Source organism: Bremerella cremea, from assembly GCF_039541315.1.
Taxonomy (GTDB): Bacteria; Planctomycetota; Planctomycetia; order Pirellulales; family Pirellulaceae; genus Bremerella; species Bremerella cremea.
The window spans coordinates 2362134-2419521 of sequence record NZ_BAABFZ010000003.1; the positions used below are offsets into that span (position 1 = coordinate 2362134).

Consider the following 57388-nt stretch of genomic DNA (forward strand, 5'->3'; position numbering starts at 1 on the left):
CCAGAAAGCGTTCTTCTCCTGCCTTCAAATGAGCCGGCAGTGTCCCGTAAGCGAAGCCGAATCGAGGCGTGTGCATCGCGTCGTCAATGACATACACAATGCGGCAAGCGTTCATCCAATACATGCCGACCGCTTTGCCGACGATGCAGACAGTTTCTCCTTCGCGAATTGCTGTTTGGCGGGGATTGGCAGAAACCCACCCGAGGTCAAACTGTTGCCATTTCCCCAACGCTTCTTTCGCCTGGCGGAAAACCTCGATACCATGCCCCAACTTCACCCGCGTATGATCGACCTGAAATCCGCTGGGCGGAGTTGTCGCGGTCTTTCCCTGATGACAATACGTGAAATTGCGCTGACGCTGACGCGCCAGGAAATGTTCGACCGTGTTGGCATCGGGTGACGAAAAATGGAACATCGCGGTTTGTAGTAGAAGCGAAGAAACTGTTTCCGGCTTAGTCGAGGGAACCGTAGAATCGAACCTGATGCAACTTGGATAAGCCAAAAAACGAAGTTCTATGATGCCCCTGGACGATGAAACCGCCGGATCGATCCGCAAAACCGTACTCGTGACCGGTGCTACCGGTTACGTCGGGAGCCGATTGATACCGCGGGTCCTCGAAACGCACGAGGTTCGCTGCCTGGTCCGCGACCGGGGAAGGGTCCCCGCGTCGTTTCGCGATCGGATCGACACGGTGGAGGGGGACGTACTACATGCCCCCACTGCTCGCCGGGCATTAAAAGGTATCGACGTTGCGATCTATTTGATCCATGGCATGGGAAGCGGAACCGACTTCCAGCAAACCGATCGCATCGCGGCGGAAGGTTTCGCCAAGGCAGCTCAAGACGAAGGCGTTTCGCGGATCATCTATCTGGGTGGCCTTGGGGACGACAACGACCCTGGACTTTCACCGCACCTTCGCAGCCGCCATGAAGTGGGCGAGATCTTCCGAGACAGTGGTGTCCCGACGATCGAACTGCGAGCCTCCATCGTGCTGGGACCGGGCAGCTTGTCATACGAACTGATTCGTTCCCTGACGCAGCGATTGCCGATGATGATCTGCCCACGTTGGCTTTCAACACCGACGCAACCGATCGCAACCGACGATGTTCTGAGCTACCTCCACCAGGCGATCGATCTTCCAGCCGAGCGAAGTGAAGTGTTCGAGATTGGTAGCCAGGACGTGGTGACCTATGGCCAGTTGATTCAGATGTATGCCAAGGAGCGAAACCTGCGACGATTGCTGATCAGTGTGCCGCTTTTGACTCCTTATCTTTCGAGTCTCTGGCTAGGGTTGGTCACGCCGACCAGCGCCGATGTTGGCCGGCATTTGATTGAAGGCCTGCGGAACCCAACGGTCGTTCGTGACGACCGGGCCCTGAGCCGGTTCCCGCATCAGCCAATGAGCACCTCGGAAGCGATCCGCCAGGCCGTAGCCGCCGAGGGCTAGCCGGGGCCTACTTCTTACGCGGGACAAGCTCCCAACTGTCCAGATTCCAGCATTGGCCGACCTGGAAAAGATCGAAAGTGGCAAACCGGCCTGCTTCGCTATCAGCGGTGGCGGTAGCTGCCAGCGAAATAGCGTGGGCGGTTCTTGACCATTGCCAAACGTGCCGGCGGGGGAAATGTACGCGGCGACGGTCTGGATGAGGCGTTTTCGCAACGCCCGTCCTGGTTGCTCAACAGCCAGCTCGGTGGAATGAGGCGTTCGGTAAACTTTTCCTTCTGGTTAAGCTAGCTGGTAGCAACCTTTCCTAATGCGTTCAGTTTGTCAAAAAAGCGGATTAGTTCGTCGGCAATTCGATATGAAATCTTGAAAGAATTTCGTTCGCTGTAAGACTAGATGAGGTATGCTTTTCCAGCTGAAAACGATCAGAATGGCAAACTTTAATGTTTGCCAGGCAGCACGATTTTTGCGAGTCTAAACAGACTCAACTGCGTGGAAGAGGCGCCCCGTTTAAGGGAGTAGAACCGATCTGGAGCGAGATGGATTTCGTCGGCGGATAGGCCTCGGTGGTCGTATTCGAAAACCAACTTGGTCAGGAAACTTGAACCATGAAACTCGCTCATCTTAAGAAGGTGTTCGTAGCCCCGGCACTGCTGAGTGCCTTGGGCATGAGTGCCAGCCCGGCTGCAGCTCAAAGCTGCGGTGGCTGTGGCCCGTCGTACAAAATCGTCACCCAGACCGTCTACGAAGAACAGCCGGTCACTGCCTATCGCCTGGAATATGACCGGGTCGAAGTGCCAAAGCAGGTGACCTCGTATCGCCCTGTCTGGGAAACCGAAACGCGCGAACGCCGCTTCACCGTGGCCAAGCCTGTGACGGAAACTTCCGAGCGTGAAGAACGCTACACCGTGATGAAACCGGTGTGGGAAGAACAGATGCAGGATCGTAGCTACGATCGCGTTCGCATGGTCAACGAGACCGAAATGCGCGAACAGGTCAATACGGTCCTTCGCCCGGTGACTGAAACCCAGTACTACGATCAGCAGACGGTCGTTCGTCGTCCCGTGACCGAAACGGTGATGCAGAACCAGACCGTCACCATGTATCAGCCACAAACCGTTTGCCGTACCCAGTACGTCGATCAAGGTGCTTACCAGACGAGCCAGGTCTATACGCCAGGCGCGGTTCGTAATCGTCTGCGTTGGACCACCGGCCAGACTTACTTGGATCCAGCCACCGGTCAGTACATGTACGACCGTGGAGGTCTGCACTGGATTCCTCAGCAGCAACCAGGCACGGTCAGCAATGTGACCCAATACGTGCCAAACGTGGTTGCTCAGCAGGTCCCGGTCACGCAGTACGTGCCAACCCAGGTCACCCAACAGGTGCCGGTCCAACGCGTACGCTACGAAGACGAAGTCCAAGTGAACCGCATTCCTTACAACGTCACTCGTTACGAACAGGTCCAGCAGGTCTCGCAGATTCCTGTTACCGTTCAAAAGCAGGTCGTCGAGCGCATCGAGAACGTTGTGCCCGTGAAGGTCTGCAAGTGGGTTCAGGAAGAAGTCGTCCGTAAGGTTCCTGTTTCGACCACGCGTATGGTCTACGAAGAACGGGTCGAACCTTACCAGGTGAAGGTCCAGAAGTGGGTTGCTGAAACCAGCACCGTCACCGAAGTGAAGAACGAGCCAAAGTGGGTTCAATACACCTACACCAAGCGCGTTCCTCGCACCGTCACCATGCGAGTTCCTCTGGATGCCTATGGCAATCCGGTCTATGTCGCTCCGGCTCCAGCGGCCGCTGCACCAACGCCGGCTGGTTCCGCCAACAGTGTTTTGACCCCGCCAGGAACGGTTGTTGAACGTCGTATCATCAACAACATCGTCCCCCCTTCTCCTCCGACCGAGGACCAGGAAAAGGACGCCAACAAGATCAACAGCGCTAAGGGGAACGATGATTCGGCCTCCCCAAGCGATGGCGACGACACCGGTCGTCCTGAACTGTAAAAACCAATACGACCAAGTTGGTAACCTAAAGGGGCCCTTTCTCACGGAAGGGTCCTTTTTTCATGCGCCGGTCGTAATTTGGATTTTCCCCCACTCAGCCACCAGATCAGATCTGTTTGAAACCCAACAACCTGCGTAAAATGGGGCCTTCCACCCTGCCTCATCAATCTCGGGGAAGTATGAGCAGGCATTCATCTTTCCCAGTACTGCGCGCTCGCAGTAACTTTATTGATGGTTCTGCATGGATTTCTTTCTGAATCTGTTCGATACGACCGATTTCCCGGCACGCTGGTACTGCGGAACCTGGTCGCCTGGTCTGGGCAGACTGCACATCATTTCCGATCTCGGAATCTGGTCGGCCTACTTCGTCATCCCGGCGTTGTTGGCCTATTTCGCCTCGCGCCGTAAAGACATTCCGTTTCGCAAAGTCTTTCTGCTTTTCGTTGCCTTCATTCTGCTGTGTGGTCTGACCCATTTGATGGACGCGGTCATTTTCTGGTGGCCTGCCTATCGATTGTCTGGCCTGTTGAAACTAGCGACCGCAGTCGTGTCATGGGGCACCGTCGTTGCGATCGTGATGAACATTCGGGAAGTTTTGTCGCTACGTTCGCCAGAAGATCTGCAGCGAGAAATCGATGCTCGCATCGCTGCCGAGAAAGCGCTGCGGGAAGCGAATGAAGTCCTCGAACAGCGTGTTCAAGAACGAGTCGATCAGCTCAACAAGGCCAACGCAGAACTAAAAGAACGCGAAGCACGCTGGCGTAAGTTTACGTCGTCGAACATCATCGGCGTGGGTTTGGCCGACGCGGACGGCAGTTGGATAGAGGTCAACGGCGAACTGTTACGCATTTTGCATTGCACGGAAGATGAGTGGAAAGAAGAAGGCCTTAGTTGGTACGAGATGACCCCGCCGGAATACCGGATCCGTGACATCGAAGGCATCGCGACGGCCGACAACGAAGGCGCTTGTCCGGCGTACGACAAAGAATACATCGCCAAAGATGGTTCGCGGGTCCCGGTTACGCTGGGCTATACCCCAGTCGAAGATCGAACCGGCCAATACATCTGTTTCGTGCTCGACCGATCGCAGTTACGCGAGACCGAACTTGCTTTGAAACAAAGTCAGGCCGAGTTCTTCCAGATGGCCGATGCTATTCCACAAATGGCCTGGATGACACGTCCCGATGGTTACGTCGATTGGTTCAATGATCGCTGGTACCAATATACCGGTGGTTCGCTGGACGATTGCCTGGGATGGGGCTGGACCGATTACCTCGATCCGACCGAACTTCCCCGCGTCAAAGCGGCCTGGGAAAAGAGTATCGCAACCGGAGAACGAGTCGACGTTGTCGCGCCGATTCGTGGTCAGGATGGAAAGGTTCGGCCGTTTTTGACCCGTGCCTTGCCCCTTCGCAACGAAGCTGGTGAGATCGTGCGATGGTTTGGCACCAACACCGACATCAGCGAGCAGCAAGAGATCCAGGAAGAACTTCGTACCGTCGCTGCGCAGCTTTCCGATGCGGATCGCAAGAAGGACGAATTCCTGGCGACCCTCGCGCACGAACTTCGCAATCCGTTGGCTCCGATTCGCATGGGTCTGGAACTGATGCGGATGGCGGACGACGATCCCGAGTTGATTGAAGAAACCCGGGCCACCATGGAACGCCAGACCAAGCAGTTGATTACATTAGTCGACGACTTGCTCGATGTTTCGCGCGTTACCCGGGGCAAGTTGAATCTACGAAAAGCGGAAGTAAGACTTACCGATATTGTCGAGAGCGCGGTGGAAACATCGATGCCGCTGATTGACGATTCTGGGCATACGCTTGAGATCATCGGCGACGATCTCGACATCACCCTCCACGCCGATCCGAATCGCCTGGCTCAGGTTGTCTCGAATCTGCTGAACAACGCAGCGAAGTATACGCCTGATGGCGGCAAGATCACACTAACACTGGCGCAACCCGATCCGGATCATGTGACGATCATTGTCAAAGATACCGGCATCGGGATTCCGCCTGAGATGATCGAAAATATCTTTATCATGTTCACCCAGATCGATCGTTCGATGGAACGTCGTTATTCGGGCCTGGGCATCGGATTGACGTTGGTCAAGTCGCTTGTCGAAATGCATGGCGGCACCGTGTCGGTTACCAGCGAAGGGCATGGCAAGGGAAGCGAGTTTCAGGTCTTGCTGCCAACCAACGAAGCGAACCAGCCCAAGCCGCCCGAAGATATTCCGACCGATTCTGTCTCGCTCAAGCGAGGCAAACATCGGGTGTTGGTGGTCGACGACAACAAGGCCGCCGCCGACATGCTGAGCAAAGTGGTCAAGATGCTTGGGAACACCGTGATGTCGGCCGAAGATGGTCACCAGGCAATCGACGTGGCCGAGAAATTCCGTCCCGAAATCGTTTTGATGGACCTGGGGATGCCGAAGATGAATGGTTACGAGGCGGCTCGTTACATTCGCCAGCAGCCTTGGGGCAAAGACATCCTACTGATCGCTTTGACAGGCTGGGGCCAACAGGAAGATCGCGAACGGACCACCGATGCCGGCTTCGATCATCACCTGGTGAAGCCAGCGGAGCCTGCCGAACTGCAGCGTCTGATTAACCAGTTCCGCAATGACGACGACCTTCGTTCCCCGTAAACGGGAATTGCAGGTCACGATAGACAATAAAAAAAGAGCCGATGTCGAATCGGCTCTTTTCGTTTGGTCTGATGAAACGCTCGACGTTAGACGTCGAGGTTTCGCACGTCGAGAGCATGCTTCTCGATGAACTCGCGGCGAGGTTCCACCTTGTCACCCATCAGGATGCGGAACATATCGTCGGCGGCCGAAGCGTCGCTCATGGTGACTTGCATCAAGGTTCGGTTCTGCGGATCGAGCGTCGTTTCTCGAAGCTCTTCCGCGTTCATTTCCCCCAGGCCTTTAAAGCGGGTCACTTGCAGGCCTTTTTCACCCGCACTTCGCACGGCGGCCAGAAGACCTCGCAGGTCTTCCAGTCCGGTTTCGTTCTCACCGCGACGCAGTTTGTACCGCGAATCGGTACGACCAGTGCGTTCCTGCGGAATCAAGGCCTGGATGTCAAAGCCAAGTTCGTTCAGTTCGCCCAGCTTGATGTTGATGGTTCGCACTTCATGCATTTCGGTGATGTGCGGGACCTTGCTTGGATCGACTTCTTCTTGCGGCTTTTCTTCCGCTTCGACCACGCTACCTTCCACGACATTTTCGTCTGCGGGAATGGTGCTTTCCGGTTCCGCCAGGACACCCTTCTCTTCCAGAAAGGCATCGACGTCCTTCTTATTCACGAACCAGTGATCTTCGGGACCGAGCACCACGCGGAAGACTGGCAGTTTTTGAGAAACAGGGTCTTGCCGGACGGCATGGATCTTCAAGCCGATACCGCGGCGTTCCAACGCAACGATCGCTTCTTCCAGCGGAGCCAACGTGCGGCAGAGCTTCTCCATGTTCTCGCCTTCGATTACCTCGTCCGTTTCGCCAACGAACGCACAATCGGCCAGACCATTGTCGAGAAGCTGATTCTTCATCTCTTCTTCGGTCTGCACGTACCAGACATTCTTCTTGTTCACCACGCGGAACAAGGGTGGCTGTGCCACGTAGACGTGTCCGCCGGATACCAGTTCGTTCATCTGGCGATAGAAGAACGACAGTAGCAAGGTACGAATGTGCGAACCGTCGACGTCGGCATCGGTCATGATCACGACCTTGTTGTACCGACGCTTGTTGATGTCCTGGTCCTGGCCGATTCCAATCCCGATGGCCTGGAACATGCTGCGAACTTCTTCGTTGGCCAGCACTTTGTCTTCGCGAGCTTTGTACGTGTTGATGATCTTACCTCGCAGCGGCAAGATCGCCTGGAAGTCTCGCAAGCGACCACCTTCGGCCGAACCACCGGCCGAGTCACCTTCCACCAGGTACAGTTCGCACTTCTCCATCTCTTTCGAGATACAGTCACGCAGCTTGCCAGGAAGACCGCCGCTGCCGAGCACGTCTTTACGATTACGCAGCAGGTCGCGAGCCTTACGAGCCGCTTCACGAGCCTGACCGGCCAGCAACGCTTTCTTGACGATGACGCGGGCAACCTTTGGGTTCTCTTCCAGGTACTTGGTCAAGAACTCGCCGAAAGCGGAGTTGATATAGCTTTCAACTTCGCTGTTACCCAACTTGGTTTTGGTCTGGCCTTCAAACTGAGGCTCTGGCACGCGCGTGCTGATGATCGCCGTCAAACCTTCGCGGAAGTCGTCGCCCGACAAGGCAACGTCCTTGATCATGTTTTCCTTCTTGGCATAGTTGTTCAGCGTTCGGGTCAGTGCGGTCTTGAACCCGGAGACGTGTGTACCACCTTCGTGCGTGTTGATGTTGTTCACGTACGAATGCAGGTTTTCGGTGTACTCTTCGCTGTACTGCAAAGCGATTTCGTAACCAACACCTTCGGTGAAACCACTCAGGAAGATCACGTCCGCGTGCAGGGCATTGGTGGCACGATTGAGGTGCTGAACGTATTCGATCAAACCTTGCTCGTACCGGAACTCGTCCCGATCGTTGGTTCGATCGTCGATGAAGACAATCCTCACCCCTTGGTTCAAAAACGCCAGCTCTTGCAGACGCTTTGCGAGGGTGTCGTGATTGAACTTGCTGACGTTGAAGATCTGACCGTCAGGCTTGAAGGTGGTCTTGGTTCCACGCTTCTTGGTCGGCTGTCCCTTCTGGACCGGACCTTGCGGAACACCTCGTTGATATTCCTGCTGCCAGACGAAACCGTCGCGATAGACTTCGACTTCGCACCATTCCGACAGGAAGTTCACCACGGTCACGCCGACCCCGTGCAAACCACCGGAAGTCTGGTAGGCACCCTTGCTGAACTTGCCGCCGAACTTCAGCACCGTCATCACCCCTTCCAGGGTCGAGACGTCACGGCCGACTTGTTCGGAAAGCTGCGGGTGGCGATCGACCGGAATACCACGGCCGTCATCTTCCACGGTGACCGAGTTATCGTTGTGAACCGTCACGGTCACGCACGTGGCAAACTCGGCCATTGCTTCGTCGATCGAGTTGTCGACCACTTCGTACACCAGGTGATGAAAACCACGGGTCGAACGGTCGCCGATGTACATACTCGGGCGTTCGCGAACGTGCTCGAGGTCGGACAGGTGTTCCAGGTCGCTCGCCCCATATTCCGAATTGGCTTTCGCCTGCTCGGCCTGCTTGGCGGCTTCCTTGTTTTCAACATCTCCGGTCGGCAGATCTTGAGGTTCGTTCGGTTCGGTCATGTTTGCTTTTCGTTAGGTATCGTACGACAAGTTTTGTTCGGTAAGTGTTCTGTGTTCCGAGGATCAACCTCTGCCAGGCAGAAGGAACCTGCGTCGGGGCGAGCGAACTTAATCGATGCGGCCCACTTTGATCTTCAGGTCGGTGATCCCGTGATCGGGGAGTTGCTCTTGGAGCGACTTCAGTATTTTTGGTTTCTGGAAACTGATCATCTGGCTGATCGTCGAGTTGGCGACCATCACCAGCAAGCTTCCACGGTTCACGTTGCCGGCGATGCTGTGCTCGGCCAGTCGTTCTCCGGCGGCAACCTCCCAGGCCTTCTGCGTGGCATCGGCCGTTTGAACCTGGGCGTAGCCCTTCTGGACCATCAACTGGGCCAAGGTTCCCTTGATCGATTGCACTTTGCCTGGCTGTCGCTGGCTCATGTCTGTTTCATCCGTTGAAGGTGATGCCGACTAATGGCGGGCAGTCCGTTTCGCCTGTTCCGCACAACACATCGAATCGCCCGCGTCTACCGATCTCGCGCCAATGGCATAACCACGTAGTCGTAGTTGTCGTCGGTGCTGAACAACGCGGCGCTTTCGGCGTTTTGAATGTTGAGCGTGAAGTTCGATTCACTTCCCAACACTTTGTAGAAGTCGGCGACGAACCGATGGTCCATCGTGATCTCGACATTCTCGCCGTCGTAAGGGATTGGGATCTCGACGCGAGATTGGCCCACCTCGGCCGTACTGCTCGACAGGACCATCGAGCCATGACCGAAGGTGAAGTCGATCCCACGGCTCTCGTCGGACGTCACAATGGCTGCCTGGCGAAGCGCGGCGAATGCTGGCCCAACCGAAAGTTCGATATGGGCGGCTTCGCGTTGTTCGGGGAGCACGTCTCGCCATTTCGGGAAGCGACCTTCCACCAGGCGAGCATAAATCGTGGCTGGGCCAACTTTGACGAGGACGTCATTCGTGCGGGAAGCGATCTGCACGGTTGCATCCAGATCGGTCAGGCTGCGTTCGATCAACTGCATGGCTCGCGATGGAATGATCGTCATTGCATCGGTGTTGCCATGCCCTTCGACCTGAGTCGCGGGACCTTCCATCTTGGCCAGACGACGTCCGTCGGTGGCGACCGCGGTGATGCTGTTCTCACCCAGTTCCAACAACACGCCACCCAGGGCATAGCGGCCGCTTTCGGTATCGGTGGCGAAGAGCGTACGGCGAATCAGTTCTTTGAGAACCCGAGCCGATACTTCATGGTACTTCGTTTCCGCGAATCCTTGCACGGTGGGAAACTCGTCGGGGTCTTCGCTCGACAGGGTGAACTTACTGGTTTGTGCTTGCACGACGGTGCGGGACTCTTCCCGTTGCACGCTGAGTCGCTCATCGCGAACCTCCTTCAAAATAGACCCGAATCGGGCGACTGGCAGAACCATGCTGCCAGGCTGCTCAACTTCAATGCCTTCGACCTCGATGCGAACTCCGATCTCCATGTCGGTGGCCATCAAGATCGTGGCCTTTTCGGTGGCGTCGAGTTTGACGTTTTGCAGGATCGGCTTGGGACTTCGGCTAGGGGCCACCATCGCCGCCGTCTGGAATGCAGTCTGAAACTTCTCGCGTTCGAACGTGATTTTCATGGAGCTCGTGAATCCAACAAATGTCTTCTTTATAGTTTTTCGAAAGAGTAGTAGTAGTAAGGAGACGCGTCGAGCTGTCGATAACTGGCATTGGGCAGGTGTTTGGCTCGGTGTTCTTCGAATCAATCCACTTCGATTAGGATGTGAAAAACCTGGCGCCAAATGGTTGCCTTTCTGTCGTTTTCGCGTCGATGAATTCGCTAGCGGTGTTGGTGATTTCTAACGGCGTCGATAGCCGGCAGACTTCCAACATTTACGCACACAAACCCAACATCTTTTCCACTGACTACTCCTGTTTGCAGACCTCGTTCAGGTCCACCATCATTCAAATCTCTTGCGGAAGCGGCCTGATTTCTCCAGTCGGAAAAGCTTCTGGTCCGCTTCGAAATTCACACCCTGATCGGTCAGTCGGTGCTGCGTTGGAGAATCATTTCTCGCAACTCAGTGATTGCTTCCCGTAGCGCGATGTCCTTCTTCATTTTGGCTTCAATGCTGCTGACGGCATGCATGACGGTGGTGTGATCGCGACCGCCAAAATGTTTGCCGACTGCTTTCAGACTCTCTTCCGTGAGATGTCTCGCCAGCAGCATCGCAACGCTGCGGGCTTGAACGATACTTTGCCGCCGCGAACTTCCCTTCATGTCGGCCACCTTCACGCGGAAGTACTTGGCCGTCAGAAGCGAAATCGCACGCAGGCTAATCTTCGCTGTGTTGTGCTCGCTCTTCAGTAAGGCGTCGACAATGGTCGTGTCGATCACCTGGTTCGCGGTGGTCTGAGCGATCAATCGATTCACGATCCCGCTGAGCTGCAACAAGCCATGCGGAAACGCGACCGCCAACTTCTGCGCGGCCATGTGCGTGATCTGACGATGGTGACGGGTCGCGATGCCTTGAATCAAGACTTCGCGGGTTCCCTGCTCGGGTAGGACGACCGGAACCAGCAAGCCGGCCGAAAGGCGGCTGCGAAGCTCCGATGAAAATCCATCCATCGCAATTGGGTTCTCTCGGCACGAAACCAACACCGTGCAACCGCGGCGTTCCAGTTCGTCCAGCAAATGCAGCAAGATCTGCTGCATCGAAGGAAAGTGCAACAGTTCGTGCACATCTTCCAGAACGAGAACGTCGGTCCCGAAAAACTGGGTTCGCGTTTCGTTGGCGGTCTCTTGCCGCAATGCGTTGCCATACTCGCGAGCGAAATCGCTACCGGTAATGGCCAGGATCTCGAGATCGGGATCCTTCTCGACGAGAACGCCCGTCAGACCCTGCAACAAGTGCGACTTGCCAGAGCCACTGGGACCAAAGAGAACCAACGGCGAAAACTGCGAAGCATCTTGCTTCAATGCTTCGACCGCCGACTGAATCATGCGGTTTTCTGGCCCCGCCACAAACGGGCGCAAGCCCTCAATGGACCGCTTGGCGGACCCAATTAGGGCGGGATCCTCTTGCCGGACCCAAGGCAAGGCAATGGTGATGATCTCCGTAACCACCCAAACTCCGTCGCTCGTTTGCCGAAGTGTCTGTCAGACAACCAGTTAACCAAGCCACGATTATAGAGGTTTTCCACAGCGAAAACTAGCCATGGTGGGCGATTCTTCGCGGTTTTACGATCGACGTAACCTATTGATGCAATTGAAGATGCGGCTTGCGACTTCGTCGACTTCCGCCTGCGTCGTGAAGCGACTCAAACTTAAACGAATCGAGCTGGAAATGATCGACGGGTCGGCCCCACTGGCTAGCAGCGTGGGGGAAGGTTCCGACGACCCGCTAGCACATGCCGAACCGGTGCTGCAGGCGACCGCCGCCATGTCCAATGACATGACCAGCGCCTGCCGATCGATTCCTGAAAATGACACGTTTGAGGTATGGGGTAATCGAGGGGCATCCAGACCGTTAATCGTGATGTTTTCCGGGCCGATTAGCTCGCCCAGCAGCATTTCCAGGCGATCTCGGAGCTCTCGCATCCTTGGTTCGGCCTCGGCCTGGTGTTCGATCGCCAGTCGCAGGGCGACCTCGAAACCGATCGCCAACTCGACACTTTCAGTCCCAGGCCGCATCGCCAACTGCTGGGCCCCGCCGAACATTGCCGGATTTAGCTTCACACGATCGTCCAGGATCAGCGCCCCGATCCCTCTCGGGCCATGGAACTTATGCGGCGTGATCGTCATCGCCGACGCCCCCAGTTCTCGGAAGTTCACCGGGATCTTGCCAACAGCCTGGACTGCGTCGACATGCAATGGGACCCCGTTTTCCCGGCAAATTTGGGCGATTTCGGCGGTTGGTTGCAGTACGCCAGTCTCGTTATTGCCCAGCATCACACTGACCAGCCGCGTTGGTTGAGCCAATGCCTGACGTAGGGCATCGATTTGAACGACCCCCGCCGAATCGACCGGCAAGACTTCCATCGATTGCCCCAGTTTGGCCAAGTGCTCGGCCGCTTCGCGAATGGAAGGATGCTCGACCGCCGAAATGACGACCTGACCGGGGATATCCCCGCCCAGACCAAACAAGGCGAGGTTGTTTGCTTCGGTTCCGCCACTCGTGAAAACAAGTCGATCGCTGGCAAATCGTGTGATCTCGCCACCGACTAAATTGAGAATGCTTTCTCGCGTGTCATCGAGCCGCCGACGAGCCTTCTGCCCTGCCTGGTGCTGGCTGGCAGGGTTCAAGAAAGCAGACTGATAAGCCTGACTCAAAGCTTCAGCGACTTCGACCGCCATTGGCGTGGTCGCATTGTTATCGACGTAAATCAAAGATTGGTTTCTTCTTCGGACGAAACCTCGGCTGCCGGTTCAGGCGTCTCGGCTTCATCCTTCTCAGGAGCTGGGGGAAGCTGATCGAGCGCCGACTTGGCTTCGGCCGATTCGGGCGAGAGCCGCAGTACTTGCTCGAAACAGAAACGAGCGCGGGCATCCTCTTGGGCGTCTTGAGCTGCTTTGCCTGCTTTCAAGTAAAGCTCGATCAGAAACGGATCTAGGCTCGCCTTGCCGATTTCTTCCTGCTTGCGGGTCGCTTCGGCCTTGGCTTCATTCGACAAATCCGAGATCGGTTCGTCGTAGCCCGATTCATCTTCTTTCAAGGTAGGCTGCTTGATCGGATTGTCGTCCTGCTGACTCAGGGACACCGTGTGGTGAATGATGTCAGGAACCAGCAGATACATGTTCCCTTCGGCCATTTTCTGGATCTCGGACCACATCAACGAAGCGTATCCAGGATTCGACCGACTCCACCGAGCCAGGTTGATGACTGAGTTTGGCTGACTCATGTCGAGGTAGCTCACCAGGATGTTGGCATCGCTGACGTAGGTGTGGCCATGCATCGTGTGGCTGACCGTGACCCAGTCGGTCTTTTTCGCTTTGCCGGACGAAGTAATCCACTTCTGTTTGACTAGATCGTTCTCGAGATTCCCGGTGTTATTGAAGTACTCGGTCGCGGTCAGTCGGTAGCCGAGGATCTCGAAATAGCTGAACTTCCGCCGCTCGAATCCATCGGCCGAGAACTGCTGACCGGAGTGACTCGACGTGCTGAGAATGACCAGGAAGGCAACGAACAAGATGACCAGCCCGATCAAAACCACCACGAAAACGCGGGTCATGATCGAGTTGGGCGAGGCGTTGGCAGCTACGGTTCGAGTGGAGGAACTCAAGCGATCGGTCCCCTGGGAATCGATAGATCGGGCCGGAAAACGGGACATCGACGTTTTCCATTACTTCCCAGTTTAGTATCTGACCGAGGCGTTGACGAGAATCGAGTCCCCTACCTCAGGTTTTGCAGGGCTCCGAAGGCAACCAGGCCGACGCCGGACAGGGCCATCACGCCGAAGACAATGCTGAAGATCATGTCTCCCTGACCCATGATTATCCACATGATGCCGGCCATCAGTACGTCGGAGGCCCCTGCCATCATGAGCAAGGTTCCTGTGCTGATTTTGCCAGATCGGCGCGTCAGGTGCTTTTTCAAGGGCATCAACCGGTCTCCTGAAATCAAAGAAGCAATTATCGTGGTCGGTACAAGAGCCTAGGCAGAATTCCGTTCGGGATCGATCCCAGCAGGCCGTTATTCGCCGAGAAACCACGGGCATTGGCAATTTTGCCGCGGAAATCGCGATGTACCAAAGAAAAAGACGGATACCACCAGCCCAGAAGCAGGTGATATCCGTCGATGATTTTCAGAATGCAGGTGCAACTCTATTTGTAGAGGAACAACGGGCAGCCGGCCGTTTCTAACATCTGGTTGGTCGACGAACCGAACAATGTTTCTTTGAAGCCACCGCGGCCATAGGCACCCAGCACCACCATGCGTGGGCTCAGTTCCTTGACCTTCTCGGCCAACAAGTCGACCACGCGACCTGTCTTGGGAACGTAGTGCAGTTGAGCACTCAGGCCATGGAACTGAAGGAACTTGTCGGCTTGTGCCAGACGCGTCTGAGCCTTCTCTTCTTCGCCACTGATGCTCACGACGTGGACTTCTGTCTGTGGGCCACGAATTTCGAGCAACGTCCACATCTGCAGTGCGTGGGCTGCCGGATTGCTTCCGTCGTAGGCGATCACCACGCGATGGTTGTCCGGCATCTGCTCGGGATAGACGATCACCGGACGGGCGTTGTCGATCAGCAACTTGCGAACGGTGGCTCCGACATCTTCGCTGGTTTCGTAATGGAAGTTGGTATCGCGACCGATCAGGACAACGTCGTGGCTGAGGGCCTGGCTTTCGATTTGTTCGTAAGGGAGACCTTCGCTACGGATCGCGGTGAATGGAATGCCTTCCGAACTGCAACGATCTTCGAAGTCCTTCAGAATCTGTTCGGCACGCTCTTCCGCTTCTTTGATCAGCGTGTCGTCGCGATGCTTCTTGTACGCGCCGGCACCGATCGGAACGCTGGTAGGTGCCTTGATGCCAGGGATGTCGACCACGGCAACGCCTGACAGATGAATCGCGTCGGTGCGGCCTTCATTCTGTGCCGCGTATCGCTGGCAAAACGCGATGGCCATTTCCAGCGCGGTTCGGCTGGAGGGAGAATTATCGAGGGCCAAAAGTGCGCTGCGAATCATGATAGTGTTCCTTCCCGAAGGGTCGTAAAGACGGGAGTGAGACCGCAAAACGGATGGTCGCGTCCGATCGACCGTTACCTGCCGTCGCCGTACCTGCATTGTAGCATTGGTTTAACGTCGTCGGGATGGTCATCGAATCGAAATTGTCGTCCATCCACCAACTACATTTTACGGCATCACCTTCATGCTGCGGACTAACAATTGGTCGGAAAAATCGGGCCAATACGTCATCAATGGAACGGAGATGCTCATCGAGAGCCACATCAGCGCGATTATGATGCTTGAGAAGGATCCGTGCTCGACACCACCCACTAAGGTGCATTGATCTGGCCGGCTCGGATTGTAGTAGACCTGGACTTTTCGTCCTGGTTGTAGGATGTCGAACAGCTCTTGGTGGTCTTCGATTTGTTTGGTCGGATGGTAGCTAAACGAGATGCGGTTTCCCGTGTGTTGGTCCCCTGCCCTGTCCTGGTAGTGATATTGCAGCTTCACCAGGTAGATAACTTCTTCACCATGCTTAGTCTTGCGTTTGCAAGGGTCGAGTGAACTCTCTTCGATCGTGGCGACGGTCTCTTCCCAGCGACGTGATCGCCAGGCCAGATGCAGCTCGCGAATGCCGGCCACCAGCAGCAGTATTCCGATCAGGTTGAAGAACGCCAGCATGGCCGCCGGCAACCAGAAATCAAACATTATTCGATCACCGTGATCCGCGCCGGAAGGCTGTCTCTACTGCGACGATTGCTGATTAAAATCGCTCCGCCCAGCGAGAAGACAATCCACAGAATCCCTGCCAGGATGTTAAATCGGACACCACTAAAGACGCCGGCGATTAACGTCGAATCTTCGGGACGCTTTGGGTTGTAGCGCACTTCGACTTGTTTGCCCGACTTCAGTTTGTTGACGATCTTTTGCGGAAGCTCTTGGCTATCGGTAACACCATAGCCAAACCCAATCCGCTCTCCTTCGTAGTTGGCACCATTGACTTGATAGGTGTACTTCACCTTCGCTTCGAATCGTGTGCCCCCTTTGCCGCTGGCGAACGAACGGAGCCGAGCATCAACAATGTCTCCCTTAGCGGTCGGCCATTTTTCGGCTGAGTAGCCTTGGACCACGTCAGTCATGCCATAGCTCAAGATGGCGACTCCAATGAGCACCAGAGCAGAAAACAAAACCTTGACATAGATATTCATGAAGTAGCTTCGCTAGTGCACGACCAGGTCATGCACCAGTCCCGGGTCACCGGCAGCAATCAGGAAATAGCCGATAGCGATCCCCAAGGTGATCGAAAGCAAAAGGACACCTATCGCAATCTGAGAAAGCATTCCAAGATCGACGCCCGGAATCAATACGCTTCGCTCAGGAACGACCGGATCGTAAAAGACCGTGAACTGAGGCGTCGACTTCAACCACTCGAGCAAATCTTCATGATCCTGCCGATCTTGCGTCGGGCAATAGCTGGGGGCGATCACGGTTCCTTCATAAGGTCGGCCGCCAGCCATGTACTCGTACTTGAGTTCGACCTGATGGACAGTTCGCGACGACCTTCGATTTTTATGGACGGTCTCTTTCACTTCGGACTGAATCAACTTGCCCGGCGCACGCTCGTACCTGGTCGATTGCCAGCCGCGGTAGAGATCGCGCAGGCCATAGCCAAGGACGTACAACGCACCCAGGTTCAAGGGGACCAGAATTAGTGCGGCGATGATATCGGATGTCATGGCTTACCTAACCGATCGAGAGATATGAGCGGAAGGACTATTCCAGTGCTCTAGTCGCTGGATGAACTTTCGTACCGGTACGTCGCACACGACCAAGGCCATCATCGAAAAGACAAACCCGAGCCAGGCCAGCCCGAATACGATCATCAGAAATGCCGACCGGCGAATCCCAGGGACCAGGCAGCTTTCGCTGGGATTGGCCGGGTTGTAATAGACATCGACGACTTCGGCAGCTTTCAGTTTACGATGCAGGTCAGCATGCAGTTTCTCGCGATTAGTACCGTCGTAGCCAAACGCAATTCGGTCGCCGCGGTAAGACACGCCCTCTACCTGATAAGCGTATTGCACCTCGCACCTCCACGAGTGCGAATTCTTATTGGTATGCGATTTCAGCTCGGATGAAACGATTTCGCCTTGGACCATCGGCCACTGGGTTGCCTGATGCGCTTGAAAGATCTGACCGAGTCCGTACCCCAAAAAAACGACGCCAAAGGCGACGAAGATCATGAGAAACAAAATAGGAAACAGCCGGGCCATGTGGAACTCGAAGCGGAGGAAGCGAGATCAATCGGACGGGGGAACCGTCAGTCACTACAAGTAAGGTTTCGACCTTCGTAGATGAATGTTGCCGAAATTTCGAAGTTCGCCAGCAGAACGGCGACATGTGGGTTACCGATGGTAGCGAATCTGTCGGCTGATCGGTCTTTCGCTATCGGCTCCCCTCGATGGTGGAGGTGCTGGACTCAGTTTGACAAGAAAGGACGGATACAGCCCCCGAATGGCAAAAATTCACGTCACCTGGACCACGGAATGTTGTCTCAGAGAGTCTATGAGCAGGCCCCATCTGCTTTGTACCCATCGACATACCCCGATCCCCATCCGAGGTGCCCCCATGTTGCTAACGACCCTTTCCGGCGGAGCGTGCTGCGTCTATGCCTTTGCTTCACTCTTTGTGACTGGCTACTGGGCCTGGCGCGTCTGGCTGAAGTAGGCAGACCGATTTTGCCGGGCGATCACGCGCAGATCGCATGACTGCATGAAGTCCATTGCGGCCGGAAGAGCCGGCCGATGCTTCCCATAGATTTTTTAAAAGACCGATCGCTGCAGCGACGAAATCAAATCGCGATGGCGCGCTTCGCACTGTCGCATTTGTTGTTGGATCGCTTCCTCTGCCTCGGCGGAAGTCGCTTCTTTAAGCTGCGACTTGTAGCGGTTCATTGTCGAGTCGAATTCTTCCTGAGCAGCGACCATGGCGTTCTTGCAGCCATCGACGTGAAGACCTTCCATCGTGTTTTTCCTTCTTTCGGGATGCCACGAAATGCCTCTATTGTTCTGGTTTAATCCATCGGCACCTCGAACGCAAAGCCCCCACAAAACGATCGCACAACTTCGCGGTTAAAACAGAAAAAGTCGCGGAAATTTCATTCGCCCGTTCTGCAGAAATGCTCTACATTCGGAACTAACACCCCTTAACTCAAGTCTTGAACTGCCAGTTTGCAAACGACTTTTCTCCTGGCAGATAACCGAGCGAGATGGCTACAAAATAGCCACCTCACCTTCCGGAAGTCTTGAGTCCCACACCTTTTCGTTCGCGACGCCCCATGAGTGCTTACCTGATCTTGATGGCGATGTTTGCCATTGCCTGGAGCGTGGTCGGGTATGGCGTGGCCAACCTCTGTCTGAAGATGCGATGGAACCTGGTGGGCGGGTTTCTGCTGGTTGCTTTGGTAGCCATCGTACCGGTCGGCTTCGCGATGATGGTCTTCGAACACGGGGCCACCCAAGCGGGAATGCCCTGGACGATGACGTTCTCTTCTCTGGGAATGATTCAGTTCTCATTCGAGGTCATGCAAATCAGCAGTTGTGCCGGCTATTTGATCGGTGCACTGTTCGGCGCGATTACCGGTCTGCTGCCTCATCAAACGGAAGAGGGCAAACGCGAACGTGCGGCGCGAGGTCGCACGACCTGGAAGATGATTGTCTTGGGACCTCTAAGCGTGGCAGTCGTGTGGGCGTTGTTCTTCCTGGCCGACATGCGCGCGATCGACCGGCTGAAAGAAACACGTCAGAAGCATCTGGCGATCCTGGAGACACAAGAGGAGGTCGCGCCTCGGCAGGTTAACGATGCGGCCCATGTCCACGATTCGCTGATCATCTCGTTGATGCAAGATCCCAATCCAGACTGGGTGCTCAAGCTGAAGCAAGACGCGGCAGAGCGAAAGATCGCGATCTCGACAACCGACAGCGAACTGCTCAAGATCTTTCTGCCCAACTTCGACCAGACCGACGAGGTCCGCAAGTACGTTCATCGGCATCAGGAAGCCTTCGAGAAGCTTCGCGAAAACGTGCTGGATGTCGGCCAAGAGTATCGTCATTGGAACCCGGCCGTCGCTCGGTTCACGGCCGTTCATGCGTTGGTCGAAGTGCTCGACAACGATGTCGACTCGGCCCTGCTTGATCTGCAATTGCTGGGGCTGATGCAGCAGCAATCGATCGATGCCCGGGTCGAAGACTCGATGGATTTCGCCGAGATTGAAGCGTTTCGGTATCTCGTCTTTCAAGCGTTTCTCGGTCACATCAGTCCTGTTCCGGACAACGTGTATCAAGAGATGCTCGTCGATATGGGAGACCTCAGCGGGGCGATCCGACGCAATCTGAAACGCGATCTTAGCCAAGCGGTGATTCGTTCGATCGACGATCAACTGGCGATGAGCGAGGTGAAGCCGAACGAGTTCAAAGCATGGTATCGAATGGCGGCCGAGCGGATTATCTATCAGGAAAACATCCCGAATCGATTTGCTCGACTCCAGCAGCAAATCAACACCGGCTTTCTGCCGACGTCGGATCGCTATGCCAACTCGGTGCATGCGAAGTTCCCTGGAATTTTGGTTGATCGTAGCGCGTGGGTAAGTACCTCGGCGGCCTTCTATCATTGCCAACAAGCAACGATGGTTTGGTCGAATCATCACTCGAGGCTGGAACTGACGCGGGCGATTCGCCTGGTCGAACAGCATAAGCTGGAACAAGGAAGCTATCCTAGCGCTCAAGAGTTCCTGTTGGCGTCCACATCAGAAAGTTGGAGTCCGCCATTTGTGATTGGCTATCACACGCTGCAGCAAGGCCAACTGGGGAAGGTCGACAGTGCCGTGGTTTTCGCGCCGACGCATCGTCAGCTCGACGATCACCTGGCGTTGTTTCTTGGTCCGTCGGTGTTTGTACTGGTCGACAATCAATCGAGATCCCCTGCCCCGCGGCAAAGCTTCATGGTGCCGACCTGGGGGACGCTGACCAGTGTGAAGGACCCGCTCAAATTGATCATTCCTTCCAGCGCCGCTAGCGGATCGAATCAGCCGGCGCCGATGCCAAAAGATTGATCGGAACATCTCGAACCGTTTCTTCCTGGTGACGTACCCAAGGCTTCAAGGATTCGCTGCACCGATTCCCTTGCGTCTGTAAGAAACAGCGTTTGGAGAAATGATTCTGTGAGAAAGATTATCTACTTCGTCACGGCCAGCCTGGATGGATACATCGCTCGGCCCGATGGGGCGATCGATTGGCTAACCCAGGCCGAAGGAAACGAGGACTTTGGTTTCTCGGAATTCCTGAATTCGATCGACACCGTCATCCAAGGTCGGACTACCTACGAACAGGTCCTGACCTTTGGCCCCTACCCTTATGCCGAGAAGCAAAACTACGTCTTCTCTCGCAAGCTGCTGCAATGTCAGCACGCCGAGATCGTCCGTCAGCCGGTGACCGACTTCGTTCGCTGGATCCGAAAGCAGCCTGGCAAAGATATCTGGCTGGTTGGTGGTGGTCAGCTAGCAGCATCGTTCCTGCATGCCGGAGTGATCGACGAACTGAAGGTGTTTATTCAGCCAATCATCCTGGGACAAGGCTTGCCGCTGGTCTCGTATGTGGGACGTGATACCCGCCTGAAGCTCAAGAACTCGAGCACCTTCCAGCAAGGTTTGGTACAGATCGACTACGACATCCTGCAGTAGTTTCCTACTGGCATCCCACTCTTTCGCCTGAACGACCCGCCGAAACGCTATATCTTCCCAGCATTGGACTGCGGAGACGAAAGCTGTGCCTCTTTTGCGTCAACGCAGTTTGTCTGTACTGCCGAAAATTCCCACAGTGTGGATTATTTCGATATTCGCGTTGGCACTGCTTGCAACGTCTGCTGGCAGCACTGGGGGCGACGATGGTGGATTGGAAAACGAATCGTGGAAATTGGTGGATTGCCCTCGGCCTGACCGGCATCGTGGGCTGTACCAGCGGACCTGGTTCGTGGAAACAAGCCTATCACGAACCGGTCGCTCCGCCGGAAGTCTCGGCCGCTGCCAAGTTGCCGGCGCAAGTCGCCCAACCAGTTCCTGAAGCGGAACTGGTTTCGCACGATCAACACCATAGCGTCATCGAATCGACGTCGCTGATTCCAACCGCGATCCTACCGCCGCAGAACGAATTGATCGACGGGCCGATTTTTAACATTGCCCAGGCCCCGACGCCTCCGCGCGTGCCAACCTCCGCCGAACCAGGCGTCACGTTGCAGTACATGCAGGACCTGGCCTTGGCCAATAATCCAACCATTCGCCAAAGCTCGGCCTCGGCCTTGGCGGCATCCGACTATCAATACCAGGTCGGTCTGTCGGCGAACCCAATCGTTGGTTACCAGGCCAGCCAGTTGGCTGATGCCAACACCGATCAGCATGTGGTCTCGGTTGAACGCGAATTCGTCACGGCCCATAAACTTGGCCTCAACCAGAATGTGCTCGGACATGCGGCTGAAGCCCAGCGCTGGGATGTCGAGTCGCAACGTTACCGGGTGATGACCGACGTTCGTCTGGCGTTCGTCGATGCCCTGGTTGCTCAGCGACGGATCGATGTGATCGAAGACTTCCAGACCGTCGTGGCGAAAGGTGCGGATCTGGCCAAGAAACGCTTCGAGGCCCGCGAAGCTTCGCAGTCGGATCAGCTTCAGGCCGAGATCCAACTCAACGAAGTCGAAGTCCTCCGTCAGCAGGCCGACATCGCCTGGGAAGCTGCCTGGCAAGAGATGGCCGCGACGGCAGGCGTGCCTGATATGGACCGGGCCCGACTCGATGGCGAGCTGAGCCCCGATTCGGCCAACATGAACTGGGAGAACATCTACTCCACGTTGTTGGGCAGCAGTCCAGAGCTTCGCGCCAGCTATAGCCGCGTGAACCAGGCCCGAGCCAACATGTCTCGCCAAGAGGTTCAGGCCATCCCGAATGTGACGGCTCAGCTTCAAGCAGGTCACGACAACGGAACCGGCAGCGGGATGGTCAACCTTTCCGTCGGTGCCCCGATCCCGGTCTTCAACGATAACAGTGGCAACATCTCGGCGGCCTATCGCGAGTACTGCCGTGCGACGCACGATGTGAAGCGGATCGAGATGTCGCTGAAGGCTCGCTTGGCGGGCGTGTCGAAGGAATACGACTCGGCTCTGGTCGCCGTCAAACGGTACGAACAACAGATTCTGCCGAAGGCAAAACAAACGCTCGACCTTGCCGAACAGGCCTACACCGCTGGCGAATTCTCGTTCATCCAGGTATTGATCGTGCGACGCACGTACTTCGATACCAACCTCAACTACATCACGGCTCTGGGCGATCTAGCCAAAGCTCACGCCCAGATCGACGGTCTTCTGCTGACCGGCGGCTTGGATCAGCCAACCGACTTCCAAGGTGGCGACGCCCTGCGAGGCCAGACATTTGGCCAGCAGTAAGCCAATCGGTTAGCACTAGGCGGCTGGCCGAATACCGATAGCCTGCGAACCATTACCCTGGGAAAGGTCGCCTTTCCCAGGGTTTTTTCGTGCCTTTATCCACCTTAAGGGAGGGGCGCGCCACTTTCTTTTAACGGTTTCGTTAGTAGAAATCGGAACTCTGTTGCGTTTCCGTGGTTGAATGGAAGAGGGACAATGGCAACGTGTCCCTGGCTTTTCGACTATCGCGTTGCCTGCAGAGGAGATTTCATGAACTCGTCTCGATTCGGTTCCGGCCGACGTGCTTTCCTGGGTTTGATGGGCTCGGCGTTCTTCACGACGCCAGGGCTGTTCGCCGAAGAGTTGCTCAAGCCAACTCCGGCCCTGACAGAAGGTCCTTTCTATCCCAACAAGATGCCACTCGATCAAGATAACGACTTGATCATCATCAAAGACAGCACGACGCCAGCCGTCGGACAGATCACGCATCTGACCGGTCGCATCCTGACCGAGAGCGGTTCTCCCATGAAGGACGCAACGATTGAAATCTGGCAGTGCGATGCCAACGCTGTCTATTTGCACACAGCGGACAGCGACAAAAAACAAGATCAAATCGACCGCAACTTTCAAGGCTTTGGTCGGTTTACCACTGGGAGCACCGGAGAGTATCGCTTCCGCACGATCAAGCCGGTCCCCTACCCAGGCCGGCCGGCGCCTCACATTCATATCAAGGTGAAGCAAGGGGATCGCGAGTTGTTAACAACGCAGTTGATGATTCGAGGTTTTGCCGGCAACGATCGTGACGGCGTGTTCTCTCATGTGCGAGATCCGAAACTGCGTGAGCGGTTGGTCGCCGATTTCAATCCAGTACCCGATTCCAAGATGAACGAGCTTGCCGCTTCGTTCGACATTGTGCTCGGGGCGACTCCGGACGAACGAGATATGCGTCGTCCAGGGCCTCGTCGCTCGTAATCGTGCCGTTGAAACAATCACGAGTGTGGCAGCACACTCACCCATAAACCTCCCCATGAATGCTTAAGAGTAAAAGAACTATGAAAAAGATTTGGAAACACTCGTTAGTTGTGCTTTCGCTGACAATGGTCGGCGCAGCATTCGCCACGGCCAACGCTCAAGGGCGTGAAGGTGGCGGTCCGCGTGGTCCTCGCGAAGGACAACGTGGCGGCGGCGAACGTCAGTTCAACCCAGAAGTGATGATCGAACGGATCATGGGCTTGGACAAAGATGGCGACGGTAAGATCACCAAAGAAGAAGCAGGCGAAAGCCGCGCTGCCGGCATGATCGAACGTGCTGACGCCGATAAAGATGGTGCCGTTACCAAGGAAGAATTGACCAAGATGTTCGAGCGTGGTCCTGGCGATCGCCAAGGTCCTCCACGCGGCGAAGGGGATCGTCCTCAGATGCGTCGTGGCGAAGGGGACCGTCCTGGTCCACAGCGTGACGGCGAACGTGGTCCACGCGGACCTCGCGATGGGGATCGTCCTGAAGGCGACCGACCTGAAGGTGCTCGTGGTCCTCGCGAAGGTGGCCGTCCCGGTCCCGGCGGTCCTGGCCAACGTGGTGGCGCCCGACCAGAAGGTCCAACCCGCGGTGGTTTCGACGGTGCTTCGATGGGCCCTGGCATGCTGCCTGGTTTCGTGATGAACCGCCTCGACCTGAGCGACGAACAGAAGCGAGAACTGCGTGCTCTGCAGGAAGAAATGCAGAAGAAGTTCCAGTCGATCCTGACCGAAGAGCAACGCGACAAGCTGAAGGACATGGCCCGCAACCGTCCTGACTTCCAGGGTCCACGTGGTGAAGGTGATCGACCAGAAGGTCGCCCACAGCTCCGTGGTCCACGCGACGGCGACCGTCCAGAATTCCGCGGCCCTCGTGATGGCGAACGTGGCCCACGCGGTCCTCGCGATGGCGACCGCCGCGAACGCGAAGACGAAGAAAAGGACGATGCCTAGTCAGTCCCTGGCGAATCGATGAGCCTTGCCTGAATACGCGATTCGCCAACGTCTGTTCCGGAAGACCGGCTGCCTGAGCTTCAGGTAGCCGGTTTTTTTATGCGCTGATGATAGCTTCCCCAAGGAATGGGGGAGGCTACGGTAAATCCCTATTTGCTTGGCCCTGCAAGTGCTTTACTATAGGGAACTTCAGTAGATGGACCTACGCGAAAGAAGTGCTTGTGAACTCGGAATTTACAACGATTCGTTCCCTGATTGTTCTCGTCTTTTTGGTGGGACTGCCAGCCGTCGCAATCATGCCGGAAGGTGTTCAGGGAGCTTTGAAGGGAATCTGGCCTGAGAAGGAACCAGCTCCGGAATCGTCTTCTTTGCCGATGATCAACCCAACGACCGAGCTGGGTGGCTTTCCGATGGTCCCGACGACTCACGCCCCGGAACCTGCTTTGCCACCGGCGACCCCGGTCGGGCAGATGACCAGTTTCGATCGGCCTCCGATGTCGCGCGAGCCTGAGTTCAAGCCAGCCAGTTTTGAAGTTGCTTCGGAAGTCGTTGGCCAACGACAAGAGCGGCTCGCATTCCCCTCCCCTGCCAGCGAGATGTCTTCCGACCTTCCGCTCCCGAGCGACCGTTTGACTCCTCCTGAGGGAGACGACTTTGGCCTGGTCTCGCGCGGGACGCAAGATCTGCAAACCGAACTCGATCGCCTGGGTGCGACGTATTACCGTCTGGAATCGTGGGGCAACTCGCCTCGCGTCTATCGTTTCCACTGCACCGTCGCCATTAACATTGGCCAGTCGGAATACTCGCAGCGGTTTGAAGCCACCGGCGAAAGTCCGATGGCGGCCATGCGTCAGGTGCATACCGAGGTCGCAGAGTGGCACAAGCGTTTTTCGGCGTTGAGCCACTCCGACACGATCCACGAGATGCCGCAGTAAGCTGCCGGCACCGTTGGACTACTTCGGATTCAACGGAATATCGAAGTGATGCTCGGAGGCACTTTCTGGCACTTCGATGTGATCGGTGAAGACAGGAAACAGCATGTTTCCCTTGGGATGAAAGTCGTTCTTCAAGGATGGCTGGCCATCGAAGCCTTCGACCCGAACGTCTTGCGCTCCAGGGACCACTCCCTTCGCACGACCGCTGCTGGTGTCGTAGTGCCCGTCGACGATGTCGGCGTAGCCGCCTGGCCCGCTGTTGCCTGCTTCAGTATCCGGAGAGAAGAAGATCTTGCCGGCCGGCAACGGTTTGCCGTCGTACATCACATCGCCAGAGATCCGATAGCGCTGGGGACCATCTTCACGCGAACTGCAGCCAATCGTGGCGAGCATGGCCAGCGTCGCCGCCACGATTGGCCGCAGATTCTCCTGCCTGGGCATGATCGAGTAAAGCCAATTGCTCACGGCGAGACACCTCCCAATGGACCACCATCGGCCCGGCGTCCGAGCGAGCGATACGTTGCCAGGTCCATGTTCTCGCTCATGAAGCGAACCGAGGCGTCCCCCAGCGTGAAGAGGCATCCGCCGGGATGGCGACTTCCGAAGGTCGAGGTCATCTCGGCCAGTTGATGGACGTTCGAGAGAGGCTCGGCGCTGTTGATCGGATTGGCGGCCGCGGTCATCGTGATCGGTGTGGCATAGACCGAGTTCACCAACTGCCCCGAGGCCCAGCTTGTTTCGCGCGTGGCAATCGACGGATGCGAACCAAGCAGGAAGTGATACATCGACTCGCCTACCATGAAGGTGTTCGTTGTTCCATCGACCACGTCGCGGAAGCCGATTTTCGCGTTGTTGTAGAACATCCCGTTGGTAAAGAAGTACCGCGTGGGACTGCTGGTCCCAGCACAAGCGACGTGCAACTCGGCATCGACCGTGCCTGGGTTCCCGCCCCCTTGGCAAGCCATGTAATTGAGTGTGGGGGCATCGCCGCCAGAGTTTGGATCGGACGGGCACTTGTACATTTCCAATGGCTCGAACTGGAACGCCTTATTCGGCGAGCTACAACTCGAGCTGAATGGTGAGAAGATCCGCTTGAAATCAAACTGATCGTGCAGCGAGTTCTGTTCGGCGAACGGCAGAATCAGAACGGTCCACGGTGCTCCGGTTTGGGTGCATTCATTGGAGTTGCCTCCCAGCGGCGTTGTTCCGTTCACGCACGTTTGATGACCACTGATGGCCCCCGGCGGAAAACGGCCATGGGTATCGTGATAGTTGTGCAGGGCGATCCCGATCTGCTTCATCTTGTTCGAGCAACTCATTCTCCGAGCCGCTTCGCGAGCTTGTTGAACCGCCGGCAACAGCAGTGCGATCAAGACACCGATGATGGCGATCACCACCAACAGTTCCACCAACGTAAATCCAGCGCATGACGACCGCCGACGGGCTTTTCGGGCCGCCAACCGTGACCAGACAGCAAGCATGGAAATCACTCCCTTTCACCACAGCCTCAAGGGGATTTTGGCATAGGTAATCGAGCCGAGGAGCTGCCGAAGGCTGAGTGGAAGAAAAAAGAATAGAAAAAAGAAGGAAGTTTGATTAGATAGAAGTTTCGGCGTTCTCCCTGTCTCGGTCAACACAATTTCGCCAAAAAGGGGGTGAATTGGAGAAATCGAACCCACTATGGCTGAACTAGTGGGGATTCATTTTCAATTCAGCAGAAAGAACGCATCTGAGGCGAGCGACCTGAGAGAGCTCGCCTTATCGCGATTGGATGCCGTCTGCCGGCAAACGGTCAGCGGTCTTGGGGAGCGGCTCTGGCAGATAGCTGCCCGGCGGAATCACTGCGATGCCGATCTGCAGCGGCTGCGAATCGGGTGCTTTGGTGTGTTCGATTTCGATCGGTGCCTGAACGATGGCCACCGGGAACCGCTTCAGCCAGTCGGCGATTTGTTCGCGAGGCGTATCGTCGTCCCAGAGGATCACTCCGCCCCGGTCGACGAACAGGTCTTCATCGATCCAGGGAGCAAACTTCGGATCGCACTCGGGATAGACCGTAATCGGATGATCGGAGTACACCGACGCATTACCGGCCGGCCACCAGGCTCCTGCGATCGTCGGGATTTCTTCTTCCGAGAATTGGTGCCAGCGGCCTTCGACCTCCGCGGCAATCTTCTGGCCAGGGTAATCGACCCGCAGGTACTTGCCGCGCAGGACGGTTCCAAATTCGTTCCTTACGCCCAGAGCCAACGCCAATACAAGGCTGAAACTGGCACATGCGACCGTCAAGCGACCACACATGACAGGATCTTCGCGGCGGCGTTCAAAGCACATGACCAAGAGGGCGGGCAGGAAAATCCAGATCGGAGCCCCGAGCATGCTGCGAATCATCCCGCCCGTCATTGCCGAAGCGGTGACGGCGATCAGCAGCGGACCCAAAACAACCGTGGCCAGGTAATCGCGTGAGAGACGATCTTCGGGGCTAAGATCGGTTCTCCATCGCCAGAAAACGCCCAGCATGGCCATCGAACCGATCAAGATTCCAGTGATCGCACCAAGTTGTTCTCCCAGGAACTTGGCCGGCATCACCAGGTGATTCCAGTCACTTGGCTTAGCCTGGGTGCGATCTTTGATGTATTTCAGCGTGATGAAGTCGTTCTCGACCATCCACCACAAATGCGGAGCGAACAGAACCAGGGCGATGCCGATCAGCACGTAAGGACCTGGCGTCTTCCACAGTCGACGGACTTGAGGATGAACGGCCGCGAAGACCAACAAGCTGAAGACCAGCATGCTATGGTCGTACTTCGACAACATGCCCAGGGCGACAAACAAACCAGCCGCACCCCAATAAACGAGCTTTCCGCGGGTGATCGCCCAATACAGAAAGACCACCGTCAACGCGGTCATGGCCCGGCGGACCATGTTGTTGTTCAGCTCGAACGTCGTGAAGTTGTAGAAGGCACATGCTTCCAGCAAGGCGACCGAAGCCAACGCGACCCACGGTTTGTTACGATCACGAACGATCTCCCAGACCGCCCAGAAGCATGCCAGGATGCAGCATTGAGCCACGATATAAGTTGCCCACGCAGGGTCGCTGAAAAGCTGGCTGGTGCTGGCGGCAATCCACGCCGGAAGAGGCGGATGTTTGTAATAGCCCCACTGCCACTGCTGACCCCAATAGATCATTTCGATCGTATCGAGCGGGCCGTTGGTAGCGGTCAGAATAGGAACCAGCGACCACACGGCAACATGCGAAAGCGCGAACAGCCAGAACCATCGCGTCCAGTTCGACGACGAAACGTCTGCGTCCATATTGGCTTCACATCCTTGTGAGAATACCGTGCTATCGAAGAAGTGGCGGCAGAATAGCAGTTCGCAGGTAGGTTCGGAAGATCGATCGGCCAGCGCTGCCCTGGAAGCCGCCGTTTTGCTCGACAAACCACCCGGCCAGGGTCGCTAGCGGAGGCAAACCGGCACCCCCCTAGGAAGTCTTCTTCAGTCGCTCTGCTAGCATCGCGATCGCTTCGTTCATCTCGCCCTGCATCAGCTTGGCACCGGTGGCCAATAGCATCGAGGCGATCATCACTGGAATGGTGAGCATTAAGAAGGTCAGACCATAGAGAACGGTCCGCATCAGTTCCGGGGCCAGCTTGATATTCGGAACGTTGGGATTGGCGGCTTCCGCGGCGATCTTTTCTTCCGCCAACGCCGAGATCCGCTCGATCAGCGGAACCGGCGTCTCGGAATAAATGACCTCGAAGGCGACGTTCGCCACGTACAGCCCCAAGGCGACTCCCATCAGCAGCAAGAGCGTGCCGACCATCAATTTGAAGATGGAGGCGGCACTCATCTGACTGCCGCCGCGCAAGGCCTGGTGTTGGAAGTCGTCGTGCATCGGAGTTTCCGATTAGTTCTCGGCTTGGACGAACTGGCTGCCGCCCGACTTGCCGTTATCCAAACTCAGCAGGACATTGGCTCCGCGGGGAACGATACTGATGGCAGCTTTCGATTCCAACAGTTTACCGACTTCCATGACCTCGAGCACCGATTCCAGGAGTTCGGGATCATCTTTGCCGATTTCGTTCAGCACCTTGCCCACGATGTCGGGACGTTTGGCACCTGCTTCGGCCATCTTCTGCGAAACCTCTTTGGCCGTTTCGCTTTTGATCAAACCAACGCGGTTCTCACCATCCTGCTTCATGGCACTGGTGACCTGGATCAGACGCTTGACCACCTTATCGGTGATATTGTGCACCATCTGATGGTCGGTGAAGAACACCTTACGAATGTAAACCGAACCAAGTCGATAGCCCCACTTCTCGCTCAATGGCGAAACAGTCGCACGCACCGTGCGGCTGAGGCTATGTCGGTCTTCGAGCATCTTGTCCATTTCCAGATTGCTGAGCGTACTGATCGCACTCGAGGCGACGTTGGCCTGCAGCGAGCCTTCTGGATTGGTATTGATAAACAGGTAAGCGACTGGGTCGTTGACTTCCATTTCGTACCACAGACCAACCCCCATCGGCGTCCCTTCTTCCGAGTTGACCATCTGGCCGCGAAGGTAATGTTGTCGCAAGGCGGTACTGACAATGTGTCGTTTGCCGAAGAACGGAACCAGCAGCGCGCCGAGTCCAAACTTCGAGATCGGGAAATGGAGGCCCGGCTCGTCGATCGTGCCGATCACCTTACCGAACAATGTGTATACGTGCGCCTCGCACTCGTTCACGATGACATACAGTCCGAACATCGTAGCGATGGTTAGCAGAATCGGGATGGCGATCAGGCCGCAGAAAACACCAGCGAAAAACAACATGGGAATATCTCGTCGAAAGTCGTTGTATGGTTGGAATACCGAGGAACACAATCAGGACTTGGCCAGATCGCGTTACTTCTCTTCGCGGGTTTGAACGACGCTCACAGCACGCGACAACAGCGGCACCCGCAAGTCGCGGATATAGGCTCGCACGGCTTGCGATCCACCTTCCTGCTTGATCTGCGTGAGCGTTCGGGCCAGTTCCCGTAGCGGGGCGACTTCGGCCTGGGCGTTGTTCGAGGCGATCTCGACGGCACGCTTGCTCATGGTGATTTGTTGTTCGGCATCGGCCTGGGCGGTACTGATGTCGGCAGCCACCTGGTTTCGGGTGCTGTTAATGGCCGACAAGGCCCGGTCGACTTCCGGTGGAGGATCGATGCTGGTGATCAGGGCCGCGTCGAGTTCGACGCCATAGCGACCTGGGGCACAGCGGCACTGCTCTTCCATGAACGAATTCAACAGAGGCAGGTTCTTACGGAGATCGTTGATCGAGACCCCTTCCGAAAGATCGACGCTCGAAGGAACATCGTCTTCGTCACCGGTTGGCTTGGCCAGCAAGCTCGCCCCCTTCGGGTCGCTGAACGTGGCAATCCGTTCGCGAAGCACGCTGACGAAGTAACCCATGATGTGTTCCAGCGGACTTTCGACACCAAACAGGAAGGCATACAGATTGTCTTCGCAGACGCGGTAACGAATCTGACCATTCACGCCGGTCGTCAGGTTGTCTTTCGTGACCGCTTCGATGGTGTCCTGATTCTTGGTCGGGTCCCATACCAGGTCGACGCTGTTCGTAGCGACGGTCACTTTGTGGACCTTCTGCCAAGGCATCTTGAAGTAAGGACCGCCAGGGCCGACCACGCGTACCTTGGGATAGGTATAGCGCTTCTTTTCTTCTTCGGTCAGATTGGGGTCGTTCAGCGGTTCGACGAAGTCGTTGCTCAGCCGCTCGGCACGACCAAAGGTGGTCACGACCGCTCGTTGATCCGGAGCAATCACATAGAAGCCGGTAAAGATGCAGCGAAAGAACGCATAGGTCAGGAGCCCAAACGCGAGCCCGATCAAAAACAACGTGAAAGTCATGCAGAACATCCCCCAAAAATTATCTGGTCCAGGAACCAATCCCCCGAAAATGTAGCATCGTCCTGGCGAAGCGCATCGATCGTATCGAACGACGGTCGGGTTGCAACGACTGTCCCCTCTGTAGGGTCCGTCTGGGCGACATCGCCCTCGAAATCAAGATGCTTTTCAGCCGTAGCGCGATGGTTTGTTCGCCATCGCCTGAGAAATCTTGGCAAGAAACCACCTGGAAAGTGGCATTATTTAGAGGTCCTTGCCGCGGGCGGAGTTCTTTCAAACCACTTCGATTGCATGATCACTCGACTGTCGTACTCGATAAAGCCTGCGTCTTTCAGCCCGTCCATCGTGACCGCGACCCCCCAATCCGGAAGCAAACCCAGTTCACAAAGTTGGGGGGCGCTTTTCAAGTGCTGCAAACCTTCGTCCGTGATGCGGGTCTGACAGATATCGAGTCGCTTAAGCGAAGGATGCCCTGCCAGATGCACCATGTCGTCGTCTTCGATGAAGCTTCCGGGAATTTCCAACGTTTCGACAGAAGGCATCCGCGAGACGACTTCCATTGACGCACCACCGATGCGAGCCAGCGGCAGTTTGATATGCGTCAAATGCCGCAGCGATTCCAGTGCCGCAAAGCCTTCGTCATCGAACCGAGACTGGAGTTCCCACTTGATGTCCAGCGAACGAAGTTCCTTTAACTGGGCAATCGCGACCATCTGCTTGTTGTCGATCGGAATGGTTCGCAACGCCAGCGACTTCAGTTGCTGCAAGGTTTGAAGCTCGCGAAAGATCGCCTCGACAGACGCGGGATCGTTGCGATGCGTCCAGATCTCTAATTCCCGCAGGCTGGGAAGCGATCGCAACGAAGCGATCTTCGCTGGGTGTAAGTCTTTGTACGAAAGGGAAACGATTTCCAGCGATCGCGACGCCATCAACCGCTGCCAGTTTTCGTCGGAGATAGGACAATCGGAGATCGTCAATTGGCGCAGCTTCGGCAGAGCGACAAGAACTTCGACTTCCGAACGACCCAGCGGAACCTCCACGAGATCAAGCGTCTGTAGGTCAGGCAATTGCTCGAGCAGATGGAGCGCTTCGACGGCTCGATCTTCTTCACCGGTGCGTGCGCTCACTTCCGCGGAATGGAGGGTCGCAAATAGGTTCTCTCCGAACAGATCCCGAAGCCAACTTGGCCCGGGTGGATCCTGCAGAAGCAACTCGCGCGTCAGGGCAAACTCGTGTTCGTAATAGACTCTGCCGCCAAGGTTCGCCATCGATTCCGCCACCGCTTCCTGTTGCAGCATCCGGACGTAGTAGCGGCCGATTCCGCCCAGCAAAACGCAGGCGACGGTCATTCCAATCAGCATCGTCCGCAATCGAAAGCTCAACCATCGATGGCCCGATCGGGTTGGGCTGGAAGCGGTGTCTGGCGTCGGCTCATCCATCATTACGGGAGGCCGGAAGGTCTTCTGGCTTTCGCGTATACAGTGACCCATGTTTCGGATCAGGAAAGAAGCCATGTTCGGTGGCATCTTCGTGTGTAATGCTCGTCCCGTCGAACACCAGGGTTGTCAGCTCTGGAAAAGTCGCAAGGGTTGGCATCGAACGGCCGTCTACGGCGGGGTTGAATATCTCGAACGTCGTCAGGTGCTTCAGCGAAGCCAGTGATTTGAGCCCTGCTTCGCTGAACGGTTCCTTGGGACCTGGCGAGATTGCCAGGGAGCGGAGTGATTGCATTTGACCAATCATTCGCAGCCCTTCATCGCTCAGTTGGGTTCCTTTGACTGTCAGGTCTTCCAGCTTAGGCAGAGTTGCCAGACTTTCGAGCGACGACGAGGTCATGTTGGGAACTAACATAAAGCCAAGCCGGGCCAGGTGGGGCGCGCCTGCCAACGTTTCGATCGAAGCATCGGTGGCTTCTGAGTTACAGATACTGACGTGTTCCAAATTCGGAAACTTCGCCAACAGTTCGATATTTGCATCCGTTGCTGTACGGCCTTCGATTTCGATCGAACGAATGGAGGGGGACCTGGCAATCGAGGCCATTTGTTCTGGCGTGACGAGTGTATTCCTCAAAACCAATCGCTTTAGATTTGGGATCTTTCCAAGAGCTTTCGCCGAATCATCCGTCAGTACATTCGACCCAAGCTGAAGCGTCTCCAACTGCGGCAGCGAAGGAAGCAGCAACAAGACATCGTCGTCGACCAGCCCCAAGACTCCGATATTGTTCAGATGCGCAAGTTTCCCTTCCCCATCCGATTGTAATTTGATCCAGCCATGGCTCTGATCGAACTCGGCAATGACGATTCGTTCGACGCGAGCTTGATAAAGTGGTTTGCCGAGAAAGACAATGCCGATGCAAATCACGGCGATCGCAACCAGCAGAGTGCCGAGGCGAAAGTTGAACCAGCGTAGTTTGGTTGGTTGATTTTCCATCTCACTTCGCTTTCAGAAACTCGCTTGAACTGCCCTGCGAACGACCACGGCGTTGCCGATACGCCGGCGATCCACCGCGACGTCTTCGCTGATGACGACGACTTCCAAGTTGGGCAGCATCGCCAAGTGGTTCAGTCCTGCCTCGGTGACCTGGGTACCGCTGATGTTTAACTGATTCAGATTCCTTAGTTCTTTCAGTTGAGCCATCCCAGCGTCGGTCAGATGCGTGTGTCTTAAGCTGAGCGATTGAAGCTGGCTGAGCGATCCGATGACCGGCATCGTACGATCGGTGATCGCCGTACCAGAAAGATCGAGATGCCGTAGCTCGGTCAGCCGGGCCAGTTGCGTGCAGCCCGCGTCGTGAAACGAATGATCCCCCTTCAGCGGACGAATCGTGAGCCGCCGCAGATGCTTCCAGCGGCTGATCGTTTGCAGTGCCTGATCGGTGAGCAAGGTCGAGTCAGCGCTGAAGGCCTTCATGTTGGAAAGCTCTGCCAGCGAAGCGAGTCCTTCGTCGGAGATCGCCGTCGAATGATCCAACGCCAAGCGTTCCAACTGCGGCATCTCGGCCAGCACGGCCAGGCCTTCATTCGAGATCGCCGCGATGTTCAGGCGAACATGTTTGACGTTTGGCATCGAGGCAACGTAGCGCAGATTGTTGTCGGTGGCCGCGGTCGCCGAGAGCGTCACTTGTTCGATTGAACGTGATTTGCCGAGCAGCGCGAATTGATGCGGGGTGAGCTCCGTATGATGAAGCGTCACAAAACGAAGTCGCGGAGTCTTGGCTAGTGCCTCGACCGATTCGTCCGTGAGACGGCAGAGATCGAAACGAACGTCGCGCAAGTCATTCAACTGCGGAAGAAGTTTCGTCTGCTCGTCCACTTCTGCCCTGGGAACACGAAACGATACCTGAAAAACGCGGGCATAAAGCAGATCGCCAAACCACTTCCGCATCAGGCGGTTGCCAGGCGGCTGAGGTGGCGAAGACAAAGCGGCCTGTGGACCAGCGTTCAATTCGTAGTCGTACTTGATGGTGGTATTGCCGAGCTTCGCCAACTGATCGACGACACGCTGTTCGGTTCGATGCCGAACGACATCTCGCCCGACCCAACTGAACAGCAAACAGATGACCGTCACCACACCCAGAGCGCCGCGAATGCTGAAACGGAGCCAGCCGCGTCGATTCGATCCTGGGGTATCGGATTCGGTCGTCATTGCAATTTGATGGTCAAAGCTGGCGGAAGACGGGGGATGCCATCCGAATGGGGACCGGAGGGATGCTCCAACGATGGCATAACGATGATCGTACTGATTATCGGGCGAGAAAGCGAAGATTTTGCATCGGTCTGCTGTCGGTTGTTGAGGTGTGAGCTAGGTTTTCTCGGAATCTATGCAAGTCCAAGCGACACGAATACTTCTGACCTGAAAGGCCCCAGCCTGATGCCACCTGCCGCCCGAATTGCCGACATGCATACCTGTCCGCTTTCGACCGGTCCGGTGCCGCATGTGGGTGGCCCGATCATGCTTGGTTGTCCGACCGTGTTGATCGGTGGCATGCCGGCGGCACGCGTTGGCGACATGGTGGTCTGTTGCGGTCCGCCCGACACGATCGCCATGGGCTCGACCTCGGTCCTGATTGGCGGCATGCCGGCCGCTCGGATGGGCGACATGTGTGCCCATGGAGGATCGATCACGCTCGGATTTCCACTGGTCAACATCGGAGGGTAGTCGTTCGATTTCCCTATCTATTGGTCATTCGCTTCGCTGGCAGCTCGCTCTTTTCGTTCGGAAGAAAGTCACGACTCCATGTTCGATTTACAAAACCAGATGTTGGAATCTCTGGCGATGCTTTATCGTTTCCTGGAACGGCCATTGGATGGGCTTCGTGAATCGGTCCGTACAAGCTGCTTGAAGGAAGTGCACGAACTGCATTATCGAACGCAGCATCACATGCTGGAGTCGGATCCGCCTCATCGACCTCACTTGCTTCTGCGTCAGATGCTCGATCGGGATGCGTTTCCCCTGCCGGTCGCCGTTGCTGCCGAACGCTATTTGCAGCTCTACGACAACGAAGCGTTGCCTGAGATGGCGCTTCCGGTGATGGATTCGCATTTCACCGTCAGCGGTATTCCCTTAATCCAGGTGCAAAACATTCCCTGGGAATCTTGGAGCTACGAAGGAAGTGCCAGCGGAAGGTTCCTGACCTGGGCTCACCTGGTGGGTAATGCCGACCTGGCCCGGTATGGACTCGCCGAGCAAATCGCCGCCACTGGTATGCAGCCTTGCTACGAAGACGACACCAGCTCGCTGCAATACAAGTTGTTCTCGAAGTGGAATCTGGCCGACTCCATTCCGCAGTACTGTGCCGAGCTTGAACTTTCGAGCGGCGTGTTCATTGCCCTACATCCGAACGCCGCGGCGACCGACCTGCTGATTCACATGCAGTTCATGTTCACCTCGTGGATCGAAGCGAAGCCGAACCGCCGCGAGTTCAACCTCAGCGACGCCGTACTGAACTATTGCCGCGAAGTCCCCGCCGACTTCTTCGCCGAACTCATGCCCCCTCTCGCCCAGATCGTGGTGATCGACTTCGACAACGACACCCTCTTCCAATTCGGCAGCGACCTCACCGATGTTGCCCGGATGCTGCGGAACTCACAAACTCAGTTGACGTAGCGAGTTCGGACCGATTTCTTCGAGGGAATTACTACCTCGTTGGTGCTCTTGAACGAGTGCTATCACCGGAAATTCTGGGGTTTCCTTGTCATGGGAAATCGTTTGTAATTTGCTGCGCGCTTAGCAACCGAGCGACCGGCTTTGCGAAATTGACCATGTTATAGAGGGTGTTCATCCTCGGAAGGATCCGATCCATGAAACTGCTAGATTTCGTTTTTAAGAGTGGATCTCGCACCAAGGCACCCGTTCCGGAACCAGAACCACGTCCTGAAGTAACCCAGGAGATCCCACCGCTACGGTTGGACCTGGATGCCTCGATCTCAGACTGGAAGAACTTCCTGCAAATCCAGCCGAAAGGTTTTTCCTCGCCGATTCCTCGCCTCGGTTTTGGTACTGCCTGGTTCGAGGCGATCGACGCCGATCAGGCTGGTTACTTGTTGCGACAAGCCTACGACTCTGGCGTTCGTATCATTGATACGGCCGATGTTTACGGTGCTTCGGAGTGCCCTGACGCTACCGGCTTCTCGGAAAGTTGCATTGGTCGCGTCTTCTCGGCTGCCGAGAAAGAATCGCTCTATCTGATTACTAAGGCTGGCCTCGTCCGCAGCGGTGACAAGCGAAAGACTACGTTTAACAATCGTCCGGCACACCTGCGCAACGCTTGCCACGAATCGCTCCAACGACTGCAGATGGAAGCTGTTCCACTCTTCATGCTGCATTGCATCGATCAGGCGATTCCGCTGGAAGAGACGTTAGAAGTACTCAACGGGTTGCAGCGCGAAGGCAAAGTTCGTCAGCTTGGCTTGGGCGTGGTGAACCTGGAAACGTTGAAGAAGGCTCGTGAAGTCTCGGATATCACCGCGATCCAGATCATGCTGGATGCGTGGGGCGAGATCGATACGCCACTGCTCGACTACTGCCGTGAAAATCACATTGTGGTTACGCTCGCCAAGCCATTCGGCCGGAAGCAATTCCTCGACCGTCCGATGATGGTCGGACAGCAGTCAGTATCTTCCAGAGTTCAAAAGTGCAAAGCTCTGCTGCTGCACCAGATGTCGCTCAACCCAATGATCGTCCCGGTGCCGTGCACCCGCGATCCTCACCATTTGGAACACAATCTATCGATTCTGACTCCTCCGAAAGAAGGCCCGAATCAACGGATCTCGGCCCTACCTTACGAAGGTTGTCCTCCTGATTCCGAGCTGGAGTTTTCGACGCCAGAAGAGCTCGCACAACTCGACCTGAATCGGCATGGCTGTGCCCTCCTGAAACAGGTCTTCTCGCAGGAGCTGCTTGAGCAACTGTTGGTTGCTGCCGCTGAGGCAAGTGCAGAACTACAGGCATGTATTGAAGCGGGAACCCGACCAGCCCACCTGGTGCACTTCCTGGATCGCCCAGAACGTGGCTCGTATCCGTTGATTCACTATCCTGAACTGCGAGGGCCGCTTGTCCAGATGATTCGCGAGAGCATCGTGCCCGATCTGGTGAAGCGTGCCTGGAAGACCGACCGTCTGGCGCTTGGTCTTGGCTTCTCACACATGAGAACCGTCGATCCAGATCTCGAAAACCAGCGTGACTATGCCCCAATGCATCAAGACGCCCAGTTCTTAAATTCCAAGACGATGAACGTCTGCATTGGATTGACCGGCTACGGTGGCGAGCATCCTGGTCTCGACCTGTTCCCAGGGGTCAACCGTCCGATTACGGATGAAGAACTGGGGGCATTGGATCACACGCCAGGTAAAGTCTGGCAACCGGTCGCGGTGCGTGGCGATGCTTTGATCTTCGACGGATACATTCCGCATTGCCGTAGCTTTACGGCATCGAGCAAGCCTCGGATCAACATCGAGGCCCGCCTCTTCCCGGCTCCGTTCGTGAAAGGGACGTATCATCCTCTCGCGTTCTTCTAAGCCAGATCGCTGTAAGAGCCGGTCACTTGATAAAGACCGGCTCTCCTTCGTGGTCGAAGATTCGGTAGGCGATTAGTTTCAGGCGGTCGACGATCAGGAACTCGGCGAGGGCGTAGAGCCAGACCAGACCGGCTAGTTTCCAGCCGATGGGGGCCATGAAGATGCCCAGGCCAGCGATCAGTGTCGCGGCGACTTGGGTGCCGAGGGTTGCCAATAGCAGCGCTTTCGCCGGTGCGATCGACCAGAACGGTCCTCGGGTGCGGGTATTGAAGATCGTGAAGTGCCCTGCCACGGAAAGCTTCAGATAGATCAGCGACTGGATGATGTCGCGATCGAGCTTATAGACTTCCTGGGCCAGGTAAAACAATCCAAACGATGCCACCACGCCGGCCAGTCCCAGCACGGTAGCGATGCCAAGCACCAGACGCATGTTCCATTTCTCAGGCTCTTGCTGAAGCCGGACGTTATCGTAAGCGATCGTCAGGATCGCTCCGTCGTTGAGCAGTGCCAACAACACGATCATCACGGCGGTCACCGGATAGAAGTTGAAGACCAGGATCGAAAGCGTCATGAAGATCAGCACACGGCACGTCTCGGAAATGCGGTAGATCGCATAGCTGTTCATGCGCTGGAAGATCTTGCGAGCTTCACAGATCGCATCAATCACCACCGACAAGCCCGGCGAAAGCAGCACGATGTCCGCGGCGGCTCGGGCCGCATCGGTCGCGCCGGAAACCGCGATACCGCAGTCTGCCTTTTTTAAGGCGGGGGCGTCATTCACTCCGTCGCCGGTCATTCCGACGATGTGCCCATGCTGCTGCAGCACGTCGACGATGTGATACTTGTGTTCCGGATAGACCTGGGCGAAGCCATCGGCCTCTTCGATCATCTGATCGATCCGAGCCGAATCGTGATAGCTGACGTCCTCGAAGATCTTCGCGTCGATCAAATGCGTCCCGATGTTGAGCTGCCCGGCGATCTCTCGGCCGATTGCCAACTGATCGCCTGTCACCATCTTGACCTTGCAGCCCAACTTCTTCGCTTCGGCGATCGTTGCTGCCGAGTCATCGCGTGGTGGATCGAACAAAGGTAGAACGCCGAGCACTTTCCAGTTGCCGGCGGCATCGGTCTGAGCGACACCAAGCGCCCGGAAGCCTCGCGACGCAAAGGCATCGATCGCACTTTCATATTGCGAGCGAATCGCTTCGGCGTTGGTTGCCAGAGCCAGTATGACTTGCGGCGCTCCTTTGGTGACTTTCATGGTTGTTCGGTCGGCCAGGCGAACTTCGGCCTCGGTTCGCTTATGGACCGGATCGAACGGTTGAAAGTGGACGACCTCGCCTAGACCGGCGGTGGCCTGCTCCCCTGCCCCTTCGAGCACCGCTTTGTCGATCGCGTCTTCATCTTCGGCTCGCGAAGCCAACGCGGCGGCCTTCAAGATCTGGTCGATCGTCACTCCATCCAATAAGAACGGGTCGCCCAGCTTCAGGATGTTCTTGGTCAAGGTTCCGGTCTTGTCGGAGCAAAGAACGTCCATCCCGGCGAGTTCTTCGATCGCGGCGAGTCGACTCACGATCGCTTGCCCGCGCGCCAGTAGCCGGGCACCGACTGCCATCGTTACCGATAAAACCGTAGGCATGGCGACCGGGATCGCCGCCACCGTCAGCACCAAGGCGAATTGCAATGTTTCGCCCAAGGCATCGCCGCGGAAAAGTGCCGCCAGGAAGATCACCACCACCAACGCGACGGCGACCACGATCAGAAAGTCGCCGATCTTCAAGATCGCTTTCTGGAAATGGCTCGTCGTGTGCGCCGTTTGCACGAGACTGGCCGTGCGACCGAAGAAGGTATGGGAGCCGGTGCCATAGACCATGGCATCGATCTCTCCCTGACGAATGATCGACCCGGAATAAACCGACTCGCCTGCCTTCTTGCTGACCGGGAGCGATTCACCGGTGAGGGCCGATTGATCGACGTCGATCGGATCGCCTGATAACAAACGGGCATCGGCGGGAGTGATGTCACCCAGGCGGATTCGGATGACATCGCCCGGAACCAGTTCGCGTGCTGGGACCTGGCTCCACTTGCCATCGCGACGAACGCGAGCCATCAGGGCAAGTTTCGATTTGAGGGCAGCGATCGCGTTGCCCGCTTGGAATTCTTCCCAGAAGCCAACAACGGCGTTGACCAGTAGAAGTGTCAGGATGATCGCGAAGTCGGCCCAGTGCTGCACCACGGCCGAGAGGATCGCGGCGATCTCGATCATCCAGGGAATCGGTCCCCAGAAATACGAAAGGAACTTGAGCAGGACGTTGGTTTCGCCTTCGTGACTCAGTTCGTTGAAGCCATCTTTGGTGAGTCGTGTCTGGACCTCGGCTGTCGTGAGACCTGCTTCGTTACACGAGAGGCGTTCCTTGAGTTCATCCAGCGAGAGTTTCTCGAGCGGCGTTTCCGAAGCCGATGCATCGGTGGCCGCAGCCTTGGTGTTCATCGCGTTGTCCTGCTCGCAGGGGTGGTTGGAGATCGCTGACAGTGTACGCATTCTTCTTCAAGGATGACGTATCCGGCGACCAATGCAAGAATCCATTCTGGGTTAAAGCGAGCTCCCTCTTTTGATCTACGTGTATCGGCTCGGTAAACTGCTATCCACTATCGCCAGACATCGGCAGAGATGCGTGCCTTGTCTGGCGATGGCCGATCGTTGCGTGCGAACTTCTCCCTTCTTCGCCAGAGACAATTTCAATGAATAAAACCGAACAACCGCTGATTCCTGTCTTTATTCCTTCTCTGGGGGAAGTATTGCTGATGGCCGAGAACAGGAAAGGCGAACCGCTAACGCCGGACGAAGTGATCGCCATCCGCGATGATGCTGTCTGCATCATGATGGAAGCCTCGCGGGCCCAAGCGATGGCGGAGAAGCGTGGCGAAGATCTCGATCCCGAGAACTGCTGGTATGACTTTCAGATGCTGCGGCGAGAGTTGGGACGGGAACCAGACTTGGACCCCGGACCCAAGTTTCGGCAAATCGATTCTAACGACGCGGCCTATCAGCAAACGGTCATCGACGCCCAGAACTCGCTCGACTTGTTCCGGGCCATGCTTCCTGCCGACGGAAGCCACCGAACAGATGCGTTGATCAAGACTCGCTTCACCGACGGGGACTTCTCGGCGTTTATGTGGCTGTTTTCGACCCGGCTGGATGAACGAGGTTTCGCCGCGGTGTTTTTTGAAGTGCCGGAGCAGGTTACCTCGGTCGAAATTGGTGACGAAATGGTGGTGACACCAGACGAGGTGATCGACTGGATGGTCAACGACGACGGCGACCTGCACGGAGGCTTTTCGATTCGCTATCAACGGGAACGAATGCCTGAACAGGAACGAGCCGCCTACGACGAATACATCGGGGTCCAACGTTATCTTTAGTCGGACTCGTCGTCATGCCATCCGACGCGGGAGTAGATGACATCGGGCTCGCCGACGGCGTCGCTGTTGGTCAGATGGCCGTCGAACGGACCTAGTTTCGTGACCTGTCGTCCTTCACGGAGCACGATCTGCAGGCCATGTTCGTCCTCCCATTCGCAGTTGTTTTCGATGGAAGCATAGACGACTTCATCGCCGTTGAAGTTACGGGCGATGTAGATCGAGTTGCCCAGGTCGACATGCTGCCAGACATCTTCGGGCTTCTCGATTACGATCCAGTCTTCTTCGTCTAGATAGATGTTGCAGTCGCAGTCGAGGTAGTACTGGTAGACCTCTTTTTCGACATCCCGTAATACCTGTTGTGTGGCGGCTAAAAGGTTGGCGATGGCAGCGTGGAAGTCCTCGGGCTGGTCGTCCTTTTCGTAGCGTTCCAAGACGATCGTGCAAGGAAGTCCCCCAAGAAGCGGAACCGGGAGCGGTTCGCTTTCGAGCCACGTTGGGAGCTCCGGATTGCGCTTCATGACACCTAGCAAGGGAACTTCGATCGCCATCGAAACCTCCAATTCGGGAATGGATTCCGTGCGAGCAGACCTTTAGGGAACGACGAAAGCGAATGCTATCACCATTTGACCTTCTTACAGCTTCCGCTAGAAAGTAGGGCTTAGCGATTTTTTCTATGGGTGAAGGACCTGCTGTTTGCGGCACCATGTTGGCCATCTGATGAACCGACCTACCGCCCGTCGTTGGGGGCAGTTAGCCTCTTGCGCTGGTGGTTCAGGAAATGCCCGCAAGAAACTAGTCCGGGTTTGCCGAAGAAAACGGCGACAGCAACCGAAGAAGGGCAAAGGTCCGGTCGTTCGGAACCGTCGAATGCAGAGGTTGGAGGCAATTTTATTCCTCGCCAAACAACCCCTAAGTTCTCGCAAATTGGCCCAGCTTGCCAACTTGGCGGACGGCACCGAAGCTCGTACACTAGTGCGTTCCCTGAACCGGCTCTACGATGCGGCCCATCGTGCCTTTCGTATCGAGGAGTTGGCCGGCGGTTATCAACTGCTGACGCGAGGGAAATTTGCCGACTGGGTTCGGCGTGTGGTAGGCGGAGACGATCCAACGCGGCTGTCGACCCCTGCCATGGAAACGCTGGCGATCATTGCCTATCGACAACCGGTCTTAAGAGCCGATGTCGAGGCGATTCGCGGTGTGAATTGCGGCGAAATCATTCGCCAGTTGATGGATCGAGACCTGGTCCAGATTCGTGGACGAAGCGAGGAACTGGGACGCCCATTCCTGTATGCCACCAGTGCCGCTTTTCTGCGAATGTTTGGGTTTCGATCCCTGGAAGATTTGCCCCGTAAAGAAGAGTTTCGACGATTCGTAGCCGAGACCGACGTGTCTGCGGCCTGTCAGGTTGACGATCAAAAGGAGACATCGGTGACGATCACACTTGCCCCACACAGCCCTGTTATCGATAGCGATACCCTGGTAGCCGAAGGCTCTGCCGTGGCTGTCTGGAGCCCGGAAGAACCGTCCGCTCAAGCGCCGCCGATCGAAGACGAAGAAGACGAACTCTACGACGACGACGACGGCGATGACGACGAAGTCCCAGACGAAGATGAAGAAGACGGCGACGACGAGGACGAAGACTACGACGAAGACTGGGACGAGGACTTCGAAGACGACGACGACGATTTTGAAGACGAAGAAGAGTCGGAAGAAGAAGACGACGACGAAAGCGACTGGGAAGAAGTCGAAGACGACGACGACTGGGAAGACGACGAAGAATACGAAGACGAAGATGATGACGACGACGAGGAAGATGAAGACTGGGGCGACGACGAAGAAGAATAAGTCGCTGCCAACCAGACTTTGGCTCGTCCTATCAGACAATGAAAGAGGCTCGTTTCGCGAGCCTCTTTTTGCTTCTTGAGGCGGTCCCCTGCCCGGCCGGATTCGTTACTCTTCTAAAAACTGGAAGTGGTAAAAGCCGATCAAATCGACTTTATTCTCCGGCAATATCTCGTTCAAGGCTGTGTGGATCTCGCCCCGCAGTCGGGTTAGGTCGGGATCGTTCAGCGAAGGGCGATCGAACTTTCGGACCCGCAGCAATATATCGTGTCGGAACCGATTCTGATGTGTTTCCAGCATATCGATCAGTTCTTGCGACTTGTACCGCGGCATCTTGGCGAAGACGTGGAAGTCGATCGTAATCGTGCTGTTGGTTTTGTCGTTGGGAATGGTGCACTCAAACTTGCCCAGATCGACCTCGACCGGAACCAACGCATCCGGCATATCTTTGGCGGCTTTCTCAGGCTGAGGATGGGGTGTCCCACAACCGACGACCAGGAACAGCAGCATAAGCGCAGCGGCGACCAACTTCCCTGACCTAAAGGTCAGATTTCGCGAAAGGCTGGTCTCGATACGTGTAGCAGACATGTTTCCAGGCTCTTGGAGCGAACCGTATTCCGAGTTGTATTAGTTTAGGTCGCAATTGGGTGCCTTGGCGTAATTCTTAAGCTGTTGCAGTCGAACGATTTAGCACGTATTCGATACGACCTGAACTGAACGGGATGCGGGGTCGCGCGAAATTGTCGATTGCTGTTCGACGGATGCCCTGAGTGGCCTATCTTTTCGAAAGTGCTCCGATTTCTCTTCCTTCGACCTGGGATGCGACATCTTCTGATGCAAACGGTTTACCAAGCCACGAAATGGATCGATGCCAAGGCGTTCGTGCTGGGGCTGATTTTGTTGGGTAGCCTGGCCACGCTCGGGTGTGAAAGCTCGGCTGCCGCGGACGAAGAGATGTTGTTCTCGCTGGAAAAGCAGGACTGGGTCGAGATCGACTTGGGGCACTTCACAATCTCGGTACTGATCGCCGACGATCCAACACGTCAGCCTGACTTGAATAGCTACCAAGAGAGTGTCTCGTTGAACTACCAGCTGCATTGCTTGGTGGGCAAGCGGGACGAGACTCGGGTTAAGGCTTACCTGGAAGAACGCAAGGGCGAGCTTTCCGACGAGATCATTCGGACTTGTCGGCATGCCAACCTGGTCGATCTGGCCGACCCAGAACTGCAACTGATTCGCTCGCAGCTTCGCGACTACACCGAAGAAGCGATTGGACCAGGTACCGTCAAACGGTTCGTATTTTCAGACGTTGCCCTGGAGCGTTTCTAAGATGCGTTGGCCTGCGATCACTCGTTATTTCTGGTTGATAATCCTGGTTCTGGCCGTTGGCTGCGGAAGCGAGGCAACCGACGCCACTGCTGAAGGAGAGGCCCCTCCGGAACTGCCTCCGACCGAAGTGGCGATCGGCGACTATGCATTTCGGGCGTACGATCCGGCCTCGAATACGCAGACCCGCTTCGATTTCTCGTTGGCCGGTCTAGTCGACGCCAGTATTCAAGATGGCCTGGAAACCGAGCTCGAGAAGAAGAAGTTCCGCATCCGAGACCGGGTGATGATTGTCTCGCGCGAATCGACGATCGAAGAGCTGGAAGATCCGGATCTGGTGATGTTCCGCCGCCGTTTACTAAAGGAAGTGAACCGTCTGATCGAAGATGGCCAGTTCCGCGACATCTATGTGAGCCATTTTCGGGTGAAGACGCGGTAGATTTCCATCCGCAACGATTAGCGTACAAACGAGTCATTCTCCCGATTTCTGGTCGGCAAATTGCCCTGTTTTGATGGCTCAAACGAGACCGCTTCATTCAGGGAACATGAATTTTCGAATGTTTCGAACAAACCGAGGCATTCGGAACCTTTTCCCATTGACTCCACTTCTCGGGGGTCGATACATTCAGTTTGAATCTAAGCATGGCCGTCAGCCTGCCTGCAAAGTTCGACCTGTTAGATGTGTTTTTTGAGAGACGTAATGGCGGATTGGACCTTCTTGTCCAAGTTTCGTCCGTTTGTTCGGATGCCGTGGAGCATCGCTCGAGCCACCTACTAGTTGACAATTTTGGCAACGGAAAGACGCGGTGGACCTGACGCCACTGCATAGATGATGTGAATGGCACACCGAGCCTGCCCGGCGATAGTGTGACGCTTGATCAGCGAATCGATCATTTCCGATTTTCTCTGTCTCTCTCTTGCTAGTAGGTTAGATCTGTGAAGAAGAAACTGTACGTGGGGAACCTTCCCTACACCTACACCGGCTCCGACTTGGAGAACTTGTTCGGTCAGTACGGTACTGTTGCTTACGTGAGTGTTATTTCCGATCGTGAAACTGGCCGTTCGCGCGGTTTTGGTTTCGTCGAAATGGACAACGATCAGGACGCTACCTCGGCTATCGACGCCCTCAATGGTTTCGATTGCGAAGGTCGCAAGCTGGTTGTCAATGAAGCTCGCGAACGCGAAGGTCGCCCAGGCGGCGGCGGTGGCGGCCCACGCGGCGGTGGCCGTGGCGGCGATCGCGGTGGCGATCGTGGTGGCTACCGTGGCGGTCGCTAAGCCTTAAGGCTTGCCATCAGGTCTTTCCCCTGATGAGCGCACCAAAACAAATGGAAGCGACCCGAGAGAATTCTCTCGGGTCGCTTTTTTTATGCCTGTATCCCGACAAACCATGCTCGAAGGTGGACTTAGTCTTCCATCGTCAGCAGCCACGAAGCGAAGTTCTCGAACTTCTTTCGCGTATTACCACTTTGGTGATGCGAGTTGTTACCCTTCGAGATCCAGGCAAAACCGAGCCCGGTCAACGCGTTGGGACATCGCATATGCAGCGCGATGCAAAGCGCCCGGAAATTCAGCTCGCGGCTGGTATGCATCTTCAAGCCAGTCGACTTATAGCGAAACTGGCTGCGGTCGATTCGCATCCGCAGCGTGGGATCGGCACAGACAATCTCGAGAAAGACACTTAGCTCGAACCGCGTCGTCCGGATCGACCGCTTCGCCCTCCGCGTGTCCGAAGTGCCATCGTCCGTGGTGCTGGGGACTAGCTCGGTAATCGATTCCAGCTCTTGGACGATATCGACCAGGCGGATCTGGTCCCAGGGGATTCTTCCTTCCCATTCCAGTGAACGGAAGACGAGGCAGTCGTCGTAGAACTCCATTTCGCGGATGGTGTTCCGGGGGGTGGCCGGCACCAGGACGAGCTGCTCTTCCAGGATTACGCGACACGGCATGCCTGCCAGGATCAAGCCTTTGGCAGCTTCGCGAGCGACGTCCGCCGAGACGTTCCGGGCGAGGATGCCTGGTCGATCGTGCAACTCTTGCAGGATCTCGGCCGGAGCCTGCTTCAAGCAACGACCCAGGATCGCCGCCGCCCTGGTACGATCGATCCGGCAGTCGGCCTCTCGCAAAATGGCATAGTCGTCGGACATAAAGATCCCTGCAGGAAGTAGAAACGTTCGTTTCGTTGTACCAGTAACCTTGGTTTTGAGCAAAGCTTCCGGGGGGGCCAAGTGGAAATGGCGATCGAGGGTCAATTAGAATGGGGGGAACATTCCTTTCTTGCTAATCGAGGTCCTCACTATGAAATTGACCCAAGCATTCTGCCTGGCTTTGCTACTGCTATTTCCGCTCGTGTCCACGGTTCAAGCCGAAGAGAAAGAGCCGGCCGCGTTGTCGGAAGAAACGTTCGATCTGCCTGGCGGCAAGCAGATGCACTTCCTGCTGTACCTTCCTAAAGGTTACGAAGAGCAGGAACACTGGCCGCTGGTGCTCTTTCTGCATGGTGCCGGCGAACGAGGCGACGACCTCTCGAAGGTCAAAAAGCATGGCCCACCCAAGCTGGTTGAAAACGGTCAGGAATTCCCCTTCATCATGATCGCGCCGCAGTGCCCTCAAGGGACTTGGTGGATCACCGAGGACTTGGTCGCTTTGATGGATCACATCGTCGAGATCCATAACGTCGACGAAAGTCGCGTCTACGTGACCGGTTTGAGCATGGGTGGTCGTGGTACCTGGCAGGTCGCCGGTGCGATGTCGGATAAGCTGGCGGCGATCGCTCCGATCTGTGGTCCATCGCAGGTCGAAGTCGTTGAGAAGATCGTCAACATTCCGACCTGGGTGTTTCACGGAGCCAAAGACCCTGTCGTGAAGGTCAGCCAATCCGAAGAGATGGTCAAGCTGCTGAAAGAAAAGGGTGGCAATCCGAAGCTAACCATCTATCCCGAAGCGTTGCACGATAGCTGGACCGAAACGTACGACAACGAAGAAGTCTTCAAGTGGCTCCTTTCGCATCAGTTGCCCAAGAAGGAAGACGAAGCGAAGCCAGAGTAGTCGCTTCCCCGCAATTCGATCCCCTCTCCCGCTTCTTTTGGGAGAGGGCTTTGTCGGCGGCGTTATGCGAAAGCTGCGTTCGGCCCGCCCACCAATCGCCTCGAGCCGGGCAGAATCCGGAACTTGATCGACGCAAAGGTTCCCTTCTCGCCATCCAGGCTGCAAGGGACTTCTGGCGTGGCGACAAACTCGACCTCTTCGGCGTTGTACGTCACGATTCGCCGCTGAGCATCTTCATTGGTCAGCACGAAGTTCAAACCTGACGCAAACAGTTCGACCGTCGAAAGCGCCGGCAGGATGGTCACGTGAATTTTGCCATCGTTCAACTGAGCCGTCGGTGCAATCACGAAGCCGCCGCCGGCACAACGTCCGTTGGCAACGCAAAACGCGAAGACATCTTCTTCAATCACTTGCTGCTGATCGAGCTTCATGCGGATCTGAAACTTGGGCGGATCCGAGAGGACCGACAACGCCGCCATCCAATAAGCAAGCGCCCCGTAGGTCTGCTTGGTCTCGGTTTGGACTTCTTCAGCCACCACACCGCCAATACCGGCGGTGACCGCGTTCATCAACAGGTGGGGCTCGTCGATCGACGTTTCGATCAGATCCATCGGCTTCGCTTCCCCCTGGATCGCCAAGTCCCAGGCCGCTTCGACTTGGTTCAAGGGAATGTCGAGGGAGCGAGCCAGGTCGTTGCCGGTGCCGGTAGGAACAATGCCGAACTCAAGATCGTTCGGCGAAGAGAGCGTCGCCAGCGAGCGGCTGACCGTGCCATCGCCGCCCACCAGAATCACGCGCTGCGGCTGACGCTCGGCGATGATATCGACCAGCTGCTGATCTCCTTGAAGCTGGTCGAGACGGATCCAACACGACCCATCACGCTCGGCAAGCTTTTCGACTTGAGGGCCGATCGTTTCGGCTCCGCCCGATCGGCCGTTGAAGAGCGTGCAGGTTTTCATCGACGTCCATTCCGTTTCTATGAGCTACTCGTCGAGCAGCATGATTTCCACTTTACGGAACTGAACCGGATGGCTTTCCGATTGCAGCGAAATTGAACCGCCCGAGAGCATCAGTTCGCCGCCCGCCTTTTCGATCAGTTCTTTGGAGTGGGCATCACTTGGATCGAGCTGCGACTTTTCGTATTCGAGCACGACCTTGCCGTCGATAATGTGTTTGATGGTACCGTTGCCGTGGGCTTCGATTTCACAAGTAACCCACTGGTCGCCACGGTAAGTTTCTGACGAACTATTGATGCAATGTGGCTTGAACAGTTTGCCGTCCATCACCACGTTGGTTCCTGGCGTGCACAAGTTGACGGTCGGACGCGAACCTTGTTCTCGGCCGCCGAGCAACTGCACTTCGATCGAAGCGGGGAAGTCTTGATCCTTGCCCATGGTCTTCGGATCTTCGCCATGAATCATCACACCACTATTACGGAATGCCCAGCCAGGTCCACCCTTGCACTGGTCGCCCAGGAAGCGGTATTCGACCCGCAGACGATAGTTGCTGAAGGGTTTCTCGTAGAACAAGTGGCCAAACGTTTCTTTGAATCCGTCTTCGTAGCCATCGGCATACGAGACAGTCAGCAGGCCGTCTTCCACGCGGAACGTATCAGCAGGGTTCTCGCCTAGTTCGTGATAACGAACCTTCGGGACCCAACCGGTCAGGTCTTTCCCGTTGAAGAGTTGAATCCATTCCCCTTCCGATTTCTTCTCGTCCGTTTCCTTTTCCGCGGCAGGCAAAGTAACGACGCACGACAACAGCAGCAACAGGGCGAGTGCGGAGGGGAGATGCAATTTCATGGGTGAAGAACCTTCGATACTAGGAAAGTGCCGCGGGTCAGCGGCGTGCAGAAAGGAATGGATGCCGACGTAGGGGCGTCGACACACCGTCATTCCAGTGTAGTCGACCGGAAAACGACCCTGTAGCCCGCAAACCCTTTTTCGAAAACGACAACTGCCCACCAAAATGGCGGGCAGTTGCAATTGGGATCGAATCGACGGGGTCGACTAGTAGCCGATAATCGGCATGCCAACCGAGCGCGGCACGGGGGCCGGAGTCGAATACCAATAGGTCCTACGATAGTAGTTCACCTGGTTTGGGGCGTACATCGTGGCGGTCGCCGGGGCCACAGTCGGTGCCGGCTGGTAATACGACGTGGTGACTGGCGGAGCGTAATACGCCGTCGTCACTTCCGGAGCGGCGTAGGTGGTCACCTCGGGGGTGTAATATGTGGTCGTCGGAGCATAGTTCGTGGTGATCGGGGCGTAATTTGTCGTGATCGGGGTATAGCTGGTCGTAATCGGCGCGTAATTCGTCGTCACGACTGGGCTCGCCACGTAGGAAGTAGCAACCCCAGGGGCCAGCACAGGCTTCATCTGGGTTCGCAACCCAAACAGCCCTGTACGCACCGGAACGTAGCCTACGGCGGTCGGTGGCGTGACGGTGGTGACGACCTGAGCAGTTGCCGTACTGACGGCAAACAACGGAGCCAACGCGACAGCGCCGGCAATCATCAGATTTCGGAACATAACGATCCCCCTCGGGTATGGATTAGATGTCTGTTGGGTCTTGGCAACGGAGGACTGATTCGTTGGGAATTGTTCCTCGGCCTATTTCAGAGACAAGGCAAACCCGATACCAATGTCTCAAAGGAAAAGGATTCTGCTCCAAGTCTAGGACACGGTTGGTCGCCAAGACGTCGCGCTGATCGATCAGCGACACCGGCTGTGACTCTTAAAACGATTGTTAGCTTCAGGCGTTCAAATTGAAACAATTGTTATCAAAATGACTCTGTAATAATGACCGGGCTGGGAGTGCCCAGACGGCAAAATCAGCGCAACTTCATGGTTATTAGGCGTTTCCGTGAGAATTATTGAAGAGTTGGCAGGTTGGCATGGGGTCTGCACCAGTTAAACCGTGCGCTAAGTCTTTGCACTTTGCCCAACGATCGGAACTGTGAATGCCCCCAGGTTGCTGGCATTCCATCGCCGCGGCGGATAAACGCGGCATACCCCCCAGTGCCATTCTCCGATCATGGTTGCCAGATACTCACTAAAGGAGTCTTTTCCATGTCACGTCCATCCGTATGGCTGACCGGCTTGTTGATTGGCTTGATCAGCCTGCCGGCTCTCGGCCAGGCGCAAGACAAGAAAGGTCGCGGCGAATCGCGCGGTTCTGAGAACCGTCGCAGCGCTCAGCCTGATCGAGGCAAGTCCTCGTCGCCAAGGCCGAGCGCCAGTCGCGAACGAAGTCGGCCGCAGCCAAGTGCTCGACCAAGCGACAGCTCAAAGAGCTCTCGGCCAACGCCAAACATTTCGTCACGTCAAAGCTCGCCTCAGGCGACGCCAAGTCGTGGAAACAGCCGTCCAAGTAATACCCCATCGGCCCGCGATCGTGGTCCATCGTCGTCGCTAGAATCGATGCGGAATCGTCTGCAGTCGACTCGCCCCGACAATCCCTCGCGTGACCGTGGGCCTTCGTCGATCGATTCGCTGCGAGAACGTATGCAATCGACGCGCCCCGACAACACGCCACGTGAGCGCGGCAATTCGGCCTCGCCAAATCGGGATGCCACGCCAGGTCGCTCGGCCCAGGACATCTTCAATCGCTTGAACCAAAACCGACCTGATAGCGGTCGCCGTGAAGTGAATCGTCCCGATCTTGATCGTGAGAACGCTTCACCATCCAATGGCAATCGTAATCCAGCCGGTCGCGATTTCCGCGAGATGTTCAACCAACAACGCCCAGGTAACAACCCAGCTTCAGACCTCGATTCGGCTCGTCCCGATCGTCCGCAGCGGAACAATCTGGGTCAAGAACTCCAGCGTGAAGTAGACCGCATGCGTAACCGTCCTGGCGACGCCAGCGACATCCGCGAACGTCTGCGTGATTTGAACCGCGATGGTAACAACGATCGCGATAACAACTTGAATCGTCCCAATATCCCGAACATTCCAGACCGTGCCAATGGTGGTCGTGTCGGCTTGCCCGAACGAGATCGCCCTTCGGCCACCCTGCCTGGTCGTGGTCCTGGCGAACGTCCTGACCGAACGGAAGGTCCGAACCGTGGTCCCGGTGAACGTCCTGACCGAACGGAAGGCCCGAACCGCGGTCCTGGCGAACGTCCCGACCGAGCTGAAGGCCCGAACCGTGGTCCTGGTGAACGCCCTGACCGAACTGAAGGTCCGAACCGTGGTCCTGGCGAACGTCCCGACCGAACTGAAGGTCCGAACCGTGGTCCTGGTGAACGCCCTGACCGAGCTGAAGGCCCGAACCGTGGTCCCGGTGAACGTCCTGACCGAGCTGAAGGCCCGAACCGTGGTCCCGGTGAACGTCCTGACCGAACTGAAGGTCCGAACCGTGGTCCTGGCGAACGCGATCGTGGCGACAACGACGCTCGTATCGCCCGTCCTGATTTCGACTGGCGAGACCGTGCCAACCGCGATCCACAGTTCCGTGATCAACTCAACCGTGTTCGCGACAAAGGATCGCTCGATCGTGATGCGATTCGTGACCAACTGGTAAACGTTGAAAACCGTGACCGGGATCGTGATCGCCATCGTGATCGTCGCCCAGGCGGTAATTGGGATAGGGACTGGGATGGACGCTGGGATCACAACGATCGTCGCCACGTCCCCGACAACTGGTATCGTTATGCGAACAACGTTCGCCATAACGCTCACCGCCACTTCAACTATGGTTGGAACAATCGCTGGTACCCCAATAACCGCTTCTTGAACAGTTGGTACTTCCACACCTATCGACCTCGTCCAGGTTACTGGTGGTCGTGGGCTTCGCCATACCGCTTGAGTAACTGGAGTTTCTGGGGAAGCTACTCGACCGTTCCGGTTTACTACGACTATGGTTCGACCATCGTCTATGACACGCAGTATGTATATGTTGAAGACGAACCCATCGCGACCCGCGAGCAGTACGCTTTGCAGGCAATCGCCTTGGCAAACGAAGGTCGTCAGATTTTGCAGAACCGTCCTCCAACGCAAGGTAACGGGAACCCAGACGACTGGTTGCCACTGGGCGTGTTCGTCCTGACCGATACCGCATCGGGTGACGGCGATATCTACCTGCAGTTGGCCATCGATAAGCAAGGTTTGCTGGCTGGTACGTACTATAACGCCGCGACTGACAATTCGTTGCCGGTCTGGGGTAAGGTCGATCCAGAATCGCAACGTGCTGCCTGGTTGATCGGTGAGTCGTCGGCAACGGTGATGGAGACCGGTATTTATAACCTGTCGCAGGAAGCCAGTTCGGTTCTGGTGCACTACGGAACGCAGCGCGATGAAACGTGGATGCTGGTTCGTTTGCCCGAAGATGAAGTGACCAACACTTCGCTTCCATAAGAACTTGCTGACTTGTTTGCTATTGAGCGTGGGGGCCCGTAGTCTAGTGCTACCGGGCCCCTTTTTATTGCGGGATGGTCGCATTTGTTGGCTTGGCGAAGCGAATGCTCAAGAAAGCACGGAATCCCGCAGTTTTTCCTTTGTTGTGTAAGAAGTTTTCAGCGAAAACTTGTTTATTGTACTGAGCCCCCCTGATCGCGTGGCGTAGTTTGTTACCCCAAGCCATCGGTGGGGCGCTGCTAAGCGCACTAAGTCGCTATTGCAAGGCAATCTCAAGAAAATGAGGCCCCGAAACAGATTCCCGTCGGTGTGAACTGGAATCGGAACCTATATTTACGATGAGCCAGAATTCCGCGGGAAGTTGCTCGTCAAAATTGCGGTTGGGGCGCACTCAATGCCATAGTTTGCCTGTTTTGTGCAGTCTTGCTTAACAAAACATGAATACAGTGGCTTTTATTTGAGGCTTTGGCGACGATGTCCGATTAGAAATTTGGGAAGGGGAAACTGGCTCAACATTTGTTAAGGTTTTAGTGACACTGGCAACCATGTCGGTGCGATCTAAAATCGGCCGTTTCGTCCGTCCCGATTCCAATCGCATTGCATATGCAGTAAGAAGTTCTTACCAAGATCTCGCTGGATGACTCTGGTTTCGACCAGGACACATCATGGGGCAGTGGGACTCCAATCTTGGAAGAGCTGAATCAAGGGCAGCAACAGGACTAGGGGTAAAACAGGCATGACCGTTTTCCTGGGTAGACAGTTTGCATCCCATGACTTCAGAACCGATTGTTCATTTCGTCGACGATGATCCCGCCGCTCGCGACTCTTTGTTGCAGCTGGCCAAGTCGGTAGGCTTTACCGCCTACACGTATGGCTCTGGCGAGGAATTTCTCGAACAAATCCAACCTACGCAGCCTGGCTGTGTCGTTCTCGACATTCGTTTGCCAGGTATTTCGGGGCTGGAGGTGCATCGTCGCATCAACCAGGCAAACCTGCCGTTGATCGTCATCTTTCTGTCGGCCCATGCCGACGTACCGACGACGGTCCAGGCAATGAAGCTGGGGGCGTTCGAGCTCTTCCAGAAGCCTTGCAACACGACGCGTCTGATCGATGCCATTCGCCAGGCGATGGATAAGAATCAGCAGAGCTTCCAGAAGCACGTCAAACGCCAAGAGGCCGAGCAACTGCTCAGCGATCTTTCGGCGGAAGAGACCAAGGTGCTGGAGCTGATGTTCCTCGGACGTACCAACCAGGAAATTGCGGACCATCTGCAATTGAGCCTGCGGACGGTCCAGTTCCGACGTTCGAGCATCTTCCGTAAGACCAACGTCAACACCAAGGCACGTCTGTTCGACATGCTGTTTGACGCCGGCTGGAGCCCAAGTACACAGATCGCCGAGACCGAGGAAGCCGCTCGTAACGGAGGCTAACCGCCCATGTCCGGACTCCCCTTCCCTACCCTTCTATAATGAAGGGAGTTTGCAAGGGTCGATGCCGGGAGGTTGCCGATGGACGAATCGCTGAATCCTTTTCGCTCTCCACAGCCAGAACAAGCGGAAGCTTACGTCCGTGCCGAGGTCTTTCGTGGCGCGACGGTTACCGGCTTCGTCGATCGCTACGAGTTCTTCGTCCCCGAGATTACCCAGGTCGTCCCCCAGGCAATCGCATTCTACGAAGGGACCAAGGCGAAGGTCGTCTCAGAGGATCCTCTAACGTTCCGTCGCGGCAATCTTTGGTCGACGGTCCTTGGTCCGGAATCTTACGCTCAGCAGCGTATCGTGCTGCGTGTCGACCCACAGCAGCATCGTGTGAATCTCGAGTACCACATTCAATTGCTGCTGACCGCTCGGGTCTATAACACCAGCCACCGCGAAGCAGTTCGTCTGGCACTGCATCTGGGGGCCGTTCATCCCGACGCGCTGGGTATCTAGCAAGATCGGGTTACGAAAAAAGGCGAAGCGGATTCCGCTTCGCCTTCTTCCTTCATTGGCTTGTTCTGCCGAGTTGGCCAGGTCGCTTAGACCTTCCATTGAGGCCAGCTGCCGTAACGCTGCAGTTCCATGAACAGCAGGATGGCGCCTGTCGTCAGGGCGATGAACGACAGGATCAGCATGACGGTGTATACGTTCGGGCTCGATTTCCGTCCCGACTTATCCGAGGTTTGTGGAGACATGATCACCCTTCTTAATCAGGCCGCGGCGGTATTCACGAATGATTTCACCGACCGCACGATCCGGAGCGGTCTGCTTGATGATGATACGGCCGAGGTAGGTCTGGCCGCGGAACACGTCGAGCGTGTTACCCTTCTGGATCCCGTCGTCCGAGCCAACCGAGATTTCGACCATGTTGTTGTCGTTGACGGCGGTAACGCGAGCGTACAGTTCAGGCGGAATGCCATCGACCGGGGTGAACTCGTCCTTACCGAAGGCGGTCAGAACACGCTTCATACGAGCGGTCTGCTTGGCCAGCTCTTGTTCGCGTTCACGCAGACGGTCTTGTTCGACTTTGTACTGCTGAAGCTTGTCGGTCAACGCAACCACGTCTTTGAACGTCGAGTCGCGATCGGTCTGGGCGACCTTGATGTCCGCACGCAGTCCGTCGACTTCAGTCTTCAAGTTCTTCGAGTTGGTTTCGGCCAGCTCGAGCAGCGTCTTCATGTCGGCTTCCGACTTCACCAGACGTTCGTTGGCCTGGCTCAAGTTCAGCAGTTCGACATCCTGCAGCTTGGTACGAGCATGCAGTGCGGCGATCGCATAAGCACGAGCAGCACGTTCCTGCTCCAGCTTGGTCTGCAGCTTTTCGTTCTGATCTTGCAGTGCCGAGGCAATCGACTTCTGCTCAGCGATCAGCTTCTCAAGCCCTTGGTTGCCTGCACCATCCCCTTTGACCACCTCACGCCAGTTTTTGTGCGTGGCATAAACCGTCATGGCCACGGTCATGAAAACCAGGCTCATGATGAGAATCAGGTAGGTAAAGATCTTTCCGATCAATGTCATGGAAGTGACTCCTTCGATGGCGTTTGCCACGGCCTTGCCTGGGTCGGTTTCTCGTCTCTTGCGGCGACGTGAAGAAATTCCACGCGTGATGAGCAAGCCGCATCCATGCAGATTGACGGATCCAACAACCGAGAAGGTGCACTCAAGAGACCGCGCTCTATGAGTGACTGGTGCCTGTAAAGGGACAAGATGTGTGAGTATTTACGGCCAGTATAATTCTGGCGTTTGAACAGTGTCAACAAAATGGACAATTTAGTTTAGGTGTTCTGGGAAACTTGGCTGCATAACCGATACGCAAGCCGCATGTCGCCCAGCCCCTGCTCTAATATAAACGACAATAACGTTTTACGTCGGATTGTTGGTCGGAAAATTACCCAGGTTACCTGGCACTTCCGTCCAACGGGGGAGCTTCGTTCCGTTTCTGCGGCTCGTTAGCTGAGAGCCGGCTACGGAAAACCCCCCATTAGCAACTCTAATTTCCCTTCTGGGGAGCGGTAGGTGGCGGTCTTCGCGAGACTACCCACCCGGCAATCGCCCCGATAATCGTCAACACCAGGCATAACCCGGCGAACCAGTCCCCATTCTTTGTGTAGGACGAGATTGGTCGCACCGTGGGCGCTACATCAGCCACGAGATAGGTAGTTTTTCGGGTGGGCGAGTACTGCAGCAGCTTCCCCTGCGAGTCGATCACCGCAGAGATCCCCGTGTTGG

At 56.0% G+C, this 57388-nt stretch carries 54 protein-coding genes (2 of these 54 only partly in view); 21 read left to right on the top strand and 33 right to left on the bottom strand.

Annotated elements, in window-relative coordinates; genetic code table 11:
• Window positions 1-415 carry the 5' portion of a DUF1990 domain-containing protein gene (locus tag ABD890_RS11815; protein WP_345089180.1) on the bottom strand. It extends 176 nt beyond the left edge of the window, so the window shows 415 of its 591 coding nt (coding positions 1-415); its start codon is at window positions 413-415; its stop codon lies off the left edge, out of view.
• Window positions 416-515: 100 nt separating this feature from the next.
• Here ABD890_RS11815 and ABD890_RS11820 point away from each other — a divergent pair, with 100 nt between their 5' ends.
• From ABD890_RS11820 to ABD890_RS11830, 3 genes are all read left to right on the top strand, one after another.
• Window positions 516-1448, top strand: a complete 933-nt coding sequence (locus ABD890_RS11820; protein ID WP_345089182.1) for an NAD(P)H-binding protein — start codon at window positions 516-518, stop codon at window positions 1446-1448.
• Between the two features lie 605 nt (window positions 1449-2053).
• The gene (locus tag ABD890_RS11825) at window positions 2054-3451 is read left to right on the top strand and encodes a hypothetical protein (protein WP_345089185.1); all 1398 of its coding nucleotides are present in this window, start codon (window positions 2054-2056) and stop codon (window positions 3449-3451) included.
• A gap of 241 nt (window positions 3452-3692) precedes the next feature.
• A complete protein-coding gene (locus ABD890_RS11830; protein ID WP_345089188.1) occupies window positions 3693-6104 on the top strand; it encodes a PAS domain-containing hybrid sensor histidine kinase/response regulator in 2412 nt (803 codons plus the stop codon).
• Window positions 6105-6190: 86 nt separating this feature from the next.
• On the opposite strand, the gene ABD890_RS11835 is transcribed toward ABD890_RS11830, so the two are convergent.
• The 13 genes from ABD890_RS11835 to ABD890_RS11895 all read right to left on the bottom strand — a co-directional run bounded on the left by ABD890_RS11835 (window position 6191) and on the right by ABD890_RS11895 (window position 18427).
• Window positions 6191-8749 carry a DNA gyrase subunit B gene (locus tag ABD890_RS11835; protein ID WP_345089190.1) on the bottom strand — a complete coding sequence of 853 codons (2559 nt, stop codon included), beginning with the start codon at window positions 8747-8749 and terminating at the stop codon, window positions 6191-6193.
• 108 nt (window positions 8750-8857) lie between these two features.
• On the bottom strand, window positions 8858-9172 hold the full coding sequence (locus tag ABD890_RS11840; RefSeq protein ID WP_345089194.1) for a DciA family protein: 315 nt from the start codon (window positions 9170-9172) through the stop codon (window positions 8858-8860).
• Between the two features lie 86 nt (window positions 9173-9258).
• Window positions 9259-10374 (bottom strand): DNA polymerase III subunit beta, encoded by a 1116-nt coding sequence (gene dnaN, locus ABD890_RS11845; RefSeq protein ID WP_345089197.1) that lies wholly within the window; start codon window positions 10372-10374, stop codon window positions 9259-9261.
• A 404-nt stretch (window positions 10375-10778) separates the two neighbouring features.
• Complete coding sequence (locus ABD890_RS11850) at window positions 10779-11861, bottom strand: DnaA ATPase domain-containing protein (protein WP_345089200.1); 1083 nt, start codon at window positions 11859-11861, stop codon at window positions 10779-10781.
• 114 nt (window positions 11862-11975) lie between these two features.
• Window positions 11976-13124, bottom strand: a complete 1149-nt coding sequence (locus ABD890_RS11855) for a cysteine desulfurase family protein (RefSeq protein WP_345089203.1) — start codon at window positions 13122-13124, stop codon at window positions 11976-11978.
• Window positions 13121-14065, bottom strand: a complete 945-nt coding sequence (locus ABD890_RS11860) for a hypothetical protein (protein ID WP_345089206.1) — start codon at window positions 14063-14065, stop codon at window positions 13121-13123. The genes ABD890_RS11855 and ABD890_RS11860 overlap by 4 nt, the downstream gene beginning before the upstream one ends.
• 62 nt (window positions 14066-14127) lie before the next feature.
• Window positions 14128-14337: a hypothetical protein gene (locus tag ABD890_RS11865; protein ID WP_345089209.1), complete on the bottom strand. Its 210-nt coding sequence runs from the start codon at window positions 14335-14337 to the stop codon at window positions 14128-14130.
• A 221-nt stretch (window positions 14338-14558) separates the two neighbouring features.
• The gene (locus ABD890_RS11870) at window positions 14559-15422 is read right to left on the bottom strand and encodes a universal stress protein (protein ID WP_345089212.1); all 864 of its coding nucleotides are present in this window, start codon (window positions 15420-15422) and stop codon (window positions 14559-14561) included.
• A 168-nt stretch (window positions 15423-15590) separates the two neighbouring features.
• On the bottom strand, window positions 15591-16112 hold the full coding sequence (locus ABD890_RS11875; protein WP_345089215.1) for a DUF3592 domain-containing protein: 522 nt from the start codon (window positions 16110-16112) through the stop codon (window positions 15591-15593).
• Complete coding sequence (locus ABD890_RS11880; protein ID WP_345089218.1) at window positions 16112-16612, bottom strand: DUF3592 domain-containing protein; 501 nt, start codon at window positions 16610-16612, stop codon at window positions 16112-16114. Before ABD890_RS11880 ends, ABD890_RS11875 begins: the two co-directional genes overlap by 1 nt.
• Before the next feature lie 12 nt (window positions 16613-16624).
• On the bottom strand, window positions 16625-17140 hold the full coding sequence (locus tag ABD890_RS11885) for a DUF3592 domain-containing protein (protein WP_345089221.1): 516 nt from the start codon (window positions 17138-17140) through the stop codon (window positions 16625-16627).
• A gap of 3 nt (window positions 17141-17143) precedes the next feature.
• Window positions 17144-17677: a DUF3592 domain-containing protein gene (locus tag ABD890_RS11890; RefSeq protein ID WP_345089224.1), complete on the bottom strand. Its 534-nt coding sequence runs from the start codon at window positions 17675-17677 to the stop codon at window positions 17144-17146.
• Between the two features lie 549 nt (window positions 17678-18226).
• The gene (locus tag ABD890_RS11895) at window positions 18227-18427 is read right to left on the bottom strand and encodes a hypothetical protein (protein WP_345089227.1); all 201 of its coding nucleotides are present in this window, start codon (window positions 18425-18427) and stop codon (window positions 18227-18229) included.
• A 314-nt stretch (window positions 18428-18741) separates the two neighbouring features.
• Between ABD890_RS11895 and ABD890_RS11900 the strand changes: the two genes are divergently transcribed.
• From ABD890_RS11900 to ABD890_RS11925, 6 genes are all read left to right on the top strand, one after another.
• Window positions 18742-20514, top strand: coding sequence for a hypothetical protein (locus ABD890_RS11900; protein ID WP_345089229.1), 1773 nt, complete (start codon window positions 18742-18744; stop codon window positions 20512-20514).
• A 108-nt stretch (window positions 20515-20622) separates the two neighbouring features.
• Complete coding sequence (locus tag ABD890_RS11905) at window positions 20623-21141, top strand: dihydrofolate reductase family protein (RefSeq protein ID WP_345089232.1); 519 nt, start codon at window positions 20623-20625, stop codon at window positions 21139-21141.
• A 203-nt stretch (window positions 21142-21344) separates the two neighbouring features.
• Complete coding sequence (locus ABD890_RS11910) at window positions 21345-22892, top strand: TolC family protein (RefSeq protein ID WP_345089233.1); 1548 nt, start codon at window positions 21345-21347, stop codon at window positions 22890-22892.
• Between the two features lie 249 nt (window positions 22893-23141).
• Window positions 23142-23843, top strand: a complete 702-nt coding sequence (locus tag ABD890_RS11915) for a dioxygenase family protein (protein ID WP_345089236.1) — start codon at window positions 23142-23144, stop codon at window positions 23841-23843.
• Between the two features lie 80 nt (window positions 23844-23923).
• Window positions 23924-24841, top strand: a complete 918-nt coding sequence (locus ABD890_RS11920; protein ID WP_345089239.1) for an EF-hand domain-containing protein — start codon at window positions 23924-23926, stop codon at window positions 24839-24841.
• A gap of 221 nt (window positions 24842-25062) precedes the next feature.
• A complete protein-coding gene (locus ABD890_RS11925; protein ID WP_345089242.1) occupies window positions 25063-25776 on the top strand; it encodes a hypothetical protein in 714 nt (237 codons plus the stop codon).
• A gap of 18 nt (window positions 25777-25794) precedes the next feature.
• Here ABD890_RS11925 and ABD890_RS11930 read toward each other — a convergent pair whose 3' ends face one another.
• The 9 genes from ABD890_RS11930 to ABD890_RS11970 all read right to left on the bottom strand — a co-directional run bounded on the left by ABD890_RS11930 (window position 25795) and on the right by ABD890_RS11970 (window position 35311).
• A complete protein-coding gene (locus ABD890_RS11930) occupies window positions 25795-26241 on the bottom strand; it encodes a hypothetical protein (RefSeq protein WP_345089245.1) in 447 nt (148 codons plus the stop codon).
• On the bottom strand, window positions 26238-27257 hold the full coding sequence (locus ABD890_RS11935) for a DUF1559 family PulG-like putative transporter (RefSeq protein WP_345089248.1): 1020 nt from the start codon (window positions 27255-27257) through the stop codon (window positions 26238-26240). Before ABD890_RS11935 ends, ABD890_RS11930 begins: the two co-directional genes overlap by 4 nt.
• Before the next feature lie 277 nt (window positions 27258-27534).
• Window positions 27535-29088, bottom strand: coding sequence for a glycosyltransferase family 39 protein (locus tag ABD890_RS11940; RefSeq protein ID WP_345089251.1), 1554 nt, complete (start codon window positions 29086-29088; stop codon window positions 27535-27537).
• A gap of 169 nt (window positions 29089-29257) precedes the next feature.
• A complete protein-coding gene (locus ABD890_RS11945) occupies window positions 29258-29671 on the bottom strand; it encodes a hypothetical protein (RefSeq protein WP_345089254.1) in 414 nt (137 codons plus the stop codon).
• Between the two features lie 12 nt (window positions 29672-29683).
• Complete coding sequence (locus tag ABD890_RS11950) at window positions 29684-30589, bottom strand: SPFH domain-containing protein (RefSeq protein WP_345089256.1); 906 nt, start codon at window positions 30587-30589, stop codon at window positions 29684-29686.
• Between the two features lie 72 nt (window positions 30590-30661).
• Window positions 30662-31669: an SPFH domain-containing protein gene (locus ABD890_RS11955; protein ID WP_345089259.1), complete on the bottom strand. Its 1008-nt coding sequence runs from the start codon at window positions 31667-31669 to the stop codon at window positions 30662-30664.
• Between the two features lie 236 nt (window positions 31670-31905).
• The gene (locus tag ABD890_RS11960; RefSeq protein WP_345089261.1) at window positions 31906-33015 is read right to left on the bottom strand and encodes a leucine-rich repeat domain-containing protein; all 1110 of its coding nucleotides are present in this window, start codon (window positions 33013-33015) and stop codon (window positions 31906-31908) included.
• Between the two features lie 82 nt (window positions 33016-33097).
• Window positions 33098-34096 (bottom strand): leucine-rich repeat domain-containing protein, encoded by a 999-nt coding sequence (locus tag ABD890_RS11965; RefSeq protein ID WP_345089264.1) that lies wholly within the window; start codon window positions 34094-34096, stop codon window positions 33098-33100.
• 12 nt (window positions 34097-34108) lie between these two features.
• Window positions 34109-35311: a leucine-rich repeat domain-containing protein gene (locus ABD890_RS11970; RefSeq protein WP_345089266.1), complete on the bottom strand. Its 1203-nt coding sequence runs from the start codon at window positions 35309-35311 to the stop codon at window positions 34109-34111.
• A gap of 225 nt (window positions 35312-35536) precedes the next feature.
• Between ABD890_RS11970 and ABD890_RS11975 the strand changes: the two genes are divergently transcribed.
• From ABD890_RS11975 to ABD890_RS11985, 3 genes are all read left to right on the top strand, one after another.
• The gene (locus tag ABD890_RS11975; RefSeq protein WP_345089268.1) at window positions 35537-35824 is read left to right on the top strand and encodes a PAAR domain-containing protein; all 288 of its coding nucleotides are present in this window, start codon (window positions 35537-35539) and stop codon (window positions 35822-35824) included.
• A 78-nt stretch (window positions 35825-35902) separates the two neighbouring features.
• Window positions 35903-36772, top strand: a complete 870-nt coding sequence (locus tag ABD890_RS11980; protein WP_345089271.1) for a hypothetical protein — start codon at window positions 35903-35905, stop codon at window positions 36770-36772.
• 194 nt (window positions 36773-36966) lie between these two features.
• Window positions 36967-38682 carry an aldo/keto reductase gene (locus tag ABD890_RS11985; protein WP_345089274.1) on the top strand — a complete coding sequence of 572 codons (1716 nt, stop codon included), beginning with the start codon at window positions 36967-36969 and terminating at the stop codon, window positions 38680-38682.
• Window positions 38683-38704: 22 nt separating this feature from the next.
• On the opposite strand, the gene ABD890_RS11990 is transcribed toward ABD890_RS11985, so the two are convergent.
• The gene (locus ABD890_RS11990) at window positions 38705-41173 is read right to left on the bottom strand and encodes a plasma-membrane proton-efflux P-type ATPase (RefSeq protein ID WP_345089276.1); all 2469 of its coding nucleotides are present in this window, start codon (window positions 41171-41173) and stop codon (window positions 38705-38707) included.
• Window positions 41174-41424: 251 nt separating this feature from the next.
• Between ABD890_RS11990 and ABD890_RS11995 the strand changes: the two genes are divergently transcribed.
• A complete protein-coding gene (locus tag ABD890_RS11995; RefSeq protein WP_345089279.1) occupies window positions 41425-42105 on the top strand; it encodes a DUF2314 domain-containing protein in 681 nt (226 codons plus the stop codon).
• Here the strand turns inward: ABD890_RS11995 and ABD890_RS12000 are convergent.
• Window positions 42102-42653, bottom strand: coding sequence for a DUF6985 domain-containing protein (locus ABD890_RS12000; protein ID WP_345089282.1), 552 nt, complete (start codon window positions 42651-42653; stop codon window positions 42102-42104). The two genes, ABD890_RS11995 and ABD890_RS12000, sit on opposite strands and share 4 nt — an antisense overlap.
• A 319-nt stretch (window positions 42654-42972) precedes the next feature.
• Here ABD890_RS12000 and scpB point away from each other — a divergent pair, with 319 nt between their 5' ends.
• Window positions 42973-43950, top strand: coding sequence for an SMC-Scp complex subunit ScpB (gene scpB / locus ABD890_RS12005; protein ID WP_345089285.1), 978 nt, complete (start codon window positions 42973-42975; stop codon window positions 43948-43950).
• A 105-nt stretch (window positions 43951-44055) separates the two neighbouring features.
• On the opposite strand, the gene ABD890_RS12010 is transcribed toward scpB, so the two are convergent.
• On the bottom strand, window positions 44056-44535 hold the full coding sequence (locus ABD890_RS12010; protein WP_345089287.1) for a hypothetical protein: 480 nt from the start codon (window positions 44533-44535) through the stop codon (window positions 44056-44058).
• 246 nt (window positions 44536-44781) lie between these two features.
• Here ABD890_RS12010 and ABD890_RS12015 point away from each other — a divergent pair, with 246 nt between their 5' ends.
• From ABD890_RS12015 to ABD890_RS12025, 3 genes are all read left to right on the top strand, one after another.
• On the top strand, window positions 44782-45276 hold the full coding sequence (locus ABD890_RS12015) for a hypothetical protein (RefSeq protein ID WP_345089290.1): 495 nt from the start codon (window positions 44782-44784) through the stop codon (window positions 45274-45276).
• A 1-nt stretch (window position 45277) separates the two neighbouring features.
• Window positions 45278-45712, top strand: coding sequence for a flagellar basal body-associated FliL family protein (locus ABD890_RS12020; RefSeq protein WP_345089292.1), 435 nt, complete (start codon window positions 45278-45280; stop codon window positions 45710-45712).
• 497 nt (window positions 45713-46209) lie between these two features.
• Window positions 46210-46551 carry an RNA-binding regulator gene (locus ABD890_RS12025; protein ID WP_345089295.1) on the top strand — a complete coding sequence of 114 codons (342 nt, stop codon included), beginning with the start codon at window positions 46210-46212 and terminating at the stop codon, window positions 46549-46551.
• A 128-nt stretch (window positions 46552-46679) separates the two neighbouring features.
• Here the strand turns inward: ABD890_RS12025 and ABD890_RS12030 are convergent, their stop codons facing one another.
• Window positions 46680-47420: a hypothetical protein gene (locus tag ABD890_RS12030; protein WP_345089298.1), complete on the bottom strand. Its 741-nt coding sequence runs from the start codon at window positions 47418-47420 to the stop codon at window positions 46680-46682.
• A 151-nt stretch (window positions 47421-47571) separates the two neighbouring features.
• Between ABD890_RS12030 and ABD890_RS12035 the strand changes: the two genes are divergently transcribed.
• On the top strand, window positions 47572-48321 hold the full coding sequence (locus ABD890_RS12035) for a carboxylesterase family protein (RefSeq protein WP_345089301.1): 750 nt from the start codon (window positions 47572-47574) through the stop codon (window positions 48319-48321).
• A gap of 62 nt (window positions 48322-48383) precedes the next feature.
• On the opposite strand, the gene ABD890_RS12040 is transcribed toward ABD890_RS12035, so the two are convergent.
• From ABD890_RS12040 to ABD890_RS12050, 3 genes are all read right to left on the bottom strand, one after another.
• Complete coding sequence (locus ABD890_RS12040; RefSeq protein WP_345089304.1) at window positions 48384-49280, bottom strand: diacylglycerol/lipid kinase family protein; 897 nt, start codon at window positions 49278-49280, stop codon at window positions 48384-48386.
• Window positions 49281-49304: 24 nt separating this feature from the next.
• Entirely contained in the window at window positions 49305-50123 is an 819-nt protein-coding gene (locus ABD890_RS12045; RefSeq protein ID WP_345089307.1) for a 3-keto-disaccharide hydrolase, read from the bottom strand.
• Between the two features lie 207 nt (window positions 50124-50330).
• Window positions 50331-50852, bottom strand: a complete 522-nt coding sequence (locus ABD890_RS12050; RefSeq protein WP_345089310.1) for a hypothetical protein — start codon at window positions 50850-50852, stop codon at window positions 50331-50333.
• A gap of 540 nt (window positions 50853-51392) precedes the next feature.
• On the opposite strand from ABD890_RS12050, the gene ABD890_RS12055 reads away from it, so the two are divergent.
• The 3 genes from ABD890_RS12055 to ABD890_RS12065 all read left to right on the top strand — a co-directional run bounded on the left by ABD890_RS12055 (window position 51393) and on the right by ABD890_RS12065 (window position 55612).
• The gene (locus ABD890_RS12055; RefSeq protein ID WP_345089313.1) at window positions 51393-53681 is read left to right on the top strand and encodes a hypothetical protein; all 2289 of its coding nucleotides are present in this window, start codon (window positions 51393-51395) and stop codon (window positions 53679-53681) included.
• Window positions 53682-54451: 770 nt separating this feature from the next.
• Window positions 54452-55111 (top strand): response regulator transcription factor, encoded by a 660-nt coding sequence (locus tag ABD890_RS12060; RefSeq protein ID WP_345089316.1) that lies wholly within the window; start codon window positions 54452-54454, stop codon window positions 55109-55111.
• A gap of 78 nt (window positions 55112-55189) precedes the next feature.
• Window positions 55190-55612, top strand: coding sequence for a hypothetical protein (locus tag ABD890_RS12065; RefSeq protein ID WP_345089319.1), 423 nt, complete (start codon window positions 55190-55192; stop codon window positions 55610-55612).
• Between the two features lie 86 nt (window positions 55613-55698).
• On the opposite strand, the gene ABD890_RS12070 is transcribed toward ABD890_RS12065, so the two are convergent.
• From ABD890_RS12070 to lnt, 3 genes are all read right to left on the bottom strand, one after another.
• Window positions 55699-55854: a hypothetical protein gene (locus ABD890_RS12070; RefSeq protein ID WP_345089321.1), complete on the bottom strand. Its 156-nt coding sequence runs from the start codon at window positions 55852-55854 to the stop codon at window positions 55699-55701.
• On the bottom strand, window positions 55832-56677 hold the full coding sequence (locus ABD890_RS12075) for a hypothetical protein (RefSeq protein WP_345089323.1): 846 nt from the start codon (window positions 56675-56677) through the stop codon (window positions 55832-55834). Before ABD890_RS12075 ends, ABD890_RS12070 begins: the two co-directional genes overlap by 23 nt.
• Before the next feature lie 472 nt (window positions 56678-57149).
• A protein-coding gene (gene lnt, locus ABD890_RS12080; RefSeq protein WP_345089326.1) for an apolipoprotein N-acyltransferase crosses the window boundary here: on the bottom strand, window positions 57150-57388 show its end. It continues 1513 nt past the right edge of the window; the window shows 239 of its 1752 coding nt (coding positions 1514-1752); its start codon lies off the right edge, out of view; its stop codon occupies window positions 57150-57152.

Excerpts from the sequence above, each read along its gene's own strand:
- ABD890_RS11980 (WP_345089271.1), top strand. The coding sequence starts at position 35,903 with ATGTTCGATTTACAAAACCAGATGTTGGAATCTCTGGCGATGCTTTAT.
- ABD890_RS11950 (WP_345089256.1), bottom strand. The coding sequence starts at position 30,589 with ATGTTGTTTTTCGCTGGTGTTTTCTGCGGCCTGATCGCCATCCCGATT.
- scpB (WP_345089285.1), top strand. The coding sequence starts at position 42,973 with ATGCAGAGGTTGGAGGCAATTTTATTCCTCGCCAAACAACCCCTAAGT.
- ABD890_RS11945 (WP_345089254.1), bottom strand. The coding sequence starts at position 29,671 with ATGCACGACGACTTCCAACACCAGGCCTTGCGCGGCGGCAGTCAGATG.
- dnaN (WP_345089197.1), bottom strand. The coding sequence starts at position 10,374 with ATGAAAATCACGTTCGAACGCGAGAAGTTTCAGACTGCATTCCAGACG.
- ABD890_RS11915 (WP_345089236.1), top strand. The coding sequence starts at position 23,142 with ATGAACTCGTCTCGATTCGGTTCCGGCCGACGTGCTTTCCTGGGTTTG.
- ABD890_RS11940 (WP_345089251.1), bottom strand. The coding sequence starts at position 29,088 with ATGGACGCAGACGTTTCGTCGTCGAACTGGACGCGATGGTTCTGGCTG.
- ABD890_RS11995 (WP_345089279.1), top strand. The coding sequence starts at position 41,425 with ATGAATAAAACCGAACAACCGCTGATTCCTGTCTTTATTCCTTCTCTG.
- ABD890_RS12015 (WP_345089290.1), top strand. The coding sequence starts at position 44,782 with ATGCAAACGGTTTACCAAGCCACGAAATGGATCGATGCCAAGGCGTTC.
- ABD890_RS11910 (WP_345089233.1), top strand. The coding sequence starts at position 21,345 with ATGGTGGATTGGAAAACGAATCGTGGAAATTGGTGGATTGCCCTCGGC.
- ABD890_RS11935 (WP_345089248.1), bottom strand. The coding sequence starts at position 27,257 with ATGCTTGCTGTCTGGTCACGGTTGGCGGCCCGAAAAGCCCGTCGGCGG.
- ABD890_RS12030 (WP_345089298.1), bottom strand. The coding sequence starts at position 47,420 with ATGTCCGACGACTATGCCATTTTGCGAGAGGCCGACTGCCGGATCGAT.
- ABD890_RS12060 (WP_345089316.1), top strand. The coding sequence starts at position 54,452 with ATGACTTCAGAACCGATTGTTCATTTCGTCGACGATGATCCCGCCGCT.
- ABD890_RS11900 (WP_345089229.1), top strand. The coding sequence starts at position 18,742 with ATGAGTGCTTACCTGATCTTGATGGCGATGTTTGCCATTGCCTGGAGC.
- ABD890_RS11885 (WP_345089221.1), bottom strand. The coding sequence starts at position 17,140 with ATGACATCCGATATCATCGCCGCACTAATTCTGGTCCCCTTGAACCTG.
- ABD890_RS12065 (WP_345089319.1), top strand. The coding sequence starts at position 55,190 with ATGGACGAATCGCTGAATCCTTTTCGCTCTCCACAGCCAGAACAAGCG.
- ABD890_RS12020 (WP_345089292.1), top strand. The coding sequence starts at position 45,278 with ATGCGTTGGCCTGCGATCACTCGTTATTTCTGGTTGATAATCCTGGTT.
- ABD890_RS12010 (WP_345089287.1), bottom strand. The coding sequence starts at position 44,535 with ATGTCTGCTACACGTATCGAGACCAGCCTTTCGCGAAATCTGACCTTT.
- ABD890_RS11830 (WP_345089188.1), top strand. The coding sequence starts at position 3,693 with ATGGATTTCTTTCTGAATCTGTTCGATACGACCGATTTCCCGGCACGC.
- ABD890_RS12040 (WP_345089304.1), bottom strand. The coding sequence starts at position 49,280 with ATGAAAACCTGCACGCTCTTCAACGGCCGATCGGGCGGAGCCGAAACG.
- ABD890_RS11860 (WP_345089206.1), bottom strand. The coding sequence starts at position 14,065 with ATGTCCCGTTTTCCGGCCCGATCTATCGATTCCCAGGGGACCGATCGC.
- ABD890_RS12035 (WP_345089301.1), top strand. The coding sequence starts at position 47,572 with ATGAAATTGACCCAAGCATTCTGCCTGGCTTTGCTACTGCTATTTCCG.
- ABD890_RS11970 (WP_345089266.1), bottom strand. The coding sequence starts at position 35,311 with ATGACGACCGAATCCGATACCCCAGGATCGAATCGACGCGGCTGGCTC.
- ABD890_RS11825 (WP_345089185.1), top strand. The coding sequence starts at position 2,054 with ATGAAACTCGCTCATCTTAAGAAGGTGTTCGTAGCCCCGGCACTGCTG.
- ABD890_RS11865 (WP_345089209.1), bottom strand. The coding sequence starts at position 14,337 with ATGCCCTTGAAAAAGCACCTGACGCGCCGATCTGGCAAAATCAGCACA.
- ABD890_RS11840 (WP_345089194.1), bottom strand. The coding sequence starts at position 9,172 with ATGAGCCAGCGACAGCCAGGCAAAGTGCAATCGATCAAGGGAACCTTG.
- ABD890_RS11820 (WP_345089182.1), top strand. The coding sequence starts at position 516 with ATGATGCCCCTGGACGATGAAACCGCCGGATCGATCCGCAAAACCGTA.
- ABD890_RS11895 (WP_345089227.1), bottom strand. The coding sequence starts at position 18,427 with ATGGAAGGTCTTCACGTCGATGGCTGCAAGAACGCCATGGTCGCTGCT.
- ABD890_RS11985 (WP_345089274.1), top strand. The coding sequence starts at position 36,967 with ATGAAACTGCTAGATTTCGTTTTTAAGAGTGGATCTCGCACCAAGGCA.
- ABD890_RS11890 (WP_345089224.1), bottom strand. The coding sequence starts at position 17,677 with ATGGCCCGGCTGTTTCCTATTTTGTTTCTCATGATCTTCGTCGCCTTT.
- ABD890_RS11875 (WP_345089215.1), bottom strand. The coding sequence starts at position 16,112 with ATGTTTGATTTCTGGTTGCCGGCGGCCATGCTGGCGTTCTTCAACCTG.
- ABD890_RS11960 (WP_345089261.1), bottom strand. The coding sequence starts at position 33,015 with ATGACCGTCGCCTGCGTTTTGCTGGGCGGAATCGGCCGCTACTACGTC.
- ABD890_RS11870 (WP_345089212.1), bottom strand. The coding sequence starts at position 15,422 with ATGATTCGCAGCGCACTTTTGGCCCTCGATAATTCTCCCTCCAGCCGA.
- ABD890_RS11975 (WP_345089268.1), top strand. The coding sequence starts at position 35,537 with ATGCCACCTGCCGCCCGAATTGCCGACATGCATACCTGTCCGCTTTCG.
- ABD890_RS12070 (WP_345089321.1), bottom strand. The coding sequence starts at position 55,854 with ATGTCTCCACAAACCTCGGATAAGTCGGGACGGAAATCGAGCCCGAAC.
- ABD890_RS12045 (WP_345089307.1), bottom strand. The coding sequence starts at position 50,123 with ATGAAATTGCATCTCCCCTCCGCACTCGCCCTGTTGCTGCTGTTGTCG.
- ABD890_RS11990 (WP_345089276.1), bottom strand. The coding sequence starts at position 41,173 with ATGAACACCAAGGCTGCGGCCACCGATGCATCGGCTTCGGAAACGCCG.
- ABD890_RS12075 (WP_345089323.1), bottom strand. The coding sequence starts at position 56,677 with ATGACATTGATCGGAAAGATCTTTACCTACCTGATTCTCATCATGAGC.
- ABD890_RS11965 (WP_345089264.1), bottom strand. The coding sequence starts at position 34,096 with ATGGAAAATCAACCAACCAAACTACGCTGGTTCAACTTTCGCCTCGGC.
- ABD890_RS11880 (WP_345089218.1), bottom strand. The coding sequence starts at position 16,612 with ATGAATATCTATGTCAAGGTTTTGTTTTCTGCTCTGGTGCTCATTGGA.
- ABD890_RS12000 (WP_345089282.1), bottom strand. The coding sequence starts at position 42,653 with ATGGCGATCGAAGTTCCCTTGCTAGGTGTCATGAAGCGCAATCCGGAG.
- ABD890_RS11920 (WP_345089239.1), top strand. The coding sequence starts at position 23,924 with ATGAAAAAGATTTGGAAACACTCGTTAGTTGTGCTTTCGCTGACAATG.
- ABD890_RS11955 (WP_345089259.1), bottom strand. The coding sequence starts at position 31,669 with ATGACTTTCACGTTGTTTTTGATCGGGCTCGCGTTTGGGCTCCTGACC.
- ABD890_RS12050 (WP_345089310.1), bottom strand. The coding sequence starts at position 50,852 with ATGTTCCGAAATCTGATGATTGCCGGCGCTGTCGCGTTGGCTCCGTTG.
- ABD890_RS11835 (WP_345089190.1), bottom strand. The coding sequence starts at position 8,749 with ATGACCGAACCGAACGAACCTCAAGATCTGCCGACCGGAGATGTTGAA.
- ABD890_RS12055 (WP_345089313.1), top strand. The coding sequence starts at position 51,393 with ATGTCACGTCCATCCGTATGGCTGACCGGCTTGTTGATTGGCTTGATC.